General features: G+C 67.5%; 61 protein-coding genes and 4 pseudogenes (1 of these 65 cut by a window edge). 35 read left to right on the top strand and 30 right to left on the bottom strand.

The genetic code is table 11. The features are described from left to right. From JWS14_RS01335 to JWS14_RS01325, 3 genes are all read left to right on the top strand, one after another. Positions 1-582 carry the 3' end of an ATP-binding protein gene (locus JWS14_RS01335; protein WP_072946214.1) on the top strand. It extends 1776 nt beyond the left edge of the window, so 582 of the gene's 2358 nt are visible here — the last part of the coding sequence; its start codon lies beyond the left edge, outside the window; its stop codon occupies positions 580-582. A gap of 277 nt (positions 583-859) precedes the next feature. Next, positions 860-1249, top strand: a complete 390-nt coding sequence (locus JWS14_RS01330; protein WP_072946215.1) for a Zn-ribbon domain-containing OB-fold protein — start codon at positions 860-862, stop codon at positions 1247-1249. Beyond that, positions 1246-1575, top strand: a complete 330-nt coding sequence (locus tag JWS14_RS01325; RefSeq protein WP_072946216.1) for a hypothetical protein — start codon at positions 1246-1248, stop codon at positions 1573-1575. The genes JWS14_RS01330 and JWS14_RS01325 overlap by 4 nt, the downstream gene beginning before the upstream one ends. A 10-nt stretch (positions 1576-1585) precedes the next feature. Here the strand turns inward: JWS14_RS01325 and JWS14_RS01320 are convergent, their stop codons facing one another. Genes JWS14_RS01320 through JWS14_RS01310 form a run of 3 tightly spaced genes read right to left on the bottom strand, consistent with a single transcriptional unit; the run spans position 1586 to position 5195 of the window. After that, positions 1586-3682 (bottom strand): xanthine dehydrogenase family protein molybdopterin-binding subunit, encoded by a 2097-nt coding sequence (locus JWS14_RS01320; RefSeq protein ID WP_206012306.1) that lies wholly within the window; start codon positions 3680-3682, stop codon positions 1586-1588. After that, positions 3679-4671 (bottom strand): FAD binding domain-containing protein, encoded by a 993-nt coding sequence (locus JWS14_RS01315; RefSeq protein WP_206012305.1) that lies wholly within the window; start codon positions 4669-4671, stop codon positions 3679-3681. Before JWS14_RS01315 ends, JWS14_RS01320 begins: the two co-directional genes overlap by 4 nt. Then, positions 4668-5195 carry a 2Fe-2S iron-sulfur cluster-binding protein gene (locus JWS14_RS01310; RefSeq protein WP_072946218.1) on the bottom strand — a complete coding sequence of 176 codons (528 nt, stop codon included), beginning with the start codon at positions 5193-5195 and terminating at the stop codon, positions 4668-4670. The genes JWS14_RS01315 and JWS14_RS01310 overlap by 4 nt, the downstream gene beginning before the upstream one ends. Positions 5196-5309: 114 nt before the next feature. Here JWS14_RS01310 and JWS14_RS01305 point away from each other — a divergent pair, with 114 nt between their 5' ends. From JWS14_RS01305 to JWS14_RS01290, 4 genes are read left to right on the top strand one after another with little or no spacing between them, the layout of a single operon-like run. Continuing rightward, positions 5310-5975 carry a glycosyltransferase family 2 protein gene (locus JWS14_RS01305; RefSeq protein ID WP_072946219.1) on the top strand — a complete coding sequence of 222 codons (666 nt, stop codon included), beginning with the start codon at positions 5310-5312 and terminating at the stop codon, positions 5973-5975. After that, positions 5972-6937 (top strand): acyl-CoA dehydrogenase family protein, encoded by a 966-nt coding sequence (locus JWS14_RS01300; RefSeq protein WP_206012304.1) that lies wholly within the window; start codon positions 5972-5974, stop codon positions 6935-6937. The genes JWS14_RS01305 and JWS14_RS01300 overlap by 4 nt, the downstream gene beginning before the upstream one ends. 2 nt (positions 6938-6939) lie before the next feature. Continuing rightward, complete coding sequence (locus JWS14_RS01295; RefSeq protein ID WP_072946221.1) at positions 6940-7713, top strand: PIG-L deacetylase family protein; 774 nt, start codon at positions 6940-6942, stop codon at positions 7711-7713. Then, on the top strand, positions 7707-8324 hold the full coding sequence (locus JWS14_RS01290; RefSeq protein ID WP_206012303.1) for a class I SAM-dependent DNA methyltransferase: 618 nt from the start codon (positions 7707-7709) through the stop codon (positions 8322-8324). Before JWS14_RS01295 ends, JWS14_RS01290 begins: the two co-directional genes overlap by 7 nt. A gap of 13 nt (positions 8325-8337) precedes the next feature. Here the strand turns inward: JWS14_RS01290 and phoU are convergent, their stop codons facing one another. Together phoU and JWS14_RS01280 are read right to left on the bottom strand one after the other, a co-directional pair. After that, complete coding sequence (gene phoU / locus JWS14_RS01285; RefSeq protein ID WP_072946223.1) at positions 8338-8985, bottom strand: phosphate signaling complex protein PhoU; 648 nt, start codon at positions 8983-8985, stop codon at positions 8338-8340. Positions 8986-9024: 39 nt separating this feature from the next. Beyond that, positions 9025-9294: a DUF4235 domain-containing protein gene (locus JWS14_RS01280; protein ID WP_072946224.1), complete on the bottom strand. Its 270-nt coding sequence runs from the start codon at positions 9292-9294 to the stop codon at positions 9025-9027. Positions 9295-9427: 133 nt separating this feature from the next. On the opposite strand from JWS14_RS01280, the gene JWS14_RS01275 reads away from it, so the two are divergent. The 3 genes and pseudogenes from JWS14_RS01275 to JWS14_RS49845 all read left to right on the top strand — a co-directional run. Next, the gene (locus JWS14_RS01275; RefSeq protein ID WP_206012302.1) at positions 9428-10750 is read left to right on the top strand and encodes an NAD(P)/FAD-dependent oxidoreductase; all 1323 of its coding nucleotides are present in this window, start codon (positions 9428-9430) and stop codon (positions 10748-10750) included. Between the two features lie 90 nt (positions 10751-10840). Continuing rightward, positions 10841-11284, top strand: a complete 444-nt coding sequence (locus JWS14_RS01270) for an SRPBCC family protein (protein WP_072946225.1) — start codon at positions 10841-10843, stop codon at positions 11282-11284. A gap of 6 nt (positions 11285-11290) precedes the next feature. Continuing rightward, positions 11291-11950 (top strand): annotated as a pseudogene (locus JWS14_RS49845) (phytoene desaturase family protein); the annotation flags it as partial. Here JWS14_RS49845 and JWS14_RS01265 read toward each other — a convergent pair. After that, positions 11947-12360 (bottom strand): NYN domain-containing protein, encoded by a 414-nt coding sequence (locus JWS14_RS01265; protein ID WP_206012301.1) that lies wholly within the window; start codon positions 12358-12360, stop codon positions 11947-11949. The pseudogene JWS14_RS49845 and the gene JWS14_RS01265 sit on opposite strands and share 4 nt — an antisense overlap. 106 nt (positions 12361-12466) lie before the next feature. Between JWS14_RS01265 and JWS14_RS01260 the strand changes: the two genes are divergently transcribed. Next, positions 12467-13450 carry a magnesium transporter CorA family protein gene (locus JWS14_RS01260; RefSeq protein WP_095864344.1) on the top strand — a complete coding sequence of 328 codons (984 nt, stop codon included), beginning with the start codon at positions 12467-12469 and terminating at the stop codon, positions 13448-13450. 364 nt (positions 13451-13814) lie between these two features. On the opposite strand, the gene JWS14_RS01255 is transcribed toward JWS14_RS01260, so the two are convergent. After that, positions 13815-14081, bottom strand: coding sequence for a hypothetical protein (locus JWS14_RS01255; protein WP_206012300.1), 267 nt, complete (start codon positions 14079-14081; stop codon positions 13815-13817). 5 nt (positions 14082-14086) lie between these two features. Between JWS14_RS01255 and JWS14_RS01250 the strand changes: the two genes are divergently transcribed. After that, positions 14087-14233 (top strand): hypothetical protein, encoded by a 147-nt coding sequence (locus JWS14_RS01250; RefSeq protein ID WP_179377706.1) that lies wholly within the window; start codon positions 14087-14089, stop codon positions 14231-14233. A gap of 212 nt (positions 14234-14445) precedes the next feature. Here the strand turns inward: JWS14_RS01250 and JWS14_RS01245 are convergent, their stop codons facing one another. Together JWS14_RS01245 and JWS14_RS01240 are read right to left on the bottom strand one after the other, a co-directional pair. Next, entirely contained in the window at positions 14446-14823 is a 378-nt protein-coding gene (locus JWS14_RS01245) for an STAS domain-containing protein (protein ID WP_241031212.1), read from the bottom strand. Positions 14824-15112: 289 nt separating this feature from the next. Beyond that, on the bottom strand, positions 15113-15838 hold the full coding sequence (locus JWS14_RS01240) for a GAF and ANTAR domain-containing protein (protein ID WP_206012299.1): 726 nt from the start codon (positions 15836-15838) through the stop codon (positions 15113-15115). Between the two features lie 209 nt (positions 15839-16047). Here JWS14_RS01240 and JWS14_RS01235 point away from each other — a divergent pair. Both JWS14_RS01235 and JWS14_RS01230 read left to right on the top strand, forming a co-directional pair. Next, positions 16048-17368, top strand: a pseudogene (locus tag JWS14_RS01235) (HNH endonuclease). A gap of 114 nt (positions 17369-17482) precedes the next feature. After that, entirely contained in the window at positions 17483-19201 is a 1719-nt protein-coding gene (locus JWS14_RS01230; protein ID WP_206012298.1) for a cutinase family protein, read from the top strand. Between the two features lie 6 nt (positions 19202-19207). On the opposite strand, the gene JWS14_RS01225 is transcribed toward JWS14_RS01230, so the two are convergent. The 5 genes from JWS14_RS01225 to JWS14_RS01205 all read right to left on the bottom strand — a co-directional run bounded on the left by JWS14_RS01225 (position 19208) and on the right by JWS14_RS01205 (position 21352). After that, positions 19208-19789 (bottom strand): DinB family protein, encoded by a 582-nt coding sequence (locus JWS14_RS01225; protein ID WP_072946229.1) that lies wholly within the window; start codon positions 19787-19789, stop codon positions 19208-19210. A gap of 36 nt (positions 19790-19825) precedes the next feature. Continuing rightward, positions 19826-19969, bottom strand: coding sequence for a hypothetical protein (locus tag JWS14_RS01220; protein ID WP_206016307.1), 144 nt, complete (start codon positions 19967-19969; stop codon positions 19826-19828). 204 nt (positions 19970-20173) lie between these two features. After that, a complete protein-coding gene (locus tag JWS14_RS01215; protein ID WP_095864160.1) occupies positions 20174-20437 on the bottom strand; it encodes a GlsB/YeaQ/YmgE family stress response membrane protein in 264 nt (87 codons plus the stop codon). Positions 20438-20537: 100 nt separating this feature from the next. Beyond that, positions 20538-20774, bottom strand: coding sequence for a microaggregate-binding protein 1 (gene mbp1 / locus JWS14_RS01210; RefSeq protein WP_005570747.1), 237 nt, complete (start codon positions 20772-20774; stop codon positions 20538-20540). A gap of 38 nt (positions 20775-20812) precedes the next feature. Then, the gene (locus tag JWS14_RS01205) at positions 20813-21352 is read right to left on the bottom strand and encodes a Dps family protein (protein WP_206012297.1); all 540 of its coding nucleotides are present in this window, start codon (positions 21350-21352) and stop codon (positions 20813-20815) included. 481 nt (positions 21353-21833) lie between these two features. Here JWS14_RS01205 and JWS14_RS01200 point away from each other — a divergent pair, with 481 nt between their 5' ends. From JWS14_RS01200 to JWS14_RS01185, 4 genes are all read left to right on the top strand, one after another. Then, on the top strand, positions 21834-22079 hold the full coding sequence (locus JWS14_RS01200; RefSeq protein ID WP_072946233.1) for a cold shock domain-containing protein: 246 nt from the start codon (positions 21834-21836) through the stop codon (positions 22077-22079). A 146-nt stretch (positions 22080-22225) separates the two neighbouring features. After that, the gene (locus JWS14_RS01195) at positions 22226-22657 is read left to right on the top strand and encodes an ATP-binding protein (RefSeq protein WP_072946234.1); all 432 of its coding nucleotides are present in this window, start codon (positions 22226-22228) and stop codon (positions 22655-22657) included. Then, complete coding sequence (locus JWS14_RS01190) at positions 22657-23454, top strand: SigB/SigF/SigG family RNA polymerase sigma factor (RefSeq protein WP_072946235.1); 798 nt, start codon at positions 22657-22659, stop codon at positions 23452-23454. Before JWS14_RS01195 ends, JWS14_RS01190 begins: the two co-directional genes overlap by 1 nt. A 177-nt stretch (positions 23455-23631) precedes the next feature. Further along, positions 23632-24402: a GAF and ANTAR domain-containing protein gene (locus tag JWS14_RS01185; protein ID WP_206012296.1), complete on the top strand. Its 771-nt coding sequence runs from the start codon at positions 23632-23634 to the stop codon at positions 24400-24402. Positions 24403-24419: 17 nt separating this feature from the next. Here the strand turns inward: JWS14_RS01185 and JWS14_RS01180 are convergent, their stop codons facing one another. From JWS14_RS01180 to JWS14_RS01170, 3 genes are all read right to left on the bottom strand, one after another. Beyond that, entirely contained in the window at positions 24420-25862 is a 1443-nt protein-coding gene (locus JWS14_RS01180; RefSeq protein WP_095864162.1) for an alpha,alpha-trehalose-phosphate synthase (UDP-forming), read from the bottom strand. After that, positions 25859-26314 (bottom strand): STAS domain-containing protein, encoded by a 456-nt coding sequence (locus tag JWS14_RS01175; protein ID WP_072946238.1) that lies wholly within the window; start codon positions 26312-26314, stop codon positions 25859-25861. Before JWS14_RS01175 ends, JWS14_RS01180 begins: the two co-directional genes overlap by 4 nt. A 214-nt stretch (positions 26315-26528) precedes the next feature. Continuing rightward, complete coding sequence (locus tag JWS14_RS01170) at positions 26529-26747, bottom strand: CDGSH iron-sulfur domain-containing protein (RefSeq protein WP_072946239.1); 219 nt, start codon at positions 26745-26747, stop codon at positions 26529-26531. Here JWS14_RS01170 and JWS14_RS01165 point away from each other — a divergent pair, their 5' ends adjacent. Next, positions 26748-27818: an iron-containing redox enzyme family protein gene (locus JWS14_RS01165; protein WP_095864163.1), complete on the top strand. Its 1071-nt coding sequence runs from the start codon at positions 26748-26750 to the stop codon at positions 27816-27818. It begins immediately after the preceding gene. A gap of 3 nt (positions 27819-27821) precedes the next feature. On the opposite strand, the gene JWS14_RS01160 is transcribed toward JWS14_RS01165, so the two are convergent. From JWS14_RS01160 to JWS14_RS01150, 3 genes are all read right to left on the bottom strand, one after another. Next, on the bottom strand, positions 27822-29207 hold the full coding sequence (locus JWS14_RS01160) for a WS/DGAT/MGAT family O-acyltransferase (protein WP_095864164.1): 1386 nt from the start codon (positions 29205-29207) through the stop codon (positions 27822-27824). Positions 29208-29327: 120 nt separating this feature from the next. Beyond that, positions 29328-30494, bottom strand: a complete 1167-nt coding sequence (locus JWS14_RS01155) for an AI-2E family transporter (RefSeq protein WP_095864165.1) — start codon at positions 30492-30494, stop codon at positions 29328-29330. Continuing rightward, on the bottom strand, positions 30491-30940 hold the full coding sequence (locus JWS14_RS01150) for a DUF6292 family protein (protein WP_095864346.1): 450 nt from the start codon (positions 30938-30940) through the stop codon (positions 30491-30493). The genes JWS14_RS01155 and JWS14_RS01150 overlap by 4 nt, the downstream gene beginning before the upstream one ends. A gap of 117 nt (positions 30941-31057) precedes the next feature. Between JWS14_RS01150 and JWS14_RS01145 the strand changes: the two genes are divergently transcribed. Beyond that, complete coding sequence (locus tag JWS14_RS01145; protein WP_072946243.1) at positions 31058-31768, top strand: enoyl-CoA hydratase/isomerase family protein; 711 nt, start codon at positions 31058-31060, stop codon at positions 31766-31768. Between the two features lie 108 nt (positions 31769-31876). After that, a complete protein-coding gene (locus tag JWS14_RS01140) occupies positions 31877-32287 on the top strand; it encodes a cupredoxin domain-containing protein (protein ID WP_072946244.1) in 411 nt (136 codons plus the stop codon). Positions 32288-32293: 6 nt separating this feature from the next. Here the strand turns inward: JWS14_RS01140 and JWS14_RS01135 are convergent, their stop codons facing one another. Then, a complete protein-coding gene (locus JWS14_RS01135; protein WP_072946245.1) occupies positions 32294-32746 on the bottom strand; it encodes a nitroreductase/quinone reductase family protein in 453 nt (150 codons plus the stop codon). 197 nt (positions 32747-32943) lie between these two features. On the opposite strand from JWS14_RS01135, the gene JWS14_RS01130 reads away from it, so the two are divergent. Together JWS14_RS01130 and JWS14_RS01125 are read left to right on the top strand one after the other, a co-directional pair. After that, the gene (locus tag JWS14_RS01130; RefSeq protein WP_095864166.1) at positions 32944-33408 is read left to right on the top strand and encodes a GyrI-like domain-containing protein; all 465 of its coding nucleotides are present in this window, start codon (positions 32944-32946) and stop codon (positions 33406-33408) included. A 35-nt stretch (positions 33409-33443) separates the two neighbouring features. Next, positions 33444-34073, top strand: a complete 630-nt coding sequence (locus tag JWS14_RS01125; RefSeq protein WP_241031210.1) for a YdhR family protein — start codon at positions 33444-33446, stop codon at positions 34071-34073. A 120-nt stretch (positions 34074-34193) separates the two neighbouring features. On the opposite strand, the gene otsB is transcribed toward JWS14_RS01125, so the two are convergent. Then, positions 34194-38123 carry a trehalose-phosphatase gene (gene otsB / locus JWS14_RS01120; protein ID WP_206012295.1) on the bottom strand — a complete coding sequence of 1310 codons (3930 nt, stop codon included), beginning with the start codon at positions 38121-38123 and terminating at the stop codon, positions 34194-34196. A 533-nt stretch (positions 38124-38656) separates the two neighbouring features. On the opposite strand from otsB, the pseudogene JWS14_RS01115 reads away from it, so the two are divergent. Beyond that, positions 38657-39237 (top strand): annotated as a pseudogene (locus JWS14_RS01115) (phosphoribosyltransferase); the annotation flags it as partial. A 97-nt stretch (positions 39238-39334) separates the two neighbouring features. Here JWS14_RS01115 and JWS14_RS01110 read toward each other — a convergent pair. The 3 genes and pseudogenes from JWS14_RS01110 to JWS14_RS01100 all read right to left on the bottom strand — a co-directional run bounded on the left by JWS14_RS01110 (position 39335) and on the right by JWS14_RS01100 (position 41654). Beyond that, positions 39335-40647, bottom strand: a pseudogene (locus JWS14_RS01110) (MBL fold metallo-hydrolase RNA specificity domain-containing protein). A gap of 129 nt (positions 40648-40776) precedes the next feature. Then, positions 40777-41295, bottom strand: a complete 519-nt coding sequence (locus tag JWS14_RS01105) for a flavodoxin family protein (RefSeq protein ID WP_072946250.1) — start codon at positions 41293-41295, stop codon at positions 40777-40779. A 170-nt stretch (positions 41296-41465) separates the two neighbouring features. Continuing rightward, the gene (locus JWS14_RS01100; protein ID WP_143548933.1) at positions 41466-41654 is read right to left on the bottom strand and encodes a hypothetical protein; all 189 of its coding nucleotides are present in this window, start codon (positions 41652-41654) and stop codon (positions 41466-41468) included. A 223-nt stretch (positions 41655-41877) separates the two neighbouring features. Between JWS14_RS01100 and JWS14_RS01095 the strand changes: the two genes are divergently transcribed. The 4 genes from JWS14_RS01095 to JWS14_RS01080 all read left to right on the top strand — a co-directional run bounded on the left by JWS14_RS01095 (position 41878) and on the right by JWS14_RS01080 (position 45602). Continuing rightward, on the top strand, positions 41878-42147 hold the full coding sequence (locus tag JWS14_RS01095) for a DUF1918 domain-containing protein (RefSeq protein WP_206012294.1): 270 nt from the start codon (positions 41878-41880) through the stop codon (positions 42145-42147). A 34-nt stretch (positions 42148-42181) separates the two neighbouring features. Then, positions 42182-43078, top strand: coding sequence for a universal stress protein (locus JWS14_RS01090; RefSeq protein ID WP_206012293.1), 897 nt, complete (start codon positions 42182-42184; stop codon positions 43076-43078). A 337-nt stretch (positions 43079-43415) separates the two neighbouring features. Further along, positions 43416-43676 (top strand): SHOCT domain-containing protein, encoded by a 261-nt coding sequence (locus JWS14_RS01085; RefSeq protein WP_206015887.1) that lies wholly within the window; start codon positions 43416-43418, stop codon positions 43674-43676. Between the two features lie 534 nt (positions 43677-44210). Continuing rightward, on the top strand, positions 44211-45602 hold the full coding sequence (locus tag JWS14_RS01080) for a wax ester/triacylglycerol synthase domain-containing protein (RefSeq protein ID WP_206012292.1): 1392 nt from the start codon (positions 44211-44213) through the stop codon (positions 45600-45602). Here the strand turns inward: JWS14_RS01080 and JWS14_RS01075 are convergent. Beyond that, positions 45584-46147, bottom strand: a complete 564-nt coding sequence (locus JWS14_RS01075) for a CBS domain-containing protein (RefSeq protein WP_072946254.1) — start codon at positions 46145-46147, stop codon at positions 45584-45586. The two genes, JWS14_RS01080 and JWS14_RS01075, sit on opposite strands and share 19 nt — an antisense overlap. A 199-nt stretch (positions 46148-46346) precedes the next feature. Here JWS14_RS01075 and JWS14_RS01070 point away from each other — a divergent pair, with 199 nt between their 5' ends. Beyond that, positions 46347-47450: a 3-oxoacyl-ACP synthase III family protein gene (locus JWS14_RS01070; protein ID WP_095864171.1), complete on the top strand. Its 1104-nt coding sequence runs from the start codon at positions 46347-46349 to the stop codon at positions 47448-47450. Beyond that, positions 47434-48336, top strand: coding sequence for a beta-ketoacyl-[acyl-carrier-protein] synthase family protein (locus tag JWS14_RS01065; RefSeq protein WP_095864172.1), 903 nt, complete (start codon positions 47434-47436; stop codon positions 48334-48336). Before JWS14_RS01070 ends, JWS14_RS01065 begins: the two co-directional genes overlap by 17 nt. 38 nt (positions 48337-48374) lie before the next feature. Here the strand turns inward: JWS14_RS01065 and JWS14_RS01060 are convergent, their stop codons facing one another. Further along, positions 48375-49061 (bottom strand): hypothetical protein, encoded by a 687-nt coding sequence (locus tag JWS14_RS01060; RefSeq protein ID WP_241031209.1) that lies wholly within the window; start codon positions 49059-49061, stop codon positions 48375-48377. A 138-nt stretch (positions 49062-49199) separates the two neighbouring features. On the opposite strand from JWS14_RS01060, the gene ppsA reads away from it, so the two are divergent. Then, positions 49200-51539 (top strand): phosphoenolpyruvate synthase, encoded by a 2340-nt coding sequence (gene ppsA / locus JWS14_RS01055; protein WP_206012291.1) that lies wholly within the window; start codon positions 49200-49202, stop codon positions 51537-51539. 131 nt (positions 51540-51670) lie between these two features. Here ppsA and JWS14_RS01050 read toward each other — a convergent pair whose 3' ends face one another. Beyond that, positions 51671-52624 carry a 1-phosphofructokinase family hexose kinase gene (locus JWS14_RS01050; protein WP_095864174.1) on the bottom strand — a complete coding sequence of 318 codons (954 nt, stop codon included), beginning with the start codon at positions 52622-52624 and terminating at the stop codon, positions 51671-51673. A 56-nt stretch (positions 52625-52680) separates the two neighbouring features. Between JWS14_RS01050 and JWS14_RS01045 the strand changes: the two genes are divergently transcribed. Beyond that, on the top strand, positions 52681-52887 hold the full coding sequence (locus tag JWS14_RS01045; RefSeq protein ID WP_072946260.1) for a hypothetical protein: 207 nt from the start codon (positions 52681-52683) through the stop codon (positions 52885-52887). Positions 52888-52922: 35 nt separating this feature from the next. On the opposite strand, the gene JWS14_RS01040 is transcribed toward JWS14_RS01045, so the two are convergent. Then, positions 52923-53450, bottom strand: a complete 528-nt coding sequence (locus tag JWS14_RS01040) for a GNAT family N-acetyltransferase (RefSeq protein ID WP_095864175.1) — start codon at positions 53448-53450, stop codon at positions 52923-52925. Positions 53451-53617: 167 nt separating this feature from the next. On the opposite strand from JWS14_RS01040, the gene JWS14_RS01035 reads away from it, so the two are divergent. The 3 genes from JWS14_RS01035 (at position 53618) to JWS14_RS01025 (ending at position 54761) form a co-directional block, all read left to right on the top strand. Next, entirely contained in the window at positions 53618-53881 is a 264-nt protein-coding gene (locus JWS14_RS01035) for a three-helix bundle dimerization domain-containing protein (protein WP_072946262.1), read from the top strand. A 94-nt stretch (positions 53882-53975) separates the two neighbouring features. After that, positions 53976-54263 carry a DUF1876 domain-containing protein gene (locus JWS14_RS01030; protein WP_072946263.1) on the top strand — a complete coding sequence of 96 codons (288 nt, stop codon included), beginning with the start codon at positions 53976-53978 and terminating at the stop codon, positions 54261-54263. A gap of 210 nt (positions 54264-54473) precedes the next feature. Next, positions 54474-54761 (top strand): acyl carrier protein, encoded by a 288-nt coding sequence (locus tag JWS14_RS01025; protein WP_072946264.1) that lies wholly within the window; start codon positions 54474-54476, stop codon positions 54759-54761. Here JWS14_RS01025 and JWS14_RS01020 read toward each other — a convergent pair. Further along, complete coding sequence (locus JWS14_RS01020) at positions 54735-55046, bottom strand: dsRBD fold-containing protein (RefSeq protein WP_095864176.1); 312 nt, start codon at positions 55044-55046, stop codon at positions 54735-54737. The genes JWS14_RS01025 and JWS14_RS01020 overlap by 27 nt on opposite strands. Positions 55047-55061 lie beyond the last annotated feature (15 nt).

Raw genomic sequence — 55061 nt, 5'->3', positions numbered from 1 at the left:
TGGCAGCGCGGGCACCTCGCCCTCGCCGACGACTACGTCAAGCAGGGACTGCGGCTGTCGCACCTGGTGGACGACCGGATCAGCGCGTGCGGGGCGCTCGAGGTGCTCGCGTGGGTGGCCGTCGGCTCCGGCCGGGCCCGGAACGCCGCCGAACTGATGGGTGCCGCGGAGGCCGTCGCACAGGCCGTCGGCAACCCGAGCACCGTCTACCCCAACCTGCTCGTCCATCATGCGGAATGTGAACAGCAGGCACGCGCCGTGATCGGGGACCGCGCGTTCGATGCGGCGTTCGACCACGGCATGCACACGTCCTTCGACGACGCGGTCGCACTTGCACTGGACGAGAGGCGACCCGACGCGACGGCGTCGTCGAACGGGACGACGCACCTGACCCGACGCGAATCGCAGGTGGCCGAACTGGTCGCCGACGGGCTGACCAACAAGGCGATCGCGGCGCGGCTGGTGATCTCCCAGCGCACGGCGCAGGGGCACGTCGAGCACATTCTCGCGAAACTGGGTTTCACCTCACGCACCCAGATCGCGGCGTGGATCGTCGAACACGCACAGGACCCGCACCCCTGACCGGGCACCCGCACGGGGCGAAATAGGTATGTCCCCGGGTCGTTCAGCCGCTGTACTTCCGCGCTGCGGACGGGATGCTCATACACGTCCCCCACTCCGGCTCCAGACCGAGGCCCCCGATGTCCACTGATCCCCGAATGCACCGAAAGCCCGACCCCCAACTTCCACTGCCCCCGCCTCTCCGTCGGGTGCACACCGTCGACCGGTGTCTTGTGTGGACCGGGGGAAAGCTAGTGGCACACGACGCGGTGGGGCAGGAACTCGCGGGGGTGGCGGCGTGACCACGGACGGTATGACCCGCTGGCAGGGAATCGCCCAGAAGTGCGAACTGATGATCCAGCGGTGCCTCAACTGCACGACCCTGCTCGCGCCGTTGATGGCCACGTGCTCCGCCTGTCAGGGTTCGAACCTCGAGCGGGTCCCGTCGTGCGGTGTCGGCTCGATCGTGTCCTCGAAGGTGGTCGACCGAGGGCACAGCGGCGGCGACCGTGGCCGCGCCCCCTGCACGATCGCGATCGTCGAACTCGACGAAGGTCCGTGGGTGTACACCTGGATCGACGGCGACGTCCCTGCACCGTCCGACTGCCCGGTCCGGGTCGAGTTCCGTCCCGCGTCGACGGCCGAACAGCTGCCGGTGTTCGCCGTCCGCTCCGGTGATCCGCGATGACCGCCGTGGCGACCGAGACCGACGGCGAACCGAAAGAAGCGTTCGGCACCGAATGGCTGCGCCTGGCGCTGCGCCGGTGCGAGTTGCTCGCACAGATGCACTCGGTGAGCTCCGATGCGCGCTGGATGATCAGTTTCGCGATCCAGTGGGCGCCGTTCGGCGGTGCGAGCGCGGCCGAACTGCTGGAAACATTCGGCGTCAACCGCCGCCGTTTCATGGAACTCGTGCTCGACGGACTCGCGCCGAAGGCCACCGACATCCAGAAGATCCGAGCGATGAAAGGTCAGCTGCGGACCTCCCTCGCGCAGGCGTGGGGCGTGCAGTAGGCCCGGCCGGTCACCCCGGCAGCAGATCGTCCAGGTGGATCGGCACCTTCCGCACCCGGACCCCGGTGGCGTGATGCACCGCGTTCGCCACCGCGGCCGCGGCCCCGACGATGCCGATCTCACCTGCCCCCTTCGACCCCATCGGGCCGGCGTGCGCGTCGACGTCGTCGAGGCACACCGCGTCCAGATACCTGATGTCGGCGTGAGTGCTGACGTGATAGGAGGCCAGGTCCTGCGTCACGACGTGGCCGAACCGGGGGTCGTTCACGCTGCTCTCGTGCAACGCCATCGACACCCCCATCGTCATGCCGCCGATGAGCTGCGACCGCACGGTCCGGGCGTTCACGACCCGGCCGATCGCGAACACGCCGAGCATGCGTTCGACGCGGATCTCGCAGGAGTCACGGCGGACGTGCGCCTCCGCGAAATGGGCGCCGAACGAATGGAGCGCGAACTTCTCGGCGTCCGGATTGTCGAGGGTCCCCGCGCTGGCCTCCGCCCCCGGAACCGGGCTGCTGCCGTGCTCGTCCCGGAACGCGCGGGCCGCCGCGACGATCGCGCTGCCCCAGGACGTGGTTCCCGTGGAACCCCCGGCGACGGTCGCCGGCGGAAGGTTCGTGTCACCGATCTGCAGGACGACCGAGTCCAGGGGGCACCCCAGCGCGTCGGCGGCGATCTGGGTGAGCGCCGTCCACGCGCCGGTGCCGATGTCGACCGAGCCGATCTGCACGGTGTAGGTGCCGTCGGACTGGTACACGATCCGGGCCACCGATCCCGGCATGGTGTTCGCGGGGTACGTCGCGGAGGCGACGCCCAATCCCACCTGCCACTCCGAGTCCGACCGCGCCCGCGCCGTCGCGTCACGGTCCGCCCACCCGAACCGTCGGGCGCCCTCCCGCAGGCAGTCGGTGAGGCGCCGCCCCGACCACGGGTGGCCCGTACTCGGGTCGGCATCGGGCTCGTTGCGGATCCGCAGTTCGATCGGGTCGAGTCCGCAGGCCGCGGCCAGTTCGTCCATCGCCACCTCGGCCGCGAACATCCCCGGCGTCTCGCCGGGCGCACGCATCCAGGAGGGGGCAGGCACGTCGAGGGCCGCGAGACGGTGGGTGGTGTGCCGGTTCGGTGTGGAATACATCATCCGCGACGGGACCGCCGACTGTTCGGCGAACTCCTTGATCTTCGCGGACTGTTCGATCGCCTCGTGGGAGAGCGCGGTCAGGCGTCCGTCGGCGTCCGCGCCGAGCCGGATGCGCTGCACCGTCGCGGTGCGGTACGCGGAGAGGGCGAACATCTGCTGCCGGGTCAGCGCGAACTTCACCGGCCTGCCCGCCGCCCGCTGGGCCGCCAGCACCGCCAGCACGTTGTGCGCGTGCGGCAGTCCCTTGGACCCGAACCCGCCGCCGACGTACGGGGCGATCACCCGCACCTGCTCGACTTCGAGTCCGAACAGCGGTGCCAGGGTCTGCCTCACGGAATGGACGCCCTGCGTCGAATCGTGCAGCGTCAGAACCGGTCCGCTGCCACCAGGGGTCCACCGGGCGATGGTGGCGTGCGGTTCCATCGGATTGTTGTGTTCCATCGCGGTCGAGTACACCTGATCGACCGTGACCGCCGAGGCGGCGAGCGCCGCCTCCACGTCGCCGTCGTCGGTGTCGGTCGGGAACCCGGCGTTGACGTCGTCGGGCGCGTACAGATCGTCCCGGCCGGAACGGAAGTCGGTGTCGTGGGATGCCTCGTCGTAGTCGACGCGGACGAGGCCCGCGCCGTGCCGGGCGACTTCCGGTGATTCCGCGACCACCGCGCCCACGAACTGGCCGCGGTAGTGAACCTCGGGGTCCTGCAGGATCGTGAGTTCCCCGTCCGAGGTGTCCGCGAGACGGGGCGCGTCGAACACCGTCAGGACCGCGAGCACCCCGTCCAGGGCTTCCGCGTCCGCCGTGTGCATCGCGGTGACCCGGCCGCGGCCGATCGTCGACAGGATCGGGTACAGGTACGCCGGATCGTCCACCGCGTGCTCGAACGCGTACGGCGCCGTCCCGGTCACCTTGTCGTGGGCGTCGAGGCGCTCGGCGGGGGTTCCGATCACCTTCGGCTCGACGAGCGTCATGGGCGCGCCTCCTCGGCGAGTGACCGGAGTACCGACACGAGGACCCGGCGGGTCAGCACGACCTTGAACTCGTTGCCCGGAAGCGGCTGTGCGGCGGCGAGTTCCGACTCGGCCGCCGCCGTGAACGTGTCCCCCGTGGGCGGCGACCCGAGCAGGACCTCCTCGGCGCGTGTGGCACGCCACGGCCGGTGCGCGACACCACCGAGCGCGACTCGCGCCGACGTGATCGACGCGTCGTCGATGGTCAGCTCGGCGGCCACCGACACCACCGCGAACGCGAAGGACGCCCGGTCCCGCACCTTCCGGTACGCGGACCGGTTCCCGGCGGGCGGCTCGGGCAACTCCACGGCGGTCACGAGGTCGCCGTGCCGCAGGACGGTGTCGCGGTCGGGCCGGTCTCCGGGAAGCCGGTAGAAATCACGCACCGGAATCCGCCGTTCCCCGCCGGTATCGCGCACCACCACGACCGCGTCGAGGGCCGTCATCGCGACGGCCATGTCGGACGGATGCACGGCGACGCAGTGCTCCGAGGCACCGAGAATGGCGTGGTAGCGGGCGTAACCACCGAGCGCGGAACACCCGGTGCTTGGCTCGCGTTTGTTGCACGGCGTCGTGACGTCCTGGAAGTACACGCAGCGGGTCCGCTGAAGCAGGTTTCCCGCGGTCGTCGCGAGGTTGCGCAGCTGTCCCGACGCACCGGACAGGAGCGCGCGCGACAGCATCGGGTACCGGGCCCGCACCACGTCGTGCGCGGCGAGGTCGCTGTTGCGGACGGCCGCCCCGATCCGGAGTCCGCCGTCGGGAAGTGCCTCGACGGCGTCGAGGGGGAGACGGCTCACATCGACGAGGAGATGCGGCGCCGCCACCCCGAGTTTCATGTGGTCGACGAGGTTGGTGCCACCGGCGAGGAACGCCGCCCGCGGATCGGCCGTGACGGTGGCGACGGCGCTGTCGACGTCGGTGGCCCGCTCGTAGTCGAAGGGAATCATGCTTCCGCCGCCTGCCGGATCGCCGCGAGGATGTTCGGGTAGGCGCCGCACCGGCAGAGGTTCCCGCTCATCCGTTCCCGGATCTCGTCGTCGGTGAGTTCGGGAGGAGCGGTCAGGCTCTCGGTGACGGCACTCGGCTGCAGGGCGAGAAACTCGTCGAACATCCCGATCGCCGAACAGATCTGACCGGGCGTGCAGTAGCCGCACTGCAGTCCGTCCTGCTCGACGAACGCCTGCTGAACGGAATGAAGCACGTCGCCGTCGGCCAGTCCGTGCGCGGTGACGACGCGTGCACCGTCGTGGGCGACGGCGAACGTCAGGCAGGACGTGGCGCGCCTGCCGTCGAGGAGGACGGTGCACGAACCGCACTGGCCGTGGTCGCAGCCCTTCTTCGGCGCGGTGACCCCGAGGTGGTCGCGGAGCGCGTCGAGCAGGGTGGTGCGGGTGTCCACGTCGAGGGTGCGTTCCTCGCCGTCGACGGTGAGCACGATCTTCCGGTAGCGGGGGCTGTCCGCGGCATTCATGGCGGGAGGTTACCCGCGGTGAGCGATCCCGAATCGGTGTCCGCGGTGGTTCCGCCGGCGAAGGACTGGGTACTTGCTGAACCCGGACACAGTGGATGATCGGGAAGGGACGTCATGCGCGTCGAACACATCACGGTGGTCGTGCCCGCTCACGACGAGGAGGCACTGCTGCCGCGATGCCTCGACGGGGTGCAGACCGCCGCGCGGGAAGTGTCGGTGCCGGTGACGATCGTCGTGGTGCTCGACGGATGCACCGACCGCAGCGAGGCCGTCGCCCGCGCAGCGGACGTCGACGTCGTGGTGCTGGGTGCGCGGAACGTCGGCGCCGCCCGGCGTGCGGGCTTCGACTCGGTCGCCCTGCGCCCGCACGAGTGGTTCGCCACCACGGACGCGGACTCGCTCGTCCCCGCGCACTGGCTGTCCTCCCACCTGCAGCACGCGAGCCGCGGCGCGCAGTTGGTGGCGGGGACGGTGACGGTCACCGACTGGTCGGGGTGGCCCGACCACGTGCGGTCGCTGTACGGCAGCGCCTACCGCTCCGGCACCGCCCACGGGCACGTGCACGGCGCGTCCCTCGGATTCTCGGCGGACCTGTACCGGGCGGTGGACGGGTTCGCCGCCCTGCCCGCGCACGAGGACGTGGACCTGGTGCAGCGGATGGTCGAACGCGGAGCGCACGTGGTGTGGAGCATCGACGCGCCGGTGGAGACGTCCGCACGGGCCGACGCCCGCGCGCCGCAGGGCTTCGCCACCCACCTGGAGGGACTGCAGGACCGATGATCACCGACGTCACCCACGACAGCAGTCCCACCCATGCCGCCGTGCGGGCGATCATCCGTTCGGGCGATGCGGAACTGCCGCTGCCCGGCCACGGGTCCACCGCCGCCCGGTGGGCGCAACTCACGGAATGGTGCCGCCGCGACCTCTCGGTCGGCCGGCTGCTCGAGGCACACGCCGACGCGGACGCGATCCTCGCCGAGATCGACGGCACCCGCGCCGGCCGGAACGAGTGGTGGGGAGTCTGGGCCAGCGAACCACCACGCCCGGTCCTGGACGCCGCCCACGATGCGAGCGGATGGCGACTGCGGGGAGCGAAGGCGTGGTGCTCCGGGGCGTCGATGTGCACGCACGCGCTGGTCACGGCACGTGTCGACGGGCAACCCCGGCTGTTCGCCGTCGATCTGCGGGAACCCGGGGTCACGCCGGGACGCGGGGGCTGGCGCAATCCGGGGATGGCGGCGACGGACACCGAAGCAGTGACGTTCGACGGCGTTCCCGTGCGAGCTGTCGGCGCCGCGGACCGGTACCTCGACCGGGCTGGGTTCTGGCACGGCGGCATCGGGGTGGCGGCGTGCTGGTTCGGTGGCACGCTCGCTGTGGCGGAATCGCTGCGGGCTCGCGCACGAGATGGCCGGGCGGACAGTCACCAGCTCGCGCACCTCGGCGCGATCGACGTCGCCGTCAGCGCGACTCGATGGGCACTCGCGTCCGCGGCCGCGGAGGTGGACTCGGATCCCGTCGATCGGACGTCCGCGCAGGTGCGCGCGTTCCGGGTGCGGGGCCTCGTCGAGCGCACCGCGAGCGAGGTGATCGACCGCGTCGGCCGCGCGCTGGGCGCCGCGCCGCTCGCGGGCGACGCGGACCACGCCCGCAACGTCGCGGATTTGCTCGTCTACATCCGGCAATCCCACGCCGAGCGGGATCTCGCGACACTCGGCGAACTCGTCGCGGGGGAGGACTGACCGTGGACAACGCCACCAGATTCAGGGAGACACCCGTGGCCGGCCGGGGCACCCCGGAGGACGTGTGGCAGCGGTGGCTGGCCTCCGTCCGGTGTCCGCCGATACCGCTCACGGAATGCGACCGCATGGTCGTCGTCGCCCCGCATCCCGACGACGAGGTGCTCGGCGTGGGCGCGCTGATGGCCACCGCGGCCACCGCCGGTGTTTCCGTCCAGGTCGTCGCGGTCACCGACGGCGCGGCGTCGCATCCGCAGTCGCCGACCCTGTCACCCGCCGCGCTGGCGGCCGCGCGGATCGCCGAATCGAACCGGGCGACAGCGCTGTTGGGCGTCGGCGAACCACTCCGTCTCGGATTGCCGGACGGCGGTGTGTGCGCGTACGAACGCGAACTCACCACCCGCCTCGTCGACGTGCTCACCGCGACGTCCCGGGCCGGGGAGAGGGTGTGGGTGCTCGCGACCTGGCGAGGCGACGGTCACCCCGACCACGACGCCACCGGACGGGCCGCCGCGGAGGCGTGTTCGGTCACCGGCCACCGATTGGTGGAGTATCCGGTCTGGATGTGGCACTGGGCGCGACCCGCCGACCCGTCGGTGCCGTGGAACCGGATGCGAGTACTCGCACCCACCGTCGACGTCCTGGCGCGCAAACGCCGGGCCGTCGACGAATTCCGTACCCAGATCCGCCCGTTGTCCGAGGACCCCCGGGACGCCACGATCCTCCCGCCGTGGGTGCTGGCGCGACTGATGCGGACGACGGAACGGGTGCTGTGGTGAGCGCGATGGATCCCGGCTACTTCGAGTCGATGTATGCGGAATCGGCGGACCCGTGGGGATTCGACGAACGGTGGTACGAACACCGCAAGTACGCGCTCACGCTCGCCGCCCTGCCCCGTCCGCACTATCGGCGGGCGTTCGAACCGGGATGCTCGATCGGGGTACTGACGGCGCAGTTGGCGAGACGCTGCGACCGGGTCGTCGCAACGGACGTGGTGCCTCGTGCCCTGTCGAGCGCACGGGACCGCATACGCCGCGAGGGACTGGCCGACCGCGTGGAGCTGGGCCGGGCATCGCTCCTCGATCCGTGGCCGGCAGGCACCCTCGACCTCGTGGTGCTCAGCGAGGTGCTGTACTACCTGACGCCCGCAGACCTGGACACCGTGCTCGGGCGGGCCGTCGACGCCCTGGAGGAGGGCGGCACCCTCGTGGCCGTGCACTGGCAGCATCCGGTGCCCGAATACCCGCAGACCGGCCGCGCGGTGCACGATGCGGTCGCGGCGTTCGAGGGCCTCCACCGCGTCGGGTCGTACCGCGACACGGACTTCCACCTGGACGTCTACACCCGCGGTGCGACGCGCTCGGTCGCCGCGGCGGAAGGGCTGAGCTGACCGGTCGGCTCTCTCACTGTTCGGGCAGGCTGCCGGTCTCCAAGAAGATGACGCGCCTGCCGATTTCCACGGTGTGGTCGCAGAACCGCTCGTAGAAGCGGCCGAGCAGGGTGATGTCGACGGCCGATTGGACACCGTGCGGCCAGTCCTCGTTCTGGGTGATCGTGAACAGGCTGCGGTGGAGGTCGTCCATCGCCTCGTCCGCCGTCAGCAATCCGCGGGCGCGCTCGGGGTCGCGGTGCTGCAGCACCTGCTCGGTCTCCCTCGCCTGCGCGACGGCGACGGTGCCCATCTCCGTGAACACGTCCCGCACCTCGTCGGGGACCACGTGGTCGGGATGCCGCCGGCGGGCGATCTTCGCGATGTGCACCGCGAGACCGCCCATCCTGTGCAGATCCGCGGAGATGTGGAGACCGCCGACCATGAATCGGAGATCGTGGGCCACCGGAGCCTGTAGCGCGAGGAGCGCGAACGCACGCTTCTCCCAGTGCGCCGCGGCATCGTCGAGCTCGCCGCTCACGTCGATGACGTGTTCGGCGAGCTCGAGGTCTGCCTGCAGCAGTGCGTCGCTCGCCTCCGACATCGCGGTGACGGACAGCCGGCACATGGCGGCGAGATCGCCGGACAGGCTGTCGAGATTTTCCGCGAAACGAGTACGCATCGGCTCAGCCTAGGGGGGTTCTGGGACAAGTGCCTCGCTCTATCGGGGGTCGGCGTGGGCCAGCTTCCGGTACCCCTGGGCACCCGCCCGATCGACCGCCGCCTTGACCAGGCCGAAGACGGTGCCCTGCACGGCGGCCGCGATCAGTACTTCGCGGGTGCTGCGGGACAGATCCTTGGGGTCGGGAGCCTCGGATTCGCCTGCGACACGCTTCCACACCTGACCGAACACGGCACTCGCCGCTATTCCACCGGCGACACTCGCAGCGAGCGCCAACGGTTTGTACATCGCCTTCGATGCGGCGCTCATGTTCCCGCCCTTCGCATTCGATCCCGTCGATCGATCTCCGCTGGTCGAGTACCCGGATTCGACGCCCTCACACCGCCGCGGTCGTGACCGGGGGATTGTTTCGTTCGGCGCGTGGTTGGGGAATGCGTTCCGTATGACCTACGAATCAGCCGGAGAGCCGACGCGCATCGTCGTCGTGGGCAGCGGCTTCGCCGGATTCGAATGCGCACGCTCTCTGACGCGGCGCCTCCGGGGAACCGACGCCCGCGTCATCATGATCTCGCCCCGCGACTACATGCTCTACACACCGCTCCTGCCCGAGGTGGCGGGCGGAATCCTGGACGCGCGGTTCGTCACCATTCCACTGTCCGAGGCGCTATCGGACGTCGAGCTCGTGACGGGCAGAGTCGACGCCGTCGACTTCGACGCCCGCACCGTGCACGTCACCGACTGCGAGCAGGGTGTCGAGGAGGTGGCGTGGGACCGGGTGGTGCTCACCCCGGGATCGGTGACCCGGCTGTTCGACATTCCCGGACTCGCCGAGCACGCCAGGGGACTGAAGACGCCGGCCGAGGCACTGTACTTCCGCGACCAGCTGCTCACCCAGATCGAACTCGCCGAGCGGGACACCGACCCCCGGGTCGCCGACGCCCGACGGACGGTCGTCGTGGTCGGTGCGTCCTACGCGGGCACCGAACTCACGGCCCAACTCCGCGCCCTGGCCGACGAAGCAGCGTCCCGTCGCAACCTCGACCCCGCGAAGATCCGGTTCCTGCTGCTCGACGCCGCCGACAAGGTGATGCCCGAAGTGGGGGAGAAGCTGGGTGACAAGGTGCTGGAGGTGCTGCGCTCCCGCGGCATCGAGGTGCGACTCGGCACCACCCTGACGGAACTCGGATCCGAACACGTCACTCTCGACGACGGAACCGTCGTTCCCACCCGCACGGTCGCCTGGGTGACGGGTGTCACCGCCGGCCCCCTCGTCGACACGCTCGGATTGCCCACCGAGAAGGGCAGATTGACGGTGCGCCCCGACCTCTCGGTCGACGGGCACCCCGACGTCTTCGCGGGCGGCGACGCCGCGGCCGTTCCCGATCCGAAGAACAGCGGATCGATCACCCCGCCCACCGCGCAGCACGCCGTCCGGCAGGGGCGGGCCCTCGCCCGCAACGTGGCGGCGAGCCTGGGCGTCGGCGATGCGAAGCCGTACACCCACCGCGACATGGGTCTGGTCGTGGATCTCGGCCCGGGGTTCGCCGTCGCCAACCCCCTCGGCATCCGGCTGTCGGGGTTCCTCGCGAAGGTGGTCACCCGGGCATATCACCTCTACGCCATGCCGAACGCCGCCAATCGCTGGGCGGTCGCGCTCGCCTACCTCACCGATCTGATCTTCCCGCGTCCACTCGTGTCGATCGGGCTGGTCACCGATTCGGAATCACGGTTCGCGGCCGGTGAGGAAATCGGAGCGCAGACCTGAACTGTCGGGAGGCGAGCGCGACGCGGCTCACGTTTTCGATGCGGTCGGGGAGGGTAAGCGCGGAGAGTCGTCAGGTACCGATTCGAGGGAGTGGTCGTCATCGAGGCACATCGCGACACGTCGGCGTCGGCTTCGGATGTGTGGTCCGTCCTCGCCAACGGGTGGCTGTACCCGTCGTGGGTGGTCGGCGCGTCCCGGATGCGTGCCGTCTCCGCGGACTGGCCCGCGGTGGGAAGCCGCCTGCACCATTCCGTCGGTGCCTGGCCCGCACTGATCGACGACTCCACCGAGGTGCTCCTCGCCGAAGAGAACCGTGAACTCCGACTGCTGGCGCAGGTGACCCCCACGAAAGCGATCGTGCGGCTGCGGCTGGAGCCGCGTGGATCCGGTTGCCACCTCCAGATGTCGGAGGTGGCGGCCTCCGTCCCGTTGTCCTGGGTTCCGCGGATGGCGCAGGACCTGGCGGTGCTCCCACGCAATCTCGAGTGCCTGCGCCGACTTTCGTTCCTCGCCGAGCGAAATACGAACCCCTGACGTCATGTCGGTGGTGCCGGCGCACTCTCCGCCGCGATGACGGAGCGGGCGAGACGAGACGGCGCTCGAGTCTGCTGCGGCGAAGAAATGACCTCGAGAAGTTCGAATGGGACACCCCCGTCGTAAAGGTCAACTACGCACTCGACCGCAAGATTCCGTGGCCGTCCCAAAACCTCGAATCCGCCGGAACGGTGCATCTGGGCGCCGGCGACGACGGGGGTCGTCCCGGAACGCCCGTTCCTGCTGTTCGGTCAGATGACGACGTCGGACCCCAGCCGTTTCCCGGAAGGAATCGAAAGTGCCTGGGCCTATACGCATCTGCCGCGGGGGATTGCCGACGACGAATCGGCGGAGCTGCCGGCGCACCGAGCGGACGCGATGCTCGAATCGCACGCGCCGGGATTCGCGGAGCGCGTGGTCGGGCGCAACGTGCAGCGTCCCCGCGACCTCGAGGCGAGCAGCGCGAACCTGCACGGTGGGGCCGTCAACGGCGGCACCGCTCAGTTGTATCAGCAGCTCGTCTTCCGTCCGACCCCTGGTTCGTCCGGGCCCTACACGTCGATCGACCGGCTGTACCTGGCCAGTTCCACCGCCCACCCGGGCGGCGGTGTCCACGGGATGTGTGGACACAACGCAGCCAACGCCGCCCTGGCCGACGACGGTCAGGAACTCTCTCCGTCGATGCGGGCAAGGAGCCACCGCGGGCCGACCGTGACGGCCCCGAGTGCCTCGACTCGGGCCCGGAGCCCACGGTCGGCGGTAACGACGGTGATCGGCCGGTCGCCGTCTTTCTCGGCGGCCACCACGTCGACGATCGCGTCATCGCCCGAACCGTCCGCAGACACCACCCGCAGACCGTCGAATTCCCGATCCTGCTCCCCGGCAACCGCGGCCTTCGCCGCACCCTCGATCACGACCACCACCTCGGCCGGTGAGTCCAGACGCTGGTCCAGGGCGCCCAGTTGGACGAGCAATCGCCGGGCCGCACCGGCACGATCACGCCACCAGCCGTCGGGCCGCGAGCCGACGACGTTCGCCGCATCCACCACGATCAGTGCAGTCCTGTCGTCAGTCATTTCCACAGTTTCCCCTCTCCGGAGACCGGATTCACCGGGTCTCCCGAACCGGGCAGCTGTGGGTGCTAAGACAGGGGTGACGGTGCGTCAGGGCGAGGAGGCCGAAATGGACGTCCGCTTCATCTCCGACGACGGTGTGCGTTCGTGTGCGGCGACCGAGTTGAAACAGTTGCTCGACCGGCCCGACGGATTGGTCTGGGTGGACATCCCGACCTGGGACGAACAGGCACACGACGCGTTGACCACAGTTTTCGGTTTTCATCCTCTCGCGGTGCGTGATTCGGAGCACCGCAATCAGGTTCCGAAGGTGCACAGGTATGTGGACCACTTCTTCGTGGTTCTGCACGCGCCGCAGTCGGGCGCACACGGGCACGTGCACTACGTCGAACTGGACCAGTTCATCGGTACCCGCTACCTGGTGACAGTGCACGGCCCCGTGAATCCGGCGATCGATCCCTCGACGGCGATGGTCGAGGTGAAGGTGGTGCTGGGCCGACTGGAGTCGGGCAAGTTGCGGCCCGGCACGGCATTCGAGTTGTCGTTCGCCCTCCTCGCCGCATTGACGGCACGGATGCGGGCTTACACCGCCGAACTGACCAAGGACGTGTGGAAGCTCGAGCAGCAGGTCACCGGCGGGCACCTCGGTGATCCGGAGACGTTTCTCGACGAGATGTTCCGGGTCCGGCACGGCCTGCTGACGGTCGGCACCATGGCCGCGTTGAGCGGGGAGGTGTACGGCAGGATGGTCACCATCGAGGCGTTCGGCGCCGGCAAGGGGCAGGACCTCCTGCTCGATGCGGTCGATCAGTTCCAGCACCTGACCGTGATGGCCAGGGGACAGAAGGATTACCTCCAGGGCACGATCGAGTTCTACCAGGCCCGCACCAACACCAAGATGACCGTCGCCGCGGAACGCCTCGCCGTCATCGCGGCTGTCACGCTGCCAATTACCGCCCTGTCCTCGATCATCGGCATGAACGTGATCGTGAACGAACGGACGCAATGGCCCTCCGTCGCCGTGATCGTGCTCGTCATGCTCGCCATGTCCGGGGCACTGCTCGTCTGGGCGAAGCGCAAAGGCTGGTTCTGACGCGAACGTGTGACCGCCTTTCTGCGAGGTAGTGGCATTTCGGGGCGTCACCACAAACCCCAACTTCCGGATCCGATCAACCACGTTCACATCCAGCAACGACATACGGGGCGGGGGCGCACAGCTCGGGTGGCCGTCCGTCGATACCACTCCCGAGTCCACAGCGCGTCACGTGGATCGCTTGTGTGACTGGAGGGACGCCGGCGGCGACGGGGGACCGCAATCGAGGCGATTGGGATGGCAGCCACTGGCGCGAGAGGCCGGTTGTGATGTACAACGTACTCGTAAGTTTGTGACTCAGGTCACTCGGTCGCTATTACGGGGTACGCCAGCACATGACCCGCATCACGGTGCAACAGCACGATCAGCACACGATATCGTCGCCCTCCGCCGAGGAGCCGTCGACCCGGCACACACTGCGCCCGACCGTGTACATCGCTTCCGTCTCGGCCGCGACAGCGACCGCGCCCGCCATCGTCGTGACGGGCTCCGTTCTCGTCGCGGTGGCCACTTCCCTGTCAGTGCTCGCTGCCGTAGCACTCGCCGCGCTCTTGATCTGACCGTCGTCCGCATCGCGGACGCACCCTTCGACCACCCCGCGGCTCTCGCCGACGCGGAAGACAGAAAGCACTGGCAATGAACACCTTCACGCCCACCTCGGCTCGCAATCGTGGCTTCGCCCCTTCTCGAGGCTCGATGAGCACTGCGGAGATCAAGAACCGCATCGAAGCGATGTTCCGCGAGGACGACGAACGCGAGTCGATTGCAGTTCGGGCGGAGTAGGGCCGACGCCGGTTCTCACGAACTTTCGCCACGCACTTCGTCGCGAAGTTGCGAGTCGAGGGGGACCCGCACGAGGGCGGCTGCCAGTTCCGCGACCCGGCCCCCGCGGGGCGAGGTCGGACAGTGCGTCGGAATCGTCCGGTAGAGCCTCAGATCGCTTGGAAAAGGAGTGTCGTTTCAGGGTGATGTGCGACGGTATCGCCCGGCTCCGATCACCTGTGCGCGGCCTTCTCCACCCTGTCGAACGCGTCGTGAACCGTGCTGCACGTGGGAATGGTCGCGCTCAGCCCGATGGCCTCGATGGGGCGCAAGACCGCCCGATTACCCGCTAGCGCCCACGTAATATGCTGCCGCCGAGCAGATTCTGCGAACTCGGACAGAATTGACAGTCCCGACGTCCCGACGAAGTCGACCGCGGTCATGTCGACGACGACCCGTGAGAATGAGCCTCCGTCGGTCAGATGTGCGAGAGCAAGCGCGAAGGACGGTGCGGCGAGCACATCGATGTCGCCCGAGATTCGTCCCACGGTGGCGTCTGCGTACGGTGCGAATTCGACGGTCATGCGCAGCCCGCGTTCGTGGGTGGGCATATCCAGTGAGCAATGGATGGGCGGAGACGCAGACGGGGGAGTGGCGTGGAATGACGTGCGTGATGTCTTCATGACCCTCCGATCGCGTGCACCCTGTCGGTCCCAGTGCGCTATCGGCGGAAGGAGCGCACTGGCAGGAGGATCACAGCGGCTTGATAGTGCGCGCAAATCCGTCTACCGCGCACTGCTGCGGCCTCCAAACAATCTGCGGCTGTGTTCTCAACCACGCGCGATCAACACTACGGCTCTGCCCAGGTCGGCATCAACCGATTGTCGACACATTCCGACCTCAGTCGAACTTCGAATTGTGATGCGCGATGACTTCCCGCGCGACGCCGGTGAGCTTGATGTTCATGTCCTGCGACGTCTTGCGCAACAGATCGAAAGCCCGGTCCTGCGAAATGTCGTGGAAGGCCATCAACAGCCCGATGGCTTTCCCGATCTCGCGGTTGCTGGCAAGGCCGTCGCGAAGCGTCTGCGCTTCCTGGTGTTCATGGAGCGCTGTCAACGTCACCGCCGCGAAGGCCGTGATCAGAATCGCCTGGTCGATCGATTCGTCGGTGAGTTCTCCGGGGTTGTCCGCGAACAGGTTGAGTGCGCCGACCTTCCGTCCACGGATCATGAGCCGGAACCCTGCGGCGCCTCGGACGGGCGTCTCGGCAATAGTCCGCCGGGCGAGCCGCGGCCATTGCTTCGAACTCGCGAGTTCGGTTTCTACCTGCGGTGCGTCATTCTCGATCGCGTCGAGGCAGGGTCCTTCCTGCTCGGCTCGCTCGAGTGAGTCGACGTGCGCTGCGACCTCGTCGCTCGCCGCCACGGTGATATGACGATCATCCTGCTTCAGCATGAGGCTGGCATGCGCACACCCGGGGACCAGAGTCGCTGCGGCATCGCAGATGGCCCGGTAGACGTGATCGAAGTCGTCGCCGTTGTACACCATCTCTGCCAACTTCGCGAAGACGACGCTGGGACTGTCGCCTCCCATACGTGCCGTCCCCGAAGGATCATTCGGCATGACTCGCCTCCCGAGGTGCAACAACGCGGCGTGAACCGGGCGCCGCAGTTCGAGCGACGTCCGCACAATTCTGCCAGAACGGCGACACCCGCCGGTGGATCGAGCCGACGGTCGCCGACCTGGGACCGACCCGGTTCGACTATTGCCGGCGCTGCGGCCGATGGGTTACTATCGAACGTATATTCGAATAACCTCGGGGGAGGCTGGTCGTGGGGGATGTGGTGGCACCGGATCTGGAGGAGTTGCGGGCGTTCACGGCGCGGTTGCGGTGTGTCGGGCCGTGTGGTGAGGCGGGGTTGGGGATCGAGTGGCTCGATGCGGTGGAGTCGTTGAAGTCGGTGGGGTGTGCGGTGCAGGCGGTGGTCACCGACGATGTCGCCACCTGCGTGCGGGAGGACCGCAAGGTTCGGGGGTTGCCGCGGGCGGAGTGGGACCGCGGTATCGCGTCGCAGATTGCGTTGGCGCGCAGGGAGTCCCCGAACCGCGGTGGCCGGCATCTGGGGTTCGCTCGGGCGGTGGTGCACGAGATGCCGCATACGTTGGCGTTGTTGCGGTCCGGTCGGTTGAACGAGTGGCGCGACGTTGCTGGTGCGGGAGACAGCGTGTCTGTCGGCGGCGGATCGAGCGGTGGTGGATCGCCGGTTGTGTTCGGACCCGAACATTCTCGACGGGGTCGGGGACCGCGGCCTGGTCGCGAAGGCGAAGGCCCTGGCGGTGGAACTCGACGCCGCCGCGGTCGTGGCCCGGTACCGCAACGCGGTCTCGGAGCGGCGGGTCACGACGCGGCCGGCGCCGGATTCGATGGCGTATCTGAGTGTGCTGATGCCGATGGAACAGGCCGTCTGCCTACACGCCACATTGGGTCGCGACGCCGACAGCCTCATCGCGACCGGGGACAGCGGTGGCCGCACCCGGAATCAGGTGATGGCGGATCTGTTGTTCGACCGCGGCACCGGGGCATCGGTGGCATCGGGGGTGCCGGTGGCGGTGAACCTGGTGATATCCGACGAGGCCCTATTGGCGGGTGAGAGTGAGGCGGCGGATCTGGCGGGGTTCGGGCCGGTGCCGGCTGCAATCGCCCGGCAGCTGGTGGCGGACGCCCTTGATAGTGATACCGCGGTGACGTTACGAAACGTGTACTTGTGTCCGTTGTCGGGGTCGTTGACGGCGATGGAGTCGCAGTCGCGTTCGTTTCCGAAGGGTCTTGCGAAGTTGATCGATCTGCGGGACCGCACGTGCCGGACGCCGTGGTGTGATGCGCCGATCCGCCATCATGATCACATTCTCTCGCGCCGCAACAAGGGTGCCACGACGGCAGATAATGGGGCCGGTTTGTGTGCGGCGTGCAATTACGCGAAGGAGGGCGACGGCTGGACCGCGCGCCCCGTCGGGAGGCATGGCCGAACGCATCTCTTCGACCTCGGCACCCCGACGGGGCACCACTACCGGTCCGCGGCCCCACGCCTCCCGTCCGCGGCGCGACGGTCGGAGATCGAGGCGATCCTCATCGCGCATCTGCGAGCGTCATGAAGCGACTCTGCCGGCGCACCGTGTAACACCGCTGCGGCGTTGCGCGACTTGTCTGTTAACGCGTTGACACCTATTCGGGTGTTCGGCACGCGCCACGAACGGATGGGGTAGACCATGAAACGTCGCGTTTCAGCACGCAAGGTCGCGCATCGACGGAGGATCGCAGGCAGTCTGGTCGCCCCTGGTGCACTGGGACTGGCGGCACTGCTCGCGACACCATGGTCGAACCCAGGGTCACCCGCCACGACGGCGACAGCCTTGACCGCAGCGGCCTCGAATGCGTGCTACGACATGGTCAGCATCGCCGTGGCCGGCCGTGGCGACAGTCCGAGGCCGGGGACCCACCAGATGCTCGTGGCACCGGACGGCACTCCGCTTCCCGCGTCCTACTCCAGCAACTACACCAGTTCCTGGATCGATGAGGTGGTGAACGCGCCGCAGCAATCCGTCGGCGGAGGCTCGTACGCCGCGGTGTACATCGAGTACCCGGCGAACATGAACTCCTACGAGGACGCCGTAAACGCCGGCGTCGACAACACCGAAACCGTCATGCGTTCCATTCACGCGTCGTGCCCCGACACGAAGTTCTCGATCGTCGGCTACAGCGAAGGCGCCGACGTCGCGAGACGCGTTGCGATGGAAGTCGGGAACCAGGACGGCCAGGACGGCTCGTACGAAATTCTCGATCCCACTTCCGTTGTCGGCGTCGTCATCCTGGCGGATGCCGGCCGCAATCTCGGCGAAGGAGCATTTCCGGGCGCCGAGAACGAATTCCGTAATCCCGACGGCTTCGATCTCGCCTACCAGTCAGGTCAGACCGGCACACCCGGGCGAGGTGCTCTGCCCGGGACGTCCGGCAGTTTCGGGGCGTTGGACGGCAAGGTGGCATCGTTCTGCTCGGAAGGCGATCTGACCTGCTCCGCTCCCGAGAACATTGCGCTGCTGCAACTCGCGATCAACGTGGGACGCCAGTTGAATGTCGACGCGTTGCAGAAGGAGGGGCTGACCCCGGCGACGGGACAGGATCTCGCGGTGGTGATCGGGCAGATCGCTCTCGCCGCGTTCGCGGACATCCAGTCGCAGGACAATTGGATGCAGTCCGACGAGACGTTCCTCGACGTGTTGGTCAAGGTGTCGGATCCGGCCTACAAGCCCGCCGATCCCGTTGCGGCGCAGTCCGACACGCCGGCCGGTCCGATCTCGTCCAACCAGGCGGTCGACCTCGTCTACCTGCCCGCGAAGGTGCGGAACGAAATCATCGGGTTCATCGCGGACAACCAGAACACGATCCAGGTGGCGATGAGTGATCCGTACCAGCAGACGCTGGGGGAGGGGACCGGCCACCACTTCGACTACTGGCGTGACGCGAACGCCGGAAACGGGAAACCGCTGACGTCTGCCCAGTACGCAGCGGCCTGGCTGACGCACCTTGCGCAGGAAGCGGAGAAGGGCGAGGCGCGCACGGCTGCGCCGCAGCAGTCGACAGCGAAACTCGCGGCCGCCTCGACGAAGGACGCAGAAGCGGTGCAGGTCGCACCCACCACAACGTCCGCCGCGAAGAAGTCCGCGCCGGCCGGCAACACGGTGAGTGCAACCACGACGACCACCAGCTCACCGGCACCTACGACGGTCGCCTCCACGGCATCGCCGGAACCCACGACCGCCGTGGAGGTGGCCGCAGTAACCACGACGTCGCCGTCTGTGCCGCAGGCCGTCTCGGAATCGTCCGCAGTGGCGACCACGGCGGAACCCACGACGACCACCGCAGCGGAGTCGGTGACCACCACCACGCCGGTCGTCACCACGACGACTGCGCAACCGGCGGCGGGGTGAAAGCCGTCAATCTCGGCCGGCTTCCCGTGCCGCCCGTTCGACGCGGGACCTGTAGTTCTCCCACCATGTGCGCTCTGCTGTAGGCAGGTTGTCGTTGTCCGCCCTCAGCCCGGCGGTTCCGTCGACGAGTTCGCGGACGATGTCGGCGTGGCCCGCGTGCCGGTGAGTTTCGGCGATCCCGTGCACGAGAATCCAATGCAGTGTGACGTCGCGGCGGTCTTCGGGCCAGTGCGGTATCCGTCCGGGCGCGTCGAGCGGCAGCGTCCGGACGGTGGCGTCCGTGTACTCCCACGCCCGGCGGTACAGGCCGACGACATAGTCGCGTGACTCGTCAGCCATCGCCCACATGTCCACATTGTCTTCGGTGTCGTCGGTCACCCACGGTGGGAAGTCTGCGGATCGGCCGAAGGGCTCCCCGAAGTAGCCGATCTCGACGCCGGTCAGGTGTTTGACCAGCCCCAGCAGGTTCGTGCCGGTTGCGGTCAACGGTCGGCGGATGTCGTACTCGGACAATCCGTCCAGCTTCCACAGCAGCGCGTCGCGCGCGGCCTGGAGGTAGTCGTGGAGGTCTGCCTTCGGATCGGTCAATGCCCCTCCTGATCGGTCAGCGGCAGTGCCAGATGGTCAGTCGTTCTCGGCGACGGCGGAGTCCTCTGTCAACTCGGGCGCGTTCTCTCTCGTGGCCATGCCGCCGTCCTTGCCGTGATCGGCTGGGCCCGGGCGCCCGCCTTTCGGATCGTCCTTCTCGTCGTGCGTGCTCTCGGACACGATCACCCTCTCCTTCCGCTGCCCCCGCTTCGCCTACCCGGAAGCATTGAGACCAAAACACGAGGCTCACCGATGCCGCGACTGCAGGACTGCGGCGAAACCCCGGAGTCCGCAGAACACCACCAGCGCGGCAAAGCGGCGGCGACGAAGAGACCGGGCCTGCCCATCGTGTGATGGGCAGGCCCGGTTCTGGAATGTGGGCGTCTAACGTCGCCCGGTCACGAGTTTGACCAGGAACAGGAGTATTACCGCGCCGAGGAGGCAGGTGAAGAAGCTGAACCAGAGACCGCCGCCTTCGACGTCTGTGCCGAAGAGGCTGAGGATGAAGCCGCCGAGGAGTCCGCCGACGACTCCGACGACGATGTTGAGGATGATCCCCATCTGGGCGTCGGTCTTCATGATCTTGCTGCCGATCCACCCGGCGAGACCGCCGATGATGATCCAGCCCAGAATTCCCAGTCCTAGCACGTATCAGTCCTTTCAGGGGTGAGCGTCATCCGGCGGTCGCCGGTGCCACTCGGAGAGGAGACACCCGTTGCGGGCCGGTAGGGTTCCGGCCCGCAGCGTGTCACTGTTCGGCGCGCTGACGTGCTTCCTGCGCCTCGGCCTTGCCGCGAGCCTTCTCTGCTTCGGCTTCCTTCGCGGCTGCCTCGCGCTGAGCGGCGGCTTTGTCCTGCTGCGCCTTGCCCTCGCGGGTGAGGTCGTCCTGGCCCGACACCGCTCCCGCGGCTTCCTTCGCTTTGCCCTTGACGTCTTCGACGACGCCCTTGACGGCCTCTGCCGGTCCGCTGTTGTTCTCAGCCATGTTCGTCACCTTTCGGTAGTGGGATGGTCGGTCCGTACTCACCGCGCTTGCGAGGCGGCCTGCTTCTCGGAGTGCGCGCCGTTGGTGTAGAGGCTGCCGCCGGAGTTCTCGAGGTGGGCGCGCACGAACCACTGGAACTTCTCGAGTTCGCCGGTCTGGCCGATGAGGAGGTCCTCGGTGATCGGGTCGAGTTCGCCCGTTTCGGCGATCGCCTTGCGGTTGTCTTCGACGACGCCGTTGTACACGAGGTCGAGGGCACCGAGGTGCGCCTGCGCCGTGTCGCGGTGCACCGAGTAGTCGTCCCACGTGCGGTCGCGGGTGATGGCGGCCGGTGTGCCGTCGGGCGACTTCCCCAGGGCGGCGATGCGCTCGGCGACCGCGTCTGCGTAGCCGCGCACCAATTCCACCTGCGGGTCGATCATCTCGTGCACGCCGATGAAGTTCGGACCCACCACATTCCAGTGAATGTGCTTGAGCGTCAGATGAAGATCGTTGTACGCGCTGAGCCGCTTCTGCAGGATGCCGGCGACTTGCGCTCCCTGATCGTCGGAAAGACCTGGCACGGTGAACTTCGACATTCTCGGTCCTCTCTTTCGCTTACTGACTGCCTGCGGAACCCCGGGGTGGATGCCCCGTTCGGTCGCCTGCGTGTCGGGGCGGCGCCTGGCGAACTCACCGCGTACCCGTGACGGAAGGTCTCGAATCACGGGCCCTGACCTCGCCGGCGACTTCTGTTCGTGTCGCCACGCGTTCTCGACTCGATCGCTGAAGTTCCGACGCTTCGACCGTACTACAAAATCTATGTCTAGCAAATCAGATCTTCTGTGGCGTCCGACGTGGATGTGTTGTGTCCGCCAGATCTCGATTGTGCAAACGCTCGGCCGAACCGCCCCGTACTCGAAAGAGACCCACTATTTTCGGGTTGATTCGGCCAGGGGGTCGAAAGTGCGCATGCCGAGGAGGAGCAATGCTCAACGTGGCTCTGCTTGTGGTTCTACTCGTTGCGAGCCTGGGGGGCGGCGCCGCGCTCCGCGGCCTGGCCGATCGGAGGGCGGCACGATGAGCGCCGGCGACACACTGCCTGCCCGCCCGTCGACGGACCTGCAGACCGGCACGGTGCGATGGTTCAACGCCGAACAGGGTTTCGGGTTCCTCGCCCCGGCCGACGGATCCGACGACGTCTTCGTCCACGTCTCCGAAATCGCTGGAGACGGTCACCGCATCCTCGTGGACGGGCAGCGCGTCAGCTTCACCGTCTGCCGCACCGACACCGGCAACCAGGCACGCGACGTCCGGATCGCCTGAGACCCACCGAATCGGGTTCGTCGAACCACACGTCAGGACACATTCGGGACACGTTCGCACTTTCGTTCGCCGGCGGGTTGAGGGCCGCGGCAGCTGGGTACGCTGCCGAGAGTCGCAGAAACCGACGACACAGACGTGGAGTGCAGATGGCCGAGGTCGACGAGGTTAGACGAATGAAAACGAGATCCGGTGTGCCCGTGGAACTTCGTGTGGCGGCGGAGTTCGAACAATTGCCCGTGGTGCGCGCCGTGGCGGAAACGCTCGCCGTTCTGGGTGACTTCACGCTCGACGACGTCGCCGATATCAAACTCGCCGTGGACGAGGTGTGTTCGGAACTGATCGCGGCGACGCCGGGAGGTGCCGAACTGACGTGCTCCTTCGCGGTGACGGAAACCGGGTTGCACGTGACGATCAGTGCACCCCTCGCTCGACGCGGGGTGCCCAACCGGGAGAGTTTCGGTTGGCACGTGCTCGAGACGTTGATGAATGCGGTGTCGGTGTCGGAGGGACCCGTCGGTAACGGGTCTGTCGAGCGGACCGTGGCGGTGGAACTGGTCAAATACCGGGGCACCATCTAGTGTCACCGGTTTCGGAACGCAGCGAACGGCACCGTCCCGGCAGAGACGACTACAAGGACGTGGCGCCCGCGGTGGCGCGTCTGCGAACCCTGGAGGAGTCGTCGGGGGAGGCGTCCGCGCTGCGCGACGAGATCATCACACGGTGCCTTCCGCTGGCCGATCACATCGCCCGCCGGTTCGGCGGTCGCGGCGAGGCGCACGAGGACCTGCTGCAGGTCGCCCGGCTCGGGCTGGTGAAGGCGGTCGACCGCTTCGATCCGGACCGCGGCTTCGACTTCGTGTCCTACGCGGTGCCCACGATCATGGGTGAGGTTCGCCGGTACTTCCGCGACACCGGGTGGTCGATGCGGGTGCCCCGGCGCATGCAGGAACTCCACGCGTTGATTGCCAAGGCCGTCGACGAGCTGTCGCAGGAACTGGGGCGGTCACCGTCGGCCAGTGAGATCGCCGCCGAACTCGAACTCGACGTCCGGGAAGTGTCCGAGGGCCTGCTCGCGAAGAACGCCTACCAAACCTTGTCGATGGATGCGGCCATGGGAGATGACCCCGACGACCTTCCCCTCGCCGAGACACTCGGCGAAGAGGACCCGGAGCTCGCGAACGTGGAGAGTCACGCCTCGGTGCGGCCGGCGCTGGAGAAACTTCCGCCGCTCGAACGGCGAGTACTGATGTTGCGCTTCTTCGGATCGATGACCCAGACGGAAATCGCCCAGCGCGTGGGCGTCTCACAGATGCAGGTCTCGCGGATCCTGGCACGCACCCTGTCCGCGCTGCGGGAGCAGTTGGGCGGCGGCTGAGCGGACCGTATCGGCTCGTTCGACCGCTTCCGGTGAACCGGCCGCGCCCGGCGACGGGATCGGTGGACGAAGTCGGTTCCCGGGTCGAGTAAAGTCTTCTCGACGGTAGAGACAACTGCTGCGTTCGTTCAGTGGGTGTCCTGTCGGTTACACCCGGAATCCGAGGTGTATCCGAGAATGGCCGAGACTGCGGGTGAGCGCCCTGAGTCGATGTCCCCTGATCTCGACGGGGCGACGATCGCCGCCCAATTGGGCTCGTTGGCAACCGTGTTGGACGAGTTCAATCGGAACTCCGGCTCACAGGTGGAGATGGGCCTGCTGCTGCAACGGGTCTGCGAGCAGGTGGTGGACGCGATCGCCGGCGCCGACATGGCCGGAATTTCGTTGCTGCGCGACGGACACGTGGAGACCGTCGCCTTCACGGACCAGGCGGTCCGGCAGATCGACATCGAGAACTTCCAGGCCATCGATGGCGACTACTTCGGTGTCGCGGGCACACGGACGGTCGTCAAGGCGAGACTCGGGGAGGCCGCGACGCGGTGGCCGTCCCTCGCCGACAACCTCGACCAGGCCGGCATGCGCAGTTTCCTGTCCGCGCCGCTCGCCGTCGACGAGGCCCTCGCCGGGACCCTCAACATCTACGGGCAGGGCGATCACGGGTTCAGTGAACTCGACGCCGTGGTGCTCCTCGTCTACACCACGGCGATCGAGGGGTTGCTCAGGAGCGCGCGCAGCGTGGAGTTGGCCAGGAACGAGGTGACGGGCCTCACGCGGGCCATGAAGAGCCGCGCCGTCATCGAGCAGGCCAAGGGGATCGTGATGGCGCTGCGGGGTGTGTCCGCGGACCAGGCGTTCGAGATTCTCGTCGCGCAGTCGCAGCAGGAGCACGTGAAGTTGGCGGAGGTGGCGCGCCGCATCGTCGAATCGGTGACGACGAATCCGGAGTGAGGCCTGTGTGACGGTGATCAGTCGGTGGTGACCGGGGCCACGGCACCGAGGAAGGACTGCGCCCACCGGTGCACGTCGTGATCGAGCACCTGCCGGTGCAGCCGCGACATGCGGCGCCGTCCTTGCTCCCGCTCCTGGCCGAGTGCGGCCACGATCGTGTTCTTCATGACGTCGAGGTCGTGCGGGTTCACCAGGTAGGCGCCCCGGAGTTCGGCGGCGGCACCCGCGAATTCGCTGAGCACCAGCGCACCGCCCAGGTCGGCCCGGCAGGCGACGTATTCCTTCGCCACGAGATTCATTCCGTCGCGCATCGGGGTGACGAGCATGATGTCCGCGGCGAGGAACAGCGCGATCAGCTCGCTGCGATCGACCGGCTGGTAGAGGTAGTGCACCACCGGACGGCCGATCTGCCCGTGATCGCCGTTGATGTGGCTGACCTGCTCCTCGATGGAACTGCGCATCTTCATGTAGTGGTCGACGCGTTCACGGCTCGGGGTGGCGAGCTGCACCATCACGGTGTCAGAGGGGTCGAGGCGACCCTCGTCGAGCAGTTCGCCGAGCGCCGACAACCGCAGGTCGATGCCCTTCGTGTAGTCGAGCCGGTCGACGCCGAGGAGGATCTTCCGCGGGTTTCCGAGCTCCCGGCGGATCTCCGCGGCCCGTTCGACGACGGCAGGGTCGGCGGCCTGTTCGACGAGTTGCCGGGAGTCGACGGAGATGGGGAACGCACCGACCTGGACGACACGGTCATCGAGCGTCACCCGGCCGAGCGCGCCGCGCACGCCGACGCCTGCCGCGGTGGCGTCGAGTCCGAGTAGCCTGCGGGCGAGGAACAGGAAGTTGTGGGCGCCCCCGGGCAGATGGAAGCCGATGAGGTCGGCCCCGAGAAGCCCCTCCATGATCTCTTTCCGCCACGGCAGCTGCATGAACAGCTCGACCGGCGGGAACGGGATGTGCAGAAAGAATCCGATGGTCAGATCGGGGCGCATCTCCCGGAGCAGGCGCGGCACCAGCTGGAGTTGATAGTCCTGCACCCACACGGTGGCGCCCTCGGCCGCGGTGCGCGCGGTCTCCTCGGCGAAGTGGCGATTCACCTCCAGGTAGGTGTGCCACCAATCCCGGTCGAAGACCGGGGCCACCAGCACGTCGTGGTACAGCGGCCACAGCGTCGCGTTCGAGAAGCCCTCGTAGTACTGCGACACCTCGTCCGAACTCAACTCCACCGGGTACAGATCGATCCCACCGGAGACGATCGGTTCGACCTTCGTGTCGGGCACCCCCGGCCAGCCCACCCAGGAACCGCGCTCCCGGTCGAGCAGGATCGGCTCGAGGGCGGTGACGAGACCTCCGGGGCTGCGCTTCCAGCGTGTCGTTCCGTCGTCGAGTGTCTCCATGTCCACGGGCAGCCGGTTGGCGACCACCACGAAGTCGGATGTGCCGTGCGGAGCGGAATCGGTCACGCCGAGCGCCCACCCCGCTGCATTCCACCGGCAACCAGCCGGAACGCGTCCTCGAGCTCGGCGCAGAACGGGATGACCGCCGCCATGTTCATCGCTGTCAACGGCCTGCGGAGAGCGTTGTTCCCGGTGACCGCCCACGGCACGGTGAGCCGGTGCGCGCGGGCGGACATGATCTCCAGAATCGGCAGCGCCGACGCACACAGAAACTGGACGTCGGAGAGATCGAGCACGAACGGCAACCGATCGTCGATCGCTTCCTCGAGATGACTCCCGAACGATGGGAGGGTGGTGACGTCGATGTCGCCGGAGATCCGGACGACCAGGATCCCGCCGGCGCCCGGTGCGCTGTCAACGGCGAGCCGCCCGTGTTCCGGCTCGGCCGCCCAGCTGAACAGCGGCGTATTCGCGGCGGGGTCGTCGGGTGTCGGAGGCGCACTGAGAACGGATTTCATGTTGTTTCCTCACGGTCGAGCGACGAAGGAGACAGGCAGGGAGGCGCGGGAACCGTGCCCGTCCATTGCGGCTGGGGGCTCAACCGTGCAGGTCTCCGACGTTACCTCATTCCGCCGACGGTGGCAGGAGGCTTTTCGGCATCGGATTGCCGCCGCACTCCGCCGTTTCTGTTTTCGACCGCGCCACAGCGTTTCTCGCCAGGCAGCGGCGGCTCTATGTGCGGCGCCGACGCTTCTTGTGCGAACTGTCGCAGAACGGGGCGATGCTCGTCCGCCCGCACCGGCACAGCGCCACGGTGGCCCGATCGCCGCCGATCGGGTTACCTTCGGTGTCGAGGATCCGCGCCGCACCACGCACCAGGAGCGGGCCGTCGGGGCAGACGGTGATGGTCACGTCGGATTCGCCGGCCCCGGATGTGGGAATGGAGTTCATATGACCACCTTGCACTCTCGGTCGGCGTCGGGCACGGTGCCGCAACCGGGAACGTCCATGCCCTGTCCGGCGCCGCGCGGTCCCGTCAGCGGCCTCCTGTTCCCCATTCTGCGCGGAGACGCCGCCGACGCCGAGCCGTTCGTGGTGGCGGCGCGCGCTCTCGCCGCGGCGGAACGGAGCGACCCGCGTGCGTTCCTGTTCGACGAGGACGCGCAGATCTGCCTGACTGCCCTGTACGAACTGCACCTGCAGGGGATCGCCGGGGTCGACGACCGGTGGGAGTGGGACAGCGACCTGATCGCCGCCCGGTCGGCGCTGGAGGTGCCGTTCGACGCCGCTATCGGCGTGCTCGCGGGTCCGCCGACGGGCGTCGACGACGTGGTGGCGGCGTTGTGGGAGATGACCGCACCCAGCACCGCGCCGGGACTGTCCGGGTATATGGCCCATGACGCGGATCTCACCCAGTTCCGGGAACTGCTGATCCACCGCTCCCTCAACCAGCTGCGCGAGGCGGACGTGCACACGCTCGGCATTCCGCGGCTCGCGGGCGCACCGAAGGCGGCGCTGGTGGAGGTGCAGTCCGACGAATACGGCGGCGGCAGACCCGACCGCATGCACTCGGCGTTGTTCGCGACGACGATGCGCGAACTCGGACTGTCCGACGCGTACGCGCACTACGTCGACGCGGTGCCCGCCGTGACGCTGGCGTCGCTGAACGCGCTGTCCCTGTTCGGCCTCCACCGCAGTCGTCTCGGCGCCCTGGTGGGGCACCTGTGCGCGGTGGAGACCACGTCCGCGTTGCCGAGCAAGAAGTACGCCGCGGGACTGCGCCGGCTCGGGTTCGGGACGGCGGCCACCCGGTTCTTCGACGAGCACGTGGAGGCCGACTCCGTGCACGAACAGATCGTGTGCCGGGACCTCGCCGGCGGGTTGGTCGCCGCCCGGCCCGCGGCGGCCGACGACGTCCTGCTGGGGGCCGCGGCGTGTCTCGCGTTCGACGACCTGGTCGGCGACCACGTCACCCGGTGCTGGGAACGCAATCGCACGTCCCTGCGGCAACCGGCCGGGTAGCGGTCAGGTGCCGGACGCGGCGACCGCGTTCTCCAGATCGGTCAGCGACGTCTCCAGGTGCGTGATGATCCGCTGGAGGTGCGGGACGGCGTGCCGATCACCGACCACCCCGACGTCGAGCTGACCGGACCGGCTGGTGAGGGTGATGCTCAGCGCCTGACCCCCAAGGACCGTCGGCGCCGGGTACACCGCGTCCAGGCGGGCGCCGTTCCAGTACCGCGGCCGCGACGGGCCCGGCATGTAGGAGATCATGACGTTGAACGGCGGGGGAGTGTCGTCGACGAACCGGCGGACCGGTTCGAGCAGGATCGGGCTGATCGCCAGTGCGCTCATCACCTGGAACTGGGTGTGGCTCAGCGCCCCGAACACACGATTGGTGTGCTCGACCGACTCGCTGATGCGGGCGAGGCGGGCGGCCGGGTCCGCTTCGTCGGTGGCCAGCCCGACGACCATCGCGCCGACCCCGTGGTCGCGGCCGCGTGGTCCGATCATGGTGCCGCCGAGGTCGAGCGGGACCGGCAGCATCGCAGTCAACGGCGCTTCGGGCAGTGCGTACTGCTCGACGAGATAGTGACGCAGCGCCCCCGAGCACATCGCGAGCACCACCGCGTTGATCGTGGTGCGGGCGGCGGCGGCCACCGACACCAGACGCCGGATCGGCCACGACCGGGCCGCGAGTTTCCGGGCCCGGCCGACGGGGACGTTGAGCATCGTGGGCGGTGACTGCAGGGGAAGCGTCAGATGCTGGTCGCGGACACCGTCGTACGCGACTTTCGCGAGCGCGGGCAGCACCCCGACGATGCTGGTGGCGGCCCGCACCCCGGCCCGGACCGCGGCGACGGGCAGCGCGGATTCGCGCCGCGACGTGCCGGACACCCCGGGTGTCCACGGTGCGGGGCAGTCGCGGGCGTCGGGGTCTGTCGACAGGGCGTGGTGGAGGAGCCGCAGCCCCGCCGGTCCGTCCATCAGCGACAGGTGGATCTTCGAGAACACGGCCGTCCGTCCGTCCGCGAGCCCCTCGATGACGTGGATCTCCCACATCGGGTGTTGCGGATCGAGCGGCATGCCGTGCATCTGGGACACCAGCGACAGCAGGTCCTCCATGCGGCCCCGCCCCGGCACCGCCGTGTGCCGCACGTGGTAGCCGAGGTCGATGCGGTCGTCGAACGACCACCACGGGTAACTGGCGCCCCGCAGGGGGCGGACGGCGCGCCGGCGGAACGTGTCGGACGCACCCTCCTGCGAGATCAGCGCCTCGTACATGACCCGGGCGTGATCTGGTCCCGATTCGCGCGGCGGTTCGAACAGTTCGAGCGCACCCATGTGCATGGGGTGCGAGGGTGTTTCGAACAGCACGAACATCGCCTCGGTGGGACTCATCACCGACATGCAGCGCCTCTTTCTCATGCTCGGGACACGACCCCGAGCATGCCCCGGCGCATCCCACGTCTCCAGGGTAAGCAGAACATGGAAACTTCTTCCACAGGGCCGTTTTCGTGCCGCGCCTGCTCAACCCCGATCGAGCTGCGGAAACACCGTCTCGCGGGCGAGGAGCAGGACGGCGGCGGCGACGGGAATCGCGAGCAGCGCCCCGACGATGCCCAGCAGTGCCCCGCCGATGAGGACGGCGACGACGGTGACCATCGGGGGCACCTTGACGGTTCTGCCGATGATGCGGGGAACGAGGAGATAGTCCTCGAACAGGCGGAGGGCGATGAAGAAGACGATGGTCGCCAGCGACACCGGCAGCGACACGGTCAGGGCGACCAGGGCCACCACGACACCGGCGAGGGTGGAACCGACCACAGGAATCAGATCCAGCACGGCGACGAGGACGGCCAGCAACAGCGGGTAGGGGACGTCGAAGGCGACCAGCCACACGAACGTGAGGACGGCGGTGATCAGCGAGATCAGGAGGTTGCCGAGCACGTAGCCGCCGACCTTCGCGAAGATTTCGTCACCGATCAGAATCGTGCGCGGTCGCCGCGAGTTCGGGGCCAGGCGGTACAGGGAGGCCCGGATGTGCCCGAAGTCGGCGAGGAAGTACGCGGTGAGTACGACCACGATCATCATGCCGCTGATGGCGCTGAACACGAACCTGCCCGCGCCGACGATCCCGCCGAGCACCACCGGCACATTGCCCGCATCGAGCGCCCGGCGCAGTTCGTCCTGCAGATGGAAGCGGGTGCTCAGTTCCTCCAACACCGGGTAACGCTGCTCGAGGTGGCCCAGGTAGTCGGGGGCGTTGTGGACGAGAGCGCCGCCCTGCGTCACCATCGGCGGGATCGCCGCGGCGAGGAAACCGGCCAGTATCGCGAACGCGACGACGAAAACCGTTGTGACGGCTGCCCATCGGGGAAATCCGTGCCGCACCAGCCAGGACACGGCCGGTTCGAGACCGATCGCCAGGAAGGCGGCGACGGCGATGAGCACCAGCACCCCGCGGGCGGCGAGAACGACCTCGATCAGCGCGTACGTGACGGCGACACCGGCGGCCCCGGCCATGCCGATGAAGAACGGAGACCGGCGGTCGAACCGCGGGCCGGGTTTGCCCAGCGGATGCGCCGCCGTGCTGATCCGCGCCGCGCCCTGCTCCGCGGCGACGATCGGCTGCTCCTGCGCGGAGGAATGCGGTTGGGCCACGTTGTCGTCGTGGCCCCCGCCGCCACCGGTCACGGTCGTTTGACGACTCTGTCCCGCCGTCCGCCACCGGCGGCGGCGTTGCCGATGCGGGGACAGCGATCCGCGGCAGCCGGTACGGCGGGGCCGGGACCGTGCGCGCCCGGCAGTGCCGGTGTGGAGCGGCAGTAGTCGTCGATCAACTCCACCGCACGTTCCGCGCACACGGCGGGCGACGGCATCCGGCCGAGGCCGAGGCCGTCGATCACGATGACACTGCGGCGGCCCAGTCCTTCGACGCCGAGTGACCAGCCGAAGGTCCGGTTCCACGCGAGCACCGCGTTGCGACCGGGGAGATAGTGCAACCGGAACGGCAGCACGAGGACGGCGTCGAATCCGTCGCAGTCCCACCAGTCGATGGAATCGGCGTGAACGCTCCTGGCCACCGTGTGGATGTAGTCCCGAACGGTGCGGGTGTCGGCAATGCCTGTTCCGCTCTTCATCGTCCACCGCCTCAGCTGTTTGACGATCGACATACCCGGCCCCGCAACAGTTGAAACTTCACCCACCGGTGGGTGCTCGAGGGGCGCAGCGCGCCGGTCTGCGGGTAGCCTCGCCGCATGCCGTACTTGGAACGCTCGGGTGATGTGTTCGTCCTGTACTTCGGGGAGGAAGGGGAACGGGACAGCGAGAACGCCTTCCACCCGGACTGGATCGCGAGTGTCGACGGTCTCCTCGATCGGGTCGAGCAGCACGACGGCCCCGCCGCGCTGGTGACGACCGCGGTCGGAAAGTTCTACTCCACCGGTCTCGACACCGCCTGGGTCCTCGCCAACACCGACAAGCTGAACTCCTACATCGACCGTGTGCAGGCCCTGTTCGCGCGGATTCTCACCTTTCCACTGCCCACCGTGGCCGCGCTGACCGGACACACCTTCGGCGGCGGCGCCATCCTCGCGGCCGCCCACGATCACCGGGTGATGCGGGAGGATCGCGGCTACTTCTGCCTGCCGGGGATCACCATCGGGGCGAGCTACGCACCCGGCAGCATCGCGCTGCTCGCAGCCCGCCTGCCCGCGCGGGCGGTGCACACCGCCCTGGTGACCGGACAGCGGTACGGCGGCATCGCGGCGAAGGAACTCGGATTCGTCGACGAGGTCGCCTCCGAACAGCAGGTGCTCGCCGACGCCGTCGCACACGCGCAGGGACTCGTCGCGACGCGCGGGCGCACGCTCGGTGAAATCAAGTCCTCCCTCTACTCCGGCGCCGTCGCCTCGCTCCGCACCCCGGTCGTGAACCTCGAGACGCAGGAGGCGTTGAACGGCGGCTGACGAGTCACCACGCACTTCGAGGGGTGTCTTCCGGGAAAACGGGTACTACTCCCGCGAGGAACGGGGCGTCGGGCATCCGTTCCCACCGGCACCCCGGAGGCGACCACCATGAAACGCGTACTGACACTTGTCCTGTCGATCCTACTGGCCGCCTTCGCGCTGGTCGCGTGCGGAAACGGCAGCGACGACTCGTCCGCTTCCTCCGAATCGGAGCACGGCGGGGACCACATGATGACCGACATGCCGTCGATGCCGATGTCCATGCCTGCGGGTGCACGGGAGATCGTGATCAGCGACTTCAAGTACACGCTGCCCGGCACGTTCGCGCCGGGAGAGCAGGTCACCGTCCGCAACGACGACACCGCCGAACACACCGTGACCGCAGACACCGGCGACCTGTTCGACGTGGAGGTCGAACCGGGTGCGACCGCGACGTTCACGGTGCCCGGGCAGCCGGGCACTTTCGCCTTCCACTGCACCTACCACCCGAACATGGTGGGGACGCTCGAAGTTCGGTGACCCCCGTCAGTCCAGCGGCTCGATGCGGAACACCTCGCACCGGTCGGCGGCGGCCGCGAACGCCTCCGGAGAGGAGTTCGCGACCGTCCCTGCCTTCAGGAACATGGTGACCCCGTGCGGCACCCGGATCGGGAACTCGCGAAGGATCCGGGCCCGCTCCGATACCGGCAACGCGACCAGGCGAACACGCTCGCGGTGGCGCCCGCGGGTCAGTTCCCCGCGCCCGGCCGCCCGGGCGTTCTTCGCCCAATCCGATTCGGCGTACCCGGCGACGACGTAGGTGTGGCCGTCCACCTCGTACGGCGAGACCGGCGTCGACCGCGGCACCCCCGTCGTCCGGCCCGGGACGGTGAGCGCCGGCATCGGCATCGGCACCCCCAGCCGGTGCAGGCCGACGATCACCCTGTTGACGTGGGCGAGATACCACGGCGGCAGCACTCTCCCGGTCCGGCGCACCATGCCTCGACTATTCCGAACCCGCCGCTGCCGTGGCAACCACCTCGGGCACATGTTCCCAGCCAGGCACCTCGGCCCAGGCGTGTCGAGCAGCCCGGGCACGGGCGAGGAGGCGGTCACACAGGATTCGATGCCCAAGGACCGGCGACGGGGGACCTTCGGCCCTGCCCGCGCCGACGAAGCAGCGAGATGGTGGAACCATGGGCTACGAAGTCGAACTGGTCGAAGTCGACGCAACCCCGGCGGCCGTGGTCCGGGGCCATGTCGACTGGGACCGCCTCGGCGACTTTCTCGGGCCCGCATTCGGTGAGGTGGTCGCGGTCGCCGACAAACAGGGACGGCGCATCTCCGGGGCCCCGTTCGCGCGGTACCGCGAGTCTGCGGACGGACAGTGCGATATCGAAGCCGGATTCCCCCTCAGTGGCCGCATCACCGCCCGCGGACAGGTCGAACCGACGGCACTGCAGGGCGGCACCGTCGCCACGACAGTCCACGTGGGCGACTACCGAGGAGTGTGCGCCGCCTACGGCGCGGCCGCGCACTGGATCTCCGCCCACGGCTACGCCGTCTCCGGTGACCCCTGGGAGTGCTACCTCGACGGTCCCCGGACTGCGGCACGCCACACGGAAGTGTTCTTCCCCTGCTGCGACCGCAACGAGCGCTGACCGCCGCCGCACAGACCATCCGACGAGGACGAACGATGACAACCCGCGAACCTGCACCGCATTCACTCACCCCGAGCGCCGCGGCCGATACCGAACCTCGACCATTGCCGCTGAGGGTGGCCGCCCCGCGACTCGCCCGCTGCGCCGCACGAACGGCATACCTGATCGCGCGCCGCCGCCTTCACCAACCAACCCGAAACAAGGGCCGGCGGATGACCTTCGCCGACGGCACCACCGGCACCGTCTACCGGGAAACCGTTGCGGACGGTGCCCCTCTCGCCGACCCGGTAGTCCTCGTCGTGTCCTTCCGGCTGCGCGGAGTCCACGGCCGTGGCCACGCCCTCTTCCGGGCGGAAAGCGTGCTCAACACCCCCCTGTTCGCCGGATTCCCCGGCTTCGTCTCCAAGCTGTGGCTGACGGCAGACGAAGACGAGAGATACCGGGGTTTCTATCAGTGGGACGGCGCCCGGGCCGCCGACGACTACGTGAGCGCGCTGTGGTGGCCCCTGGCCCTGGTGAGCCACCGCGCTTCGATCCGATACCGCGTGCTGCCCGGAACACGACGCGACGAGGTCCTCGCAGACTCCGCCGCACCCGACGCGAGCACCGGCCCCACCTGCGGGCCCTGGTGGCGACTGGTCCGAACGGGAAGTCGATCGCGATGACCCCACACGGCGGCGAGCACTTCACGCCCGCGTGATCGAGGTCGAATGAGGCACGAACCTCCACTCCGCCCACACCGCCGGGTCCGTCGAGTGGCTGGAGATGATCGGCGCACCACCCGGCTAGCCCAGGCTGACGGTGCAGCCCGGCCGCAGTTCGACGACCCGGTCACGGCACATGATCTCGATCGGTCGCTGGTTTCCGGCGCCGGCGCTGACCTCGACCTGCCTCCCTCTGACCTCCAACCACAGCTGGTGTCCACGGTACGAGATCGGAAACACCAGCGCGCCCATCGTCTCCGGCCACTGTGGGCCGAGAACCAGTCGATCGCCGCGTGTTTCGAGGCCGGTGAAACACCGCTGAAGTAGATCGATGCTGCCTGCCATGGCAGCCAGGTGAATGCCCTCCGCGGTCGTACCGCCCTGGATGTCCGCGATATCGGAGGCGAGCACCCTCTCGAAGTAGTCCATCGCCTTGTCGCGGTTGGCGCGGGCCAGTACCCACGAGTGCACGACCGCGCTCAAGGTCGAGCCGTGCGAGGTTCGGGCGAGGTAGTAGTCGATGGTCCGCGGGATGGCGTCCGGTTCGAATCGATACGTCAGGAGCCCGAACAGATCCCGCAGTTCGTCGGCGGAGAGGAGGTAGAACAACATCAGCACATCGGCCTGCTTGGAGGCCCGGTACCGGTTGACGTCGTCGCCCTCGGCCTCGAGTATGCGGTCGAGCCGCTGGATGTCGCCGTACCGCTCGCGGTAGCGGTCCCAGTCGAGTTCGGTCAGATCGCCGTAGCCCTCGAATTGGCTGATCACCTGATCGTGGAAGGGAACGAACATGCGGCGGCTGATGTCCGACCACCGGGCAATCTCCTGCGAGTCCAGGTGGAGGCTGTCGACGAGGTCTGCCCGGTTCGGGGCCGGAACGGCATCGAGTGCTTCGATGGCGCGCAGAATCACCCACACCGCCATGACATTGGTGTATGCGTTGTTGTCGACACCGTCGTAGGGTGCGTCGGGATAGCCGGAATGGAATTCGTCCGGTCCGACGACGCCGCGGATGATGTACCGGGACCGCGCTCGATCGTACGATGCCAGGCTGGCGAAGAATCGGGCGATCTCCACCAGCATCTCGGCGCCGAAATCCCCGAGGAACTCCAGGTCACCGGTGACCTGGTAGTACTGCCACACGTTGTACGCGATCGCGATGCCGATGTGGTGTTGGCGCCAGCTGGGGTCGGGCAGCCAGCGCCCGGATCGTGGATTGAGGTGCAGTTGCTGGCTTTCCTCACGCCCGTCGCTGCCCGACTGCCACGGGAACATCGCACCCCGGTACCCGGCGGCGCTCGCCGCGCGGCGGGCCTCGGGGAGGCGACGGTACCGGTAGTGCAGCAGCGACCGGGTCAGTGCGGGAACTCGCAGATTCAAGACGGGGAAGACGAAGAGTTCGTCCCAGAAAATGTGGCCCCGGTACGCCTCGCCGTGCAAACCACGAGCCGGGACACCCACGTCCAGGTCTGCGGTGTTCCGGGAAACCGTCTGCAGCAGGTGCAGTAGGTGGAACCGCACGATCCGCGATGCGTCTTCGTGGCCGGCGAGGTCGATTCCCACCCGGTCCCACAGGTGCTCCCACGCCAGCACGTGACCGTCGAGCAGTTCGTCGAATCTGCCCAACCCAGGCAGCCAGCGGGTAGCTTCGTCGCCGGGGTCGGAGATCGCGTGATCGCGCCCGGTGAACAGGGTCACCGTCTTCTCGATCGTGACTGGGCGCCCCGTCGCGATGTCGACGGTGATGTCGTGTCCGGTTCTTCCGTCGCGGTCGAAGAACCGGTCGTGGCTGTTGCAGGGCTTACCGTCGAACCACACCGTGGTCCGTGCCGCCATCGCCACCGGGATGCGGGAGCGGTTCGTCTGCATGGTCAGTAGGACCGCATCGGGCGGCAGCTCGGCGGCGTGTACTCGTTCGAGGTGGTCGCTGGCGAGGTCTCGATACCTGTCGACGAGGGTGTTCCGCACCGAACCGTCTAGAGCCGAACGGAATTCGACCGTGCCGGACCAGTCTTCGGCCACGATCGTCGTCTGGAGCGCACAGACGTGGGGGAGATGCATTGCGACGAAACGGCGTTGGACGACCGAGGTCGTCCGCCCGTCCCGATCGCGGTACCGCAACCTGCGGGTGAGCACCGACCGGCGGAGGTCGAGATACTGGCGGTAGTCGAGCAATTCGACCGCTTCGAGATCGAACCACGGTCCGCCGTCGATGCGGAACGTCGTCGTCAGCCAGTTCGGCACATTCACCAGGCTTTCGTTCACCAGGGCCGTGCCCGAATGCTCCTCACTCAAACGGTTGTAGACGCCCGCGACGTAGGTGCCCGGATAGTGGCCCGGTCCGGCGGGAGCTTCGGGTGCACAGCCGCGCGTGGCGAAGAATCCGTTACCCACCGTGCAGACAGCCTCGCGAAGTTTTTCGGTCGCGGGGGAGTAGCCGTCGAAGAAGAGGATCCATCCCCCGGCCCGCGATGCGTCCGCGGGGTCTCGGTCGAGCAGATCCGCCAGTCGCTCGAGCAGTTCCCGAACCTGTGTCGGGGCGTTCACCGCGAACTGCGCCGCGGATCGCCGATCTGCGGCCTCCCGGCTCCGGACCACAATGCCCACCCCCTCGGCCGACACCGCGTCGAAAGCGTCCTCATCCGTCAGGTCGTCGCCGATGTAGATCGGCAGCGCCGACCCAGCATCGACGACGTGCTCGAGTATCCATTGCAATGCCCGGCCCTTGTCCCACTCGACGTCGGGGCGCAGTTCGATCACCTTCCGTCCACCGGTGACCCGGAGCGCCACTTCCCCGCCTCCGACGTCGTACACCGCCGCCGCGACCTCGTCGACGTGCTCGGCCGGCACGTTCCGGTAGTGAACCGCGACGGTGAACCGCTTGCGTTCGACGAGCACACCCGGAATGTGCTGCAGACGCTCCACCAGGACCGGGGCCACCCGGTCGAGGACAGGAACGGCGACGAGCGCGCCGGGATTCTCGTACCTCTGGCCCGCGGGCCCGGCGAGTTCGAAGCCGTGGCTGCCCGCGTACCAGATCCCGGACATGCCGACCCGTTCCCGGACATCCGCGAGGTCACGGCCGCTGATCACGGCGACGGGACATTCGGCGGCCAATCGGGACAGTGCGGCTGCCGCTCCGTCGACGACGGCAGCGGCGGCCGGATCGGGCACGATGTCCGCCAGTGTGCCGTCGAAATCGAGAAAGATCGCCGGCCTGCGCACACGCAGGAGCGCGGTGAGCTCGTGACGGGAGGTCATCGCGTCGGGAATCTCGGAGAGCCGGCGATCGCACGCGCGGAGTTCGACCTCGGACGGGTTCCCGACCACCACGTCGGCGCCCCGACTTCGCAACACATCGGTCCGTTCCGACCGGCCGACGGCGACCACCAGAGCGAACCCGGCTCGGCTCGCGTCCGCTACAGAGTCCTCGCAGGCGGTGACCACCACCGCACTCGCGAGCGGTGCACCGAGCTGGGCCGCGGCGTTCCGCGGAGCGGCCTCGTCGACCCCGATCGGAAACAGGTCATCGATTCCCACGGCAGCGAGCACGTCCTTCACATCGCCACCCGCCGAGAACACCGCAGTCCCGACCCCGAGACCCCGCAACCGGCGCACCAGAGCCACAGTCGATTCGACGCACGGCACACCGTCACGCGCGATGCGCGCCCGGAAGTGTTGTCTTACGCGTGCGCACAGTCCTGCAACGGTATGTTCATCCGCCGCCGCGCCGCGCACCCCCCGCGAAAGGGATACGCCCCGGGATGTCAAGAAGTCGGTGATTCCCGCCGCTGTCGTCCGCCCCTCGAAGAACCGGTGGTAGTCGCGGTCGCGGAACGGACCGCGGTCCACACCGCCCTCGCCTGCGCGCCGGGACAGGAAGGCGTCGAGAACGTCAGCGCATGCTGCGGTTCTCGCCGCCTCGGTGTCGACGACCACGTCGAGATCGAAGATGACTGCGCCGTGGTGACGCAGATCGATCAGCGGCCGGGTCACGGTCTCAGCCTCCATCGCACGCGAGCATGTTCGCCTGTTTTCCATTGACACCAGCGTTGGGCACAGCGACCGTCGAACGGGGGTCACGTGGGAAGAACGGGACACCGGTCACGGCGCTTTCCACATCGTGCGGACAGTACCCCTCGATTCGACCCCACCATCGTCTCCTTGCACTAGGGTCCACAGTCCTCGAACACGCCGACCGGCAACCGAGACCCGGAGTGGTGATCCGTGAAACCCGGCAGGACCGTCGCGCTCGTTCTCGGCTGCCTGTGCGCTCCGCCAGGAAAGCGCCGACCGACAGGTACCCGCGTGCACGCATGCCAGAGCGCGGTCCGCGGCGAGGCCATGAGGTCAACCATCAAATCGGACATAGTCGTACCTTCCGAACGCTCGAAGCATCGATGCCAAATCGGTACATAGTCGCAGGTCGGCGCGCGAACCCGAGGACTTCTTCGCGTTACTCCTCCAAATCAGCCTGGCGGCGAGGGTGACACGGCGAACGGTTCCACGTCGGCCTCGACCGGATCCCGTTGGCAGGCCGGACCGCGCTGCTGCAGGCCGCACGCGACGGCGTCCGCGAACCGGCCATCACAGCCCAAGGCATTGATGATCCGCCATTGTGCGACAAGAACATCGAAATCGACACGGGCACGGTCCGGCTTGCAGGACACCTGACCATCCCGGAAGACCCCATCGGGATGGTCGTGTTCGCGCACGGCAGCGGCAGCAGCCGACACAGCCCCCGCAACCGCTACGTCGCCGACATCCTGAACCGAGCCGGACTCGCCACACTCCTGTTCGACCTCCTCTGCGTCGGCGAAGGAGGCGATCGAACCCTGGTGTTCGACATCGACCTCCTCTCGGAGCGACTGGTCGACCCGACCTCGCGGGCGAGTGCCTGAGGAAAGTGCAGACCTGCACCCTGTTGATCGTCGGTTTCCTCGACCTCAATCGCCGGGCACAGGCCGCGATCCCCGGCAACAGCCGCATCGAGATCGTTCCGGGTGCCACGCACCAGTTCGAGGAGCCGGGCACTCTCGAACAGGTCGCGGCCGTGGCTCGCGGCTGGTTCACGACCTATCTGCCGTCCCAGGCAGCCGGGTACGCGGGGCCTCATCCACGCTAGGCGCCGATCTCGGGCATCGCCATCCGGGCCGGGCACGGTCGAGGAGCGTGAGCCGCCGCTCGCTCCGGCAACAACAGGGAGGACAGATCCCGTCGGATCAGACGCGGACCCGTTTCTGCCGAGTGTCGCGGGGTTCGGCGTAATCGTCGAGAACCTTGCGCATGGCCGCGATTGCCCTCCGACGGTTCTCGGAATCCGAGATCCGCGCGAGTTGGTGCTTGAGACCGACCGCAAAATCGGCGTAGTCGTTCTGCCAGTCGCGGCCGACCAATTGAGCCGCATCCGAACGCGCGGTGCCGACCAGCTTCGCCGGGGTGCCGGACTGCAGCTGGTAACTTTCTCCGATCGCCGGGATGATGACGGTAAGCGAAGGATCGTGCTCTGTGACCAGTTCGGCCGGCGCCGCCGCTGCCCCCGGCTCCCCGTGCGTCAGGAACAAGCTGCCCGAGATCGGCTTCCGCTCCGTGATCCACGTCAGAAGTTCGGTCTGGTCGGCATGGGCGGAATAGCTGTCGATCCGCCGGACATGGGCTCGAACATTGAGGTCGGTTCCCGAAATGCGCACGCGCTCTGCGCCTTCGAGCAGCACACGTCCAAGCGATCCTTGTGCCTGGAACCCGACGAACAGGATCGTGGAATCCCGGCGATGCAGATTGTGCTCGAGGTGATGGCGAATGCGTCCGGCCTCGCACATGCCCGAGGCCGCAACGACGATGCCCCCCCGACATGTTGTTGATCCGCATGGAAGCGGAAGCGTCATCTACATAGTGGATCGCGGGATGGTGGAAGACATCCTTGCCGCCGAGATCCTCGAGTTCGGATGCATGTCTGGCGAAGACACTGGTCGCACGGTTGGCTAGTGGTGAGTCGACGGAGACCGGCACGTGGGGGATGCGATTCTGGTCGGCGAGATACGCGATATCGAGTAAGAGTTCCTCGGTGCGCTCGAGTGCGAAGGCGGGGATCACCAGATTGCCGCCGCGGGCGATGGCCGTGTTGATTTCTTCTTCGAACAGGTCGCGTCGCTGGGCGAGGGTGAGTTGCGCCCGCGTTCGGCTGCCGTAGGTCGATTCGCAGACGACGTAGTCCATCCCTGAAGGCCCCTCAGGATCTGCGTGGAACGCCTTTTCGTCGCTCTGCCTCGAACTCTTGGATCCGCCCGGCGTCGGCGAGCATGTATTCCAGGAGGTCGGCGGATTGGTCGGTGCAAAATATCGGTCCCTCGTAGCTCTGTGCCACCAGTTTGGGCAGCAGTCCACAATGATCGATATGGGCGTGGATGAGGACGACGGCGTCAACGGTGTCCGGCGCGAAGGCGAAAGCCCCGCAGTTCAGCGTCGCGAGGCTGCGTGATCCCTGGAACAGTCCGCAGTCCACCAGGATGCGCCGGTCCTCGAACGTAAATTCCATGCACGAGCCGGTTACCGTCTTCGCGGCGCCGTGAGGGTCACGTGATTCGCCATGGGAGCCTCGTCTGAGGCGGCTTGGTTCTGGCCGAAATCGGCGTACGAGCGCGGGCACGCACCAGATGCGGTCGCATCACTGATGCTGCGCGAGCACTCGCCCCCACTGTTCGGCCCGCGCCGCTTCGTTGTCCTCGAGATGCGACTCCTTGTCGACAAGGAAACTCTCCGACTCCGCAACGAGATCGAACCCCAAGTGGCGAAGCTTCTTTCCGATACCTTTCGATGCCCTCCCGGTCAACAAGGCGGGTGCATCCGCACGGGTGTCGAACGCGACTGCCCTGCCATGTGAGGGCGGAAGCGACGAGAGCCATTCTCGAAGACCCTCACTGGTGGCATCGGGCTCGAGCGTCACCGTACTGTCAGGCTTGTGAGCGGTCTCTTCCGCACCGCGGCGCGTCGACTCCCGGCTCATCCCGTGTACGTGCGTCGGGCCGCCGACGATCAACAGGTCGTACGCGGACAGGTCCTCCTCACGTGCCTGCGACACCGGAACAGTTTTCACCGCACCGGTCGTGGCCACTCCACGCGCGATCGCTTCGGCGACGTGACGGGTGTTTCCGAACATCGACTCATAGACGACGAGTGTGCTCATGATCTATTCCTCCTGTAACGAGTGCCCCGTCGGGGCGAGTGGATCGACCACAGGTGCAGTCCTCCGAAGGATTCATCCACGACCGTTTCATCCGCTGTAGCCGCCCCGTGGGGGCGCAAAGATTTGTGACAGTTGGGATTTCGTGTACAGTATCAGATGATAGAGGACAGTCACGACGCGCGTTGATCGTAATCGGCGTCGAACATGACGCGCACCCACCAGTTGGCCAACGGGCTCGGATCGGGCCACCTCACGACGTCCGGTTCGGGCACCGGAACGCATTGCTGCCTGCCTCCGGCATTCGACTGCGGGATTCGCCGGGCCGCAGGCAGTCGGCGTTCTCTGGGTGCTGGCTTCATGTCGACTCCATCCGGGGTGATATTCCTTCTGCCATCGAACCCGCCCGGCCCGGCCCCCGACTAGGGCCGACCGTCACTTTTGGGCCGCCACCGCCCGTCTTCTCCCGGCCGCTTGGGTCTGGACAGGTGCCGAAAGCCTCTTGCCCGCCGCAGCACCCGCCACCGACAATCGAAACCGCTACGCACCAATCGGCCATATGGGTTGTGGCGGACAGAGATCGGAATGCATGCAGAACCGGGGGATTGGCTGGTGGTCAAGGGCACGATCGTCGACACGCCGGACGACGTCGGGCAGATTGTCGAGGTCCGTCAGGCCGACGGCGGGACGCCGTATCGCGTCAGGTGGCTGCGCAACGACCATGAGGCGCTCCTCTTTCCGGGACCCGACGCCCATGTGGTGACGGCCGCCGACAAGCTGAAGGCGGACAGTCACGAGCAGAGCCGCATCGCCGAACTTCAGCAGGCGATCGCCCGACAGCCCCAAGCCCGCTGAGCCTGACACGTGTGCCCAGGAGATGGAGTAGACCATGAGCACTCTCGCGAACCGGCAAGCCATCGTCGTCGGTATCGACGGCTCGGAACGCGCGTTGCGGGCCGCGGTGTGGGCTGCGGCGGTAGCCCAGCGGAAAAACGCGCCTCTGCATCTGGCGCACTCGCTGCCAACCCCCGGATATCACTTCAGCGAGGCGGCACTGCTGTTCCAGGACGAATTCGCTGCGGAGGTAGAACGATCCGCGGACGAGATCCTCGATGGGGTCGCGCACCGAGTGCGGCAGGCCTTCCCGAATATCCGGTTGTCGCGCAGCACCCATCCGGGGCCCGCGGGACAGGCCCTTGTCGCAATGAGCGAACATGCGGAGTTGGTGGTGGCCGGCGCCACCGGTGCCGGCACAATGAAGTCGCTCGTCACCGGCTCGACTGTCATGCGAGTGGTCAACCACGCGCATTGCCCTGTCACGGTCTTCCGGTCGCAGAGCCGATCCCCGGAGCCGGACCACAGCCCCGTCATCGTCGGTGTCGACGGCAGTGAACTCAGCGCCCTGGCCATCGAGTCCGCGGTCGAGTTCGCGACATTGTTCGAGGTCCCGATCCTGGCAGTGCACGCGTGGGGCGCCGGTGACATCGTGGGTCGGCGGGCCGCGGGCGAGAAGGTGAATTGGAAAATCGTGGCGGAGGAACAGGCCGTCCTGGTGGCGGAGAGTCTGGCCGGGTGGCGAGAGAAGTACCCCGACCTCCAGCTGACGACCATCATCGAGGAGCAGAATCCCGCGGAACTTCTCCTCGAATATGCCGCCGATGCCCAACTCGTCGTCGTCGGAAGTCACGGCCATAATCGGTTCGCCGGCTCTCTGATGGGATCGACCAGTCAGAACCTTCTGCATCACGTGATGTGCCCGGTGATGATCTGCCGCACCGACGTCTGAGCGGAGTGCGCTGCCGTATCCCCCATGGGTGCACACACGCGGAGCTTTACAGACGTCGATGTCGTTCCGGCCTACAGGCGGCACGCGCCGGTTCATGCCGCCGACCCAGCATCGGGAACGCGTTAGTCGATGACCCCTCCCGGATCCGGACGCGTACAGAATTCGCAGAGGGCCGAACGGCCGTTCAGCGACGGCGGAGGTCTGCAGGGCGACCAGGGCAGGAGCCGAAAGACTCTGTGCCTGTCGTCGACGGAGCGAGACACTGGAGGCACGGGAGCCGCCGCCCTGCCGATCGAGCCGAAGCGGCCGCCACCGAGGAGTAGGAGGCCTCGCCGTGATGTACGACTACGAACCCGGCTGGGGTTGGGGTTATGCACTGATGTTCGTTGGGATGGCACTGTTCTGGGGATTGCTCGTACTCGGCATCGGCGTACTCGTCCACTACGTCGGCCACACCGCGTCGATGCCGCCGGCACATTCACCATCCGCCCTGCACGGAGCCGAAAAGCTTCTGGCGGAACGCTTCGCACGAGGAGAAATCGACGAGACGGAGTACCGGGAACGCCTCACCACGTTGCGGACACACGGACCGCCATGACCTTGGGCCGCGACGTCGTCGGGGATTGCCGCGTGGAAGGAGGTGACCGCGATGGATGCGATGCAGATGATGCACCAGTTCATGATGTGGCTGCACAGCATGGGCATACTGCCGCCCATGAACATGATGCCGATGTGACATGCGGACCGCGAGTAGATCGGGGAGTCACAACGAATTGACGCCCCGGAGGACGACCATCGGCACGGCGGCGATCATCAGGCCGACGCCTACCAATGTCGTCCGGGCGGCGCAGAGACGACGACCCACGGCCACCGGAGTCTCGGTACCTCGGAATGGATCTGGTACATGGTTGCTCTTTCCCCGGTGGGTACATTCGGACGCCCCTCAGCGTCCGTCGCCGGCGGCAGGCGGGAAAAGAGCATTTCGGCACTGGAGCAGTCACAAACTCCCCGAGATACTGGAGCGTGCAGCGAGGACCGAGGCGAGAAGTGCCCGACCGCATGTGTTTTCCCTCCGAGGCCTGCGGCCGCGGGCAGCGAGGTGATCAGGATGAGAGCGGTACGACACCGATACATGACACAGACGGACTACATGTCGTGGCGGATGGAGCAGGACCCGATCCTGCGCTCGACGATCGTCGCCGTGGCCCTCCTCGATCGGAGCCCCGACTGGTCGCGGTTCATCGACATGATGAGTCGCGGGACTCAACACATTCCGATCTTCCGGCGCAAGGTCGTCACCGACCCGATGAGTCCGGCCCCGCCTCGATGGGTGAACGACCCCGACTTCGACCTCAGCTGGCATCTGCGTCGGTTCACGGTGCCGGCCCCGGGAGGCTGGGCCGCCGTCCTCGACTTCGCCCGGACCGTGGGCATGACAGCCTTCGACAAGGACCGCCCACTGTGGGAATTCACGGTGCTCAGCGGCCTCGACTCGGGGCGGGCCGCCCTCGTCATGAAGGTGCACCATTCCCTGACCGACGGTGTCGGCGGCATGCAAATCGCTCGGGAAATGGTCGATTTCACCCGTGAGGGCACCACCCGTGCAGAGCCCGCCGCGACGGCGCAGCCTCAGGAGGCCGAGTCCTGTCCGCTGACCGGTGGTCTTGCCTGGTACCGGGATACCGCAACCAAGTTTGCGCGACGGGCGTCGACAGCAGTGGCCCGGCACGGCGCGGAGCTGGCACGGCACCCGGGTGAGACGTTGCGCAACACCGCCACCGTCCTGGGATCGATTACGCGCCTCACGCGCCCGGTGGTCACCACTCTCTCCCCGGTGATGACCAAGCGCAGCACTCGACGGCGCTTCGCCGTGCTGGACGTCCCAGTGGAAGCTCTGGGCCGGGCCGCCAGCCTCGGCGGGGGCTCGATCAACGATGCTTTTCTGGCGTCGGTGCTGCGGGGAATGGCACGGTATCACCGTCTCCACGGCGTCGACATCCACGAGCTGCGCCTGACGCTCCCCATCAGTCTCCGGACCGCGGAGGATTCGCTGGGAGGCAATCGCATCACGCTCGCCCGGTTCGGGTTACCCACCGACATCGGTGACCCCGCCGAGCTGATCCGTACCGTCCACGCCACCGTCGACGTCTGGCGCAACGAACCCGCGGTGGCACTGTCGCCCACCATTGCCGGTGCCCTGAATCTGCTTCCGGCATCGACCTTGGGCAACATGCTCAAACATGTCGACTTCGTCGCCTCGAACGTGGTGGGATCGCCGGTGCCACTGTTCATCGCCGGATCGGAAGTCCTCCGGTACTACGCGTTCAGCCCCACCCTGGGATCGGCGTTCAACGTGACGCTGATGTCCTACACGTCGCAATGCTGCGTCGGGATCGACGCCGACACCGACGCCGTTCCCGATCTCGATGCTCTGACCGCATGCCTCGCAGACGGATTCCGGGAAGTGCTCGCACTGTGCCCGGACGCGCAGGACGTCGCGGCGACTCACGTCTGGACGAACTGAACGTCGGCAACGCCGGGCACGGTCTCGGCGAGGGCCTCGACGACCCCGCGTTCCGGGTCGTCGCCGCGTAGCCCCGCGATCGCGACTTCGCCTTCCGTCACCGTGACCGTCCAGCGCGGTGATCCCGCATACACGTCGAGGCGGTGCTGCACTTCGTGCGCGATGTGTGTGTCGTCCATCGTCAGAAGTCCGAGAAGGTCGCGCCGCGTGACGATTCCGATGACGTCGCGGTCGTGGACGATCGGAATGCCACGCAGGCCCGAACGCAGCATCGCGGAAGCGAGACTACTGACGTCGGTGTCCGGAGTCATCGCGATCACCGGACTGGTCATCGTTTCTGCGATATCCGAGCCAGGCCGGGGCAAGGTTCGGAATTTCTCGCGGAGAAGGTCGCCTTCGGAGACGATCCCGACCAGATGGTGCGCCTCGTCGACCACGGGCAGGACTGTATACCCGGATTCTTCGACGATCCGGAGGCATTCGTCGATCGGCGTCGACGCAGTGACGGTGGTGACCGGGCTGCTCATGATGTGCCGCGCATGCATGGCGGGCTCCTTCCCTCGAAATCCAGCCTCACCGTCGGACATGTTCGAAGAAAGGGCCATTGGGCCTCTCCTGGCCTTCACCCACCCCGACGCGCCCCGACCGAGGGGTCGGGAGGCCGGGGCCCGGACAGGGGCCGAAGTGCTCTGGTAGCGGCCCCCGCGCCTGCGAGATGGTGGGTGGACGGAGGAGGCACGTTCGATGGTCAAGCACTGGTTGGTCATGGAGGCCGAGGACGACGGCGACCGGGCGCCGTATCGCAGCCGGGTGGCGGGCGCGGGCCGGCATCTGCCGTCGACGCGGCTCACCACCGACGATTTGATGGCGACGACACGTCACACGACACACATCGACCTGGAACGGTTGACTGGCATCCGCGAGCGCCGGGTCTCGGTGGGCGACGAGGATTCCTACACCCTTGCCACCGCCGCAGCCCAGGACGCGCTCCGCCGGTCCGGGCATACCGCGGCGTCGATCGATGTCGTGATCAGTTGCAGTATCACGAAATTCCGGGGAGGACTGACCCAGTGGCTCGAACCGACGATGAGTGGTGCAGTCGCCCACGCCATCGGTGCCGTCACCGCGATGACCTTCGACCTCGCCAATGCCTGCGCCGGAATGCTCACCGGGGTGACGGTCGCGAACAACTGGATTCGGCAGGGTGTCATCGAACGTGCCCTGATCGTCAGTGGCGAGTACATCTCCCAGCTCGGACAGAATGCCGCGCAGCACATACACAACATCATGAGCAAGGAGCTGGCGTCGTTGACGCTCGGCGACGCGGGTGCCGCGCTCGTTCTGGAACGGGCCCCGGCCGGAGCGGGAGGGATTCGGCTCGCCGGGTTCACGACAGTGGCCGACTACAGCCGACTGTGCACCGCGTATCCGAAGGGCGACGATCCCGGCGCACGCATGTTCACCGATTCGCGAGCCATCCAGAAGGCAGCGATCGCCGACACCCCGTTGTTGCTGCACGAGGTCCTCGAGACCGTCGGCCTGGCGGTTCACGACATCGACCACGTGATCACGCACCAGACCTCCGCACGTGCGATCCGGAAAGGGATGGCCAAGTTGACCGAGTCCTTCGGCGACGCACCCCGCCATGATGCAGTCATCACGGTGGACCGGTACGGGAACACCGCCTCGACAACCCATACCGTGGCGTTGGTCGAGGAGCTCGAGGCCGGTCGTATCCGGCCAGGGGAGACCGTTGCCTTGATCTCGTTGGCATCCGGCCTGGAAATCGGCATCGTCCTGGTACAAGTAGACGAACAATTGGTGGCCGGCTATGGGCACGATCATTGAACGGGTAGACGTCGCGCACGGGGGATGGCGCTCCCGGCACAGCGCGCTCCGCCTTGCGGTGAACGCCGCGACAACTTGCCTCGAACGAGCCGGCCGAAGCCCGGACGATCTCGACCTCCTCGTCAACGCGGGCATCTATCGGGACCGCAATCTCGGCGAACCGGCCCTCGCCGCGATGATTCAGGAAGACATCGGCGCGCATCCGGAGGACCCACACACCGACGCCCACGGAACGTTCTCGTTCGACGTCGCAAACGGCACCTGTGGAGTCCTGACCGGACTGCAGATCGTGGACGGCTTCCTCCGCTCGCGCACCATTCATTACGCGCTCGTCGTCGCCAGCGACGCCGACCCAGGCCACGGGATGAGCGAGGACTTCCCCTTCTCCGCTGCGGGCGGGGCCGTGCTGTGCAGTTGGACGGACAGCCGATACGGCCTGGGCCGTGTCCATTGGGCGAACGCCGACGACGATCTCGGCGGTGCGTTCCGCGCGACCGTCGGGCACCTCGACGACCGGAACGTGCTGCGCGTCGATCGATCCGAATGGATGGATGCGCGCTACGCGGCAGCGGCGGCCTCCGCCGTCACCGCGTGCCTGAACAACGCATCCCTGCAACTGGGGGATGTCGACCGCATCGTGGCGGCACCGGCTCGACCGCAGTTCCGTGCCGAACTCGCGCAGCGACTGGGGCTACGCGAATCGCGCATCACGATCGCCGCGGATCACCGCATGCACACCGCTGCCCTGGTGGCCGGACTGGACGGCGGCAGCCACCACGTGCCGGCGGGAACACGGACGTTGATCGTCGCCGCGGGTGCCGGGGTGACCGCAGGTGCCGCACTCTACGAGGAACCCCCGGCACCCGGGACACCCACCCCGAGCTAGCTCAACGCACCCGCGAGATGACCCGGGAGGTCTCCCGATCAGCTGTGTTCGGGTGCGGGGCCGGCGAGGCGGCGGATCGTCAGCAGCATCTTCCGGCTCATGACGAAGCTGACGGGCTCCATGAGAGTGGGACCGAACGCGAGACGACTGGCGAGGCCGGGACCATAGCTGCCGCGCCCTCTCTCCACCAGCCGGGTCTGATGGTCGCCGACGGGGTCCAGGTAAAATGCCCAGATGGTCGCGTCGGCGGTCTGCGGGTCGTGTCCGTGCAGGACCAGTCCGGAGTTTGCCGAGACCATCGCAACGGTCAACGGGGGAGCCTTCGGGTGCAGCCACACCTCGTCGCCGACAGCCAGGATCTGGTAGTCGGGCAGTACCGTCTCGGTGTTGTGTACCCGACAGCCGATGAGGTTTTCGAGTCCGTCGTAGCTGTAGAATCCGCCCCGCCCCTGCCCGAGTTGGACAATCCAGGGCCACACCTGATCCGGCGGTGCGTCGATCGTGACGGCGTGGGTGTATCCCCAGCGCGCCGCTGGGACCAGTTCGTCTCCGGGGAGCGTGGCCGCGGCCTCCGCGGCGGTGGCGCCCCAGGTGGTCCGCCACCGCCGCAGCGGTTTCGTGAAGGCCACGTGGAAGCCGATGAGGGCGGCGCCGGCGATGGCCTGCCCGATCCTGGCCGCGGCCCGGCGCAGCGCGAGAGCGTGCCCGGTCGGTGTCGTCGTCATAGCCTTCATCCTCGGTTCGGCGCCGGCACGGCACCAGGGTCTTCGGTCGCGGCGCGGGGCCGCCGTCACGGTGACTTTCGACCCTGTGCGGTCGCGGCAGGCGCGGTGTTGTCTGGAGCGAGACGGTGAGGAGATCCCATGAACGCCACCCATGCGGCGGTCGAGCACCGATGGGTACGACCGATCGATCAGGTCCGCTTGCCCGACGCTCCCTCCGTCGGAGGGAAAGCCGCAAATTTGGGCGAGCTGACCCACGCCCGTTTTCCCGTCCCGCCGGGGTTCGTCGTAACCAAGGACGCCTATCTGGACGCGATGGACGGGGCCGGGGTGCGGTCCACCCTCCGCAACCGGGCACTGCCCCCTGCCGGGGCGGATGAGGCCGCGCTCACGGACGCCGCGCAGGAGCTGCGCGGCGTCGTCCTCGGGGTGCCGGTGCCCGATTCCCTGCGCGCCGAGATCGCCGAGGCCTACCGCGAACTCGGCCCGACGGTACGTGTCGCGGTGCGCTCCTCCGCACCAGCTGAGGACGCCGCTGACACGTCATTCGCCGGTATCCACGACAGCTTTACCGATATCGCCGGGCTGGATGCTCTGGTCGAGGCAGTCCGCAAATGCTGGGCGTCGCTGTGGTCCGAGCGAGCGCTCAGCTACCGCAGCGTCCACAGTGTTTCGGAGGAGCCGGCGGCCGCGGTCGTCGTGCAGAGGATGGTCGATTCCGACCGCTCCGGAGTGGCGTTCACCGCCGACCCGCGAACCGGGGCACGTGATCATGTCATCGTCGAGGCCGCGACAGGACTCGGCGAAGTGGTGGTAGGCGGGCAGGTCGAGCCGGACACCTACACAGTCTCCAAGGACGGATTCCGCGTCCTCGATGTGCACATCGGAGCACAGGATTTCGCGATCACAGCCGACGCGGACGGAGAACACAGAACCGAGATCCCCGTCACCGAGCGCGGCATCCGGGTCCTCACCGACACCCAGGCGGAGCGCCTCGCCCTGCTGGCGGTCTCGGTGGAGGAGCATTACCAGGCGCCGCAGGACCTCGAGTTCGCATTCGCCGGCGACAAACTCTGGATAGTTCAGACCCGCCCCATCACGACGCTCGGTGACCGTCCGATCGCCGCTGCTGCACCACCGGCATCGGGAATCGCGTCCGCCGGCAGGGTGCTCACGCAGGGGCTCGGCGCGAGCCCCGGAACGGTATCGGGCCAGGTGCGTGTTCTCCGGTCGGTCGCCGATGCCCACCGACTTCAGGACGGCGACATCCTGGTTGCCCCGATGACACGACCCGACTGGCTGCCCGTATTACGACGCGCCGCGGCGATCGTCACCGACGGGGGCGGCATCACCTGCCACGCCGCGATCGTCGGCCGGGAACTGGGCCGACCCGTGGTCGTCGGAACCAGGGATGCCACCACCACACTCATCGACGGAACCGTCGTCACCGTCGACGGCGACGCGGGCACCATATCCGAAGGCGGCGTAGCGGTGACCGCGCACGCCGTCGATACCCCGCCCGGCATCTCGGCCCCTCCGCGCGGTGGCGGGCACGCCTGGACGGAACCGACAGCGACCGCGGTCTACGTCAATCTCGCAACACCCGACGCCGCCGAATCAGTCGCGGCAAGCGATGTCGATGGGGTCGGGCTCCTGCGCGCAGAGTTCATGATTATGGACGCGCTGCAAGGGACCCACCCGGCCACAGTGCTGGCCGAGGGCCGGCGGGACGACTACGTCGCGAAAATGGCCGCTGGTGTCGAACGTATCGCCGCGGCCTTCGCGCCCCGGCCGGTGATCTACCGCGCGATCGACCTGCGCACCAACGAATTCGCCAATCTCACGGGTGGCGACGTCGAACCCGCGGAGGACAATCCCATGATCGGCTACCGCGGATGCTTCCGGTACGTGCGTGAACCGGAATTGTTCGGGCTGGACCTCGACGTCGTTCACCGCGTACGGGCACGCCATCCGAACGTGCACCTGATGATCCCGTTCGTGCGGACCCGCTGGGAGCTCGAGAGCTGCCTTCGCCATCTCGATGCGCATCCGCTCGGCTCCGATCGCCGGATGCACCGGTGGATCATGGCGGAGGTCCCGTCGGTCGTCTACTGGATCCCCGAGTACGCGGCCCTCGGAATCGACGGAATCTCCATCGGAACCAACGACCTGACCCAACTCGTCCTCGGCGTCGACCGTGACTCCGAGATCTGCCGGGACCTGTTCGACACGATGGATCCGGCGGTGCTCGATGCCATCGACTCGATCATCGAACGGGCGACCCGCGCGGGGCTCACCGCGTCCTTGTGCGGTCAGGCCGTGTCGACGAACCCGGCCCTCGCCGAACACGTGGTCCGGAAGGGGATCACCTCGGTGTCGGTGGCACCGGATGCGGCGGCGGCCACCCGGCGCATGGTGTCCGCCGCCGAACGCCGGATCCTCCTCGATCGTGCACGGTCCGAACACCGTACCGAAGGCTGAACCGGGCGCCCAGCACACGCCGAGTCACCTGATTGCGGCGCGCCTAGTGCGACGAACTCGGTGACCGATATGACCCGTAGACCGTCTCCGCCATACCCTGAATCGACACCGCCGCATAGCTGGCGCACCGGTCACCTGTCGCGACCACCCACCGGGGCGTGGTCGGTGAGTTGTGCGTAGTAGCGGTCGATGTCGGCGCGGCAGCACAGTGCCGTGCCGGGGGTCCCGAGCATGGCCGCTCCCGCGGCAATTCCGAAACGCACCGAGTCCCGCAGTTCCCAGCCGCGTGCCAGCCCGAAGAGAGTGCCGGCGACCATGCTGTCGCCCGCTCCGACACCGCTGACCACGGGAACCGCCACGGAGGGGCAATGCTCCGCCTCCTTCGCCGTCACATGTACCGCGCCCGCCGCGCCGAGTGACAGCACCACAACCTCGCACACCCCAGACGCGATGAGATCTCTTGCAGCAGTGACTTGGTCGTCGATGGTCTGCAACTCGCGCCCCACGCACTCACGCAGCTCCCGAATGCTGGGTTTGAGGAGATATACGCCGCGACGGAGCGCCCGCAACGGCGGACCCGACGTGTCGAGAAACAGGCGCGCGCCCAGGTCGGACACGATGTCCGCCACGATCTGATAGAAATCCACCGGAACCCCCGGGGGGAGACTTCCGCTCGCCACCACGAACCGGGCATCCGCAGCGGTGGTGGACAGCAGATGGAGGCACGAATCGACCTCCCGGGGTGTCAGTCGCGGGCCGGGCAAGACGAACCGGTACTGCAATGTCGTCTGTTCCTCGTTGACGGTGAAGCTTTCCCGTGTCGATCCGCGGATCGTGACAGTGCGACTGGGCACGCCTTCGGTCGCCACGAGATCCTCGAGTTCCCGGCCGCTGTGTCCCCCGGACGGGAATACTGCTGTCGCCCGTTCGCCGAGCATATTCAGGACCCGGGCGACGTTGATACCGCCGCCCCCCGGGTCGCGCCGAGGGGCACCGCAGCGCATCTTGTCCGTGGGGATGACCCGCCCGGTGACCGTGGTGATGTCGAGAGCGGGGTTCATCGTCAGGGTCACGATGTCGTTCATGGTGGGCTCCCCGGTGGAAGCCGATCCGCGCGCAGGTACCGCGGCGCCAGACGGACATGTCCGCGTTCCTCGGACCGCGCGCCTGCCGCACCCTGCGTGTGGCGCAGACGGTCGTCGACGGCGAGGCAATCTACGATGCGCGCGTCGTCCGGAAGGCAGAAGATGCCATCCGCCAGGAGGACGCCGTGGCCGACCATTGCCACATACGCTGTGTGGGTTTCCCGGACCACCGTCGGGAAGATGTCGACCGAACGGTCCTCTGATTCCGACGAGGTCCACCCGTGCACGCCGACCCCGTTCATCCGCCCGCAACCGCAGGCGAAGGAACGTCATCCAGGTCGAGATCAAGGTGCATCTCGGCGCGATCGCGGTGCAACGCAGAGGACCAGCCCAGATCTCGAATCACTTTCAGCACCATGGCGTTCTGCGCCAGAATCTCAGCCCTCATACGCGTGACGCCGTGCTGTCGCGCGGCCGCGGTGAGGCGGGACAGCAGCAATGTCCCGATCCCGTGCATCCTGTATTCGTCGTCGACGACAAGAGCGAATTCGACCTCCGCGGGTGCGTCGCCGACATCGAGGGCCACATAGTTGGCAACACCCGCCAGCGTGCCGTCGACAAATGCGCCGAGCGCGTAATGGCTGGGATCGGCCACACAAATCGCCTCCGCCAGCGCGGCCAGGTGCGCGGGGTAGACGGTGAAGAACCGCATGTACGTGTCGTACTCGTTCAACCGTTCGTGCAACCGACGGACCGCCTCATGGTCGGCGGTGTCCAGCGGGCGGACCACCAGGCCCGCAGGCGACCGGGAAAACGTGCTCACCATCCGTACTCACCTGATCCGTCGATGCCGTCTCAGTAAATTCAACCCCGCAGAGGGCCCGAGGGGTCAGAGCCACAAGTCACCGACTACGGTCCTTCGCCTCTATCGATCCCGGCGTCGAGGCGGCGATGCTGAAGGAACCTCCACCACAGAGAGGAAATCGACACTCGATGGCCAGCACCGATACGCCCACCGAAAGCACCGATGCGGACCCAGCACACGCGGTTGTCGCGCGTCTTGCAGTGGAGTTCGACGACTCGATCTCCCGATCCACCATCTCCCGGGTCGTCGCGGCGAGCGTTCGAGACCTGGCCGGAGTTCCGGCGGCAGACATTCCGGAACTGTCCGAACGCGTCGCCCGTCAACGCCTCCTCGCCGCCCTGGAGCGGGCCGCCTCGTGGGATCGCGGGGGCCTTCTGCGAACGTCCGGCTGAACCGGCACAGTTCGCTGGGAAGCAGTGACATCATGCCCGCACACATCGAACATGTCGAACCGCGACGTGCCACCACTACCAGGAGGAGACAGCCATGAGCTCGCACGAGAAGAAATGGTCGGTGGACATTGTCATCGACGAACACGACTCGGAAGAAGGCGGATCCCGGACTCGGGCCGAGGCGCGCCTACGCACACAGGACACCACGTCGCTGGTCGGCGTCGGAATGGCCCGCCGCAATCCGCACGACACCGAAATCCCTGAGATCGGAGACGAGTTGGCCACCGCCCGCGCGCTCGCCGATCTCGCCCACCAACTGATCGAAACCACGGTCGCGGACCTCGAAGCGGCCACGCGCAAGACCGTTCACCTCGACGCGTAAGGCAGACCGTCGATCGGCATGCCGACGGCCCACAGAAGAGAGGTCCGCGTTCCGATTCGTCGGCGCGGACATCGACACCAGTTCGCTTGCCACGGAGAACCTGACCTTCTCCGAGTTCGCCAGGCGTGTCGGGTGTTTCACTAATGTTCTGCGGGAAAGGGACCGGGACCGGCGGCCACCCGGATCCGGCTCGGCGGCGCCCATGTCCTGGTGACCACGGCCCTGCTGTACCGGCGGCGGGTCGCGAAAGTCCGGGAGGGACGACGACGTCGAGATCTGGCGCACTACTATCTGGCCGACGACTCACCATTTTGTGAACAGTTCGACCTCGACTCGATGGACTGGCTGAACTTCCTCGTGCGGTTGCACACGAAATTCGGGATCGGCATCCCCGAGGCGGACCAGCGCCAACTCGTCACACTGCGGGACGCGACCGAAGACGTGTCCACACGGATGGAGGGGAGATGCGTGCTACCCGATATCGGGTTGCGCGGGTGACCCGATTTCCTGCGCCGCGCGGTTCGCGCGCCTGGCGACCGCCTCCTCGTCGGCCGCCGAGCGGAGCAGTCTGTGTGACAGGTCCGCCAACGCGCGCGCGACCGCCACCTTCTTGCTGATGGTCACCGCGGTGGAGTGGCGGGCGAACAGCCGTGCCCGCCCAGCGCCCTCGAGCGTCACACCATCGAGCCCCAACAGCCGCGCCCGCGCCGACACCGACATCTCGGAGCCGTCCGCCATGTGCTCGTCGAGACGGACATCCACCGACCATTGCTGCTCATTCACTGTGCGCTCCCTCGT

The sequence above is a fragment of the Rhodococcus koreensis genome (assembly GCF_017068375.1).
GTDB lineage: Bacteria > Actinomycetota > Actinomycetes > Mycobacteriales > Mycobacteriaceae > Rhodococcus_F > Rhodococcus_F koreensis.
The sequence above is the reverse complement of the archived record's forward strand: the minus strand, read 5'-3'. Positions and strand labels throughout refer to the sequence as shown.

Coding starts and splice junctions, on each gene's coding strand:
- JWS14_RS01165 (WP_095864163.1), top strand. CDS start 26,748: ATGACCACCTTGCACTCTCGGTCGGCGTCGGGCACGGTGCCGCAACCG.
- JWS14_RS01035 (WP_072946262.1), top strand. CDS start 53,618: ATGGCCAGCACCGATACGCCCACCGAAAGCACCGATGCGGACCCAGCA.
- ppsA (WP_206012291.1), top strand. CDS start 49,200: ATGAACGCCACCCATGCGGCGGTCGAGCACCGATGGGTACGACCGATC.
- phoU (WP_072946223.1), bottom strand. CDS start 8,985: ATGCGTACTCGTTTCGCGGAAAATCTCGACAGCCTGTCCGGCGATCTC.
- JWS14_RS01260 (WP_095864344.1), top strand. CDS start 12,467: ATGGACGTCCGCTTCATCTCCGACGACGGTGTGCGTTCGTGTGCGGCG.
- JWS14_RS01090 (WP_206012293.1), top strand. CDS start 42,182: ATGAGCACTCTCGCGAACCGGCAAGCCATCGTCGTCGGTATCGACGGC.
- JWS14_RS01130 (WP_095864166.1), top strand. CDS start 32,944: ATGGGCTACGAAGTCGAACTGGTCGAAGTCGACGCAACCCCGGCGGCC.
- JWS14_RS01125 (WP_241031210.1), top strand. CDS start 33,444: ATGACAACCCGCGAACCTGCACCGCATTCACTCACCCCGAGCGCCGCG.
- JWS14_RS01280 (WP_072946224.1), bottom strand. CDS start 9,294: ATGAGCGCCGCATCGAAGGCGATGTACAAACCGTTGGCGCTCGCTGCG.
- JWS14_RS01080 (WP_206012292.1), top strand. CDS start 44,211: ATGACACAGACGGACTACATGTCGTGGCGGATGGAGCAGGACCCGATC.
- JWS14_RS01240 (WP_206012299.1), bottom strand. CDS start 15,838: ATGCCGAATGATCCTTCGGGGACGGCACGTATGGGAGGCGACAGTCCC.
- JWS14_RS01305 (WP_072946219.1), top strand. CDS start 5,310: ATGCGCGTCGAACACATCACGGTGGTCGTGCCCGCTCACGACGAGGAG.
- JWS14_RS01185 (WP_206012296.1), top strand. CDS start 23,632: ATGGCCGAGACTGCGGGTGAGCGCCCTGAGTCGATGTCCCCTGATCTC.
- JWS14_RS01175 (WP_072946238.1), bottom strand. CDS start 26,314: ATGAAATCCGTTCTCAGTGCGCCTCCGACACCCGACGACCCCGCCGCG.
- JWS14_RS01060 (WP_241031209.1), bottom strand. CDS start 49,061: ATGACGACGACACCGACCGGGCACGCTCTCGCGCTGCGCCGGGCCGCG.
- JWS14_RS01245 (WP_241031212.1), bottom strand. CDS start 14,823: ATGCCCACCCACGAACGCGGGCTGCGCATGACCGTCGAATTCGCACCG.
- JWS14_RS01315 (WP_206012305.1), bottom strand. CDS start 4,671: ATGATTCCCTTCGACTACGAGCGGGCCACCGACGTCGACAGCGCCGTC.
- JWS14_RS01250 (WP_179377706.1), top strand. CDS start 14,087: ATGAACACCTTCACGCCCACCTCGGCTCGCAATCGTGGCTTCGCCCCT.
- JWS14_RS01065 (WP_095864172.1), top strand. CDS start 47,434: ATGGGCACGATCATTGAACGGGTAGACGTCGCGCACGGGGGATGGCGC.
- JWS14_RS01050 (WP_095864174.1), bottom strand. CDS start 52,624: ATGAACGACATCGTGACCCTGACGATGAACCCCGCTCTCGACATCACC.
- JWS14_RS01230 (WP_206012298.1), top strand. CDS start 17,483: ATGAAACGTCGCGTTTCAGCACGCAAGGTCGCGCATCGACGGAGGATC.
- JWS14_RS01325 (WP_072946216.1), top strand. CDS start 1,246: ATGACCGCCGTGGCGACCGAGACCGACGGCGAACCGAAAGAAGCGTTC.
- JWS14_RS01275 (WP_206012302.1), top strand. CDS start 9,428: ATGACCTACGAATCAGCCGGAGAGCCGACGCGCATCGTCGTCGTGGGC.
- JWS14_RS01045 (WP_072946260.1), top strand. CDS start 52,681: ATGTCCGCGTTCCTCGGACCGCGCGCCTGCCGCACCCTGCGTGTGGCG.
- JWS14_RS01320 (WP_206012306.1), bottom strand. CDS start 3,682: ATGACGCTCGTCGAGCCGAAGGTGATCGGAACCCCCGCCGAGCGCCTC.
- JWS14_RS01085 (WP_206015887.1), top strand. CDS start 43,416: ATGTACGACTACGAACCCGGCTGGGGTTGGGGTTATGCACTGATGTTC.
- JWS14_RS01145 (WP_072946243.1), top strand. CDS start 31,058: ATGCCGTACTTGGAACGCTCGGGTGATGTGTTCGTCCTGTACTTCGGG.
- JWS14_RS01030 (WP_072946263.1), top strand. CDS start 53,976: ATGAGCTCGCACGAGAAGAAATGGTCGGTGGACATTGTCATCGACGAA.
- JWS14_RS01265 (WP_206012301.1), bottom strand. CDS start 12,360: ATGACTGACGACAGGACTGCACTGATCGTGGTGGATGCGGCGAACGTC.
- JWS14_RS01170 (WP_072946239.1), bottom strand. CDS start 26,747: ATGAACTCCATTCCCACATCCGGGGCCGGCGAATCCGACGTGACCATC.
- JWS14_RS01105 (WP_072946250.1), bottom strand. CDS start 41,295: ATGAGCACACTCGTCGTCTATGAGTCGATGTTCGGAAACACCCGTCAC.
- JWS14_RS01150 (WP_095864346.1), bottom strand. CDS start 30,940: ATGAAGAGCGGAACAGGCATTGCCGACACCCGCACCGTTCGGGACTAC.
- JWS14_RS01040 (WP_095864175.1), bottom strand. CDS start 53,450: ATGGTGAGCACGTTTTCCCGGTCGCCTGCGGGCCTGGTGGTCCGCCCG.
- JWS14_RS01075 (WP_072946254.1), bottom strand. CDS start 46,147: ATGCATGCGCGGCACATCATGAGCAGCCCGGTCACCACCGTCACTGCG.
- JWS14_RS01070 (WP_095864171.1), top strand. CDS start 46,347: ATGGTCAAGCACTGGTTGGTCATGGAGGCCGAGGACGACGGCGACCGG.
- JWS14_RS01205 (WP_206012297.1), bottom strand. CDS start 21,352: ATGTCGAAGTTCACCGTGCCAGGTCTTTCCGACGATCAGGGAGCGCAA.
- JWS14_RS01310 (WP_072946218.1), bottom strand. CDS start 5,195: ATGAATGCCGCGGACAGCCCCCGCTACCGGAAGATCGTGCTCACCGTC.
- JWS14_RS01200 (WP_072946233.1), top strand. CDS start 21,834: ATGAGCGCCGGCGACACACTGCCTGCCCGCCCGTCGACGGACCTGCAG.
- JWS14_RS01195 (WP_072946234.1), top strand. CDS start 22,226: ATGGCCGAGGTCGACGAGGTTAGACGAATGAAAACGAGATCCGGTGTG.
- JWS14_RS01135 (WP_072946245.1), bottom strand. CDS start 32,746: ATGGTGCGCCGGACCGGGAGAGTGCTGCCGCCGTGGTATCTCGCCCAC.
- JWS14_RS01160 (WP_095864164.1), bottom strand. CDS start 29,207: ATGTCGGTGATGAGTCCCACCGAGGCGATGTTCGTGCTGTTCGAAACA.
- JWS14_RS01140 (WP_072946244.1), top strand. CDS start 31,877: ATGAAACGCGTACTGACACTTGTCCTGTCGATCCTACTGGCCGCCTTC.
- otsB (WP_206012295.1), bottom strand. CDS start 38,123: ATGGAGGCTGAGACCGTGACCCGGCCGCTGATCGATCTGCGTCACCAC.
- JWS14_RS01100 (WP_143548933.1), bottom strand. CDS start 41,654: ATGAAGCCAGCACCCAGAGAACGCCGACTGCCTGCGGCCCGGCGAATC.
- JWS14_RS01095 (WP_206012294.1), top strand. CDS start 41,878: ATGCATGCAGAACCGGGGGATTGGCTGGTGGTCAAGGGCACGATCGTC.
- JWS14_RS01300 (WP_206012304.1), top strand. CDS start 5,972: ATGATCACCGACGTCACCCACGACAGCAGTCCCACCCATGCCGCCGTG.
- mbp1 (WP_005570747.1), bottom strand. CDS start 20,774: ATGGCTGAGAACAACAGCGGACCGGCAGAGGCCGTCAAGGGCGTCGTC.